The following is a 42,977-nucleotide window of genomic DNA, read 5'->3' as shown; positions in this document are numbered from 1 at the left end:
GGTCGTTCAATTACTTCAAATCCTTTGTCTTTCAATAAATCAATGACAGACATCCGTGTGATTCCAGCCAAAATACAACCAGATAAATCGGGTGTGATAAACTTTCCTCCTATTTTAAAGAAAATATTCATGGTGCCGACTTCCTGAATCTGTTCAAAGTTTTCAGCATCTAACCACAATACTTGGTCATATCCTTTTGATTTAGCTATTTCGGTAGGTCGAATGGCTGCAGCATAATTCCCAGCCGCTTTCGCTTCGCCAGTTCCTCCATTTACGGCACGAACATATTTTGTTTCGGCGTAAAGTTTGATAGGTCTCATAAAAAAAGGTCCCGCAGGTGATGCAATCACTATGAATTTAAAACTCGTTGCCGCACGCATTCCTATAAAAGGTTCGTCGGCATACATAAATGGTCTTAAATATAAAGCACTCCCTTCTTCTGTTGGAATCCAATTCTTTTCAATTGCTACATATTGTTGCAAAGCCTGAACGAATAAATCTTCCGGAAACAAAGGCATACCCATACGATCTGCACTAAAATTCAACCGCTTCGCATTTTCATTTGGACGAAACAACAAAGGTGTGCCTTCCTTACCTAAAGTTGCTTTCATTCCTTCAAAAATAGCCTGTCCGTAATGTAAAGCCATTGCTGCAGGATGTGTTGGAATTAATTGCAAAGGCTCAACTCTAGGATTGATCCATTCACCGTTCTTATAGTCGCAAACAAACATGTGATCGGTAAATCGCGTTCCCATGACTATGTTATGAAAATCTACTTCACTAACTTTCGAATGTGCTACTTTGGTTACTTTAATCGCTGCCATTACTTCTCGCATTTTCTTATAATGTTGTATTAGTATCAAATTGTTCTAAATAATCCCCTACTCTTCTTAAAAATGATCCTCCTAAATAGCCGTCAACCACACGGTGGTCAAAGGACAACGAAAGGTACATCATGCTGCGAATAGCTATTTCATCACCACTTGCAGTAGTGATGACTTCCGGTCTTTTTTTGATGATTCCTAAGGCCAAAATGGCCACTTCCGGTTGATTGATAATTGGTGTTCCCATTAAACTTCCGAATGTGCCTACATTAGAAATGGTGAAAGTACTTCCTTGCGTATCTTCTGGTTTTAATTTATTACTTCGAGCATTTTCAGCTAACAGATTTACTTCTTTCGTAATTGAAATGACATCCTTTTCATTTGCATTTTTCACCACTGTAACAATTAAATTCCCAGTGGGTAAAGCCGTTGCCATTCCAATGTTTATGTCTTTGTGAACGATAATATTCTTTTCGTCAACAGAAACATTTATCATAGGAAAATCGGCAATTGCTTTTGCCACTGCTTCAATAAAAACGGGCGTAAACGTAAGTTTTTCGTTGTGCTTCTCGAAAAATTTATCTTTTATATTATTACGCCAATGCACCAAATTCGTTACATCTACTTCAATATAGGATGTTACATGTGGCGAAGTTTGTTTGGAATACACCATATGATCGGCAATCATTTTTCGCATGCGATCCATTTCTACAATTCGGTCTTTTCCTTCTACATAATTGATTTTAGGTTTTGGAAAAGTTGTCGGTTGTCGGTTGTCGGTTGTGGGTTTGCTTTGTAGGTGATATTTTCTGCTTTTTAGATAATTGAAAACATCACTTTTTTGTATTCTTCCATCCAAACCAGAGCCAGGAATACTTTGTACTTCTTCTAAGGAAAGATTTTCTTTTTGGGCGATGGAAATGATTAAGGGTGAAAGAAAAGCCCCTCCCGACCTCTCCAAAGGGGAGGAGACAGAACTAGATATAGCCCTGTTTTCTACAAATTTATTTTGAGTTATTTTATCATCCTTTTTATCCAAAATCGCAGGAGTTCCCCCTCCGGGGGCCAGGGGGCTTATCAAAGCCAAAACAGTTCCCACTTCAACAACATCATCTTTTTTAAAACGTATTTCAGTGATGGTACCCGAAACCGGTGCTGGCACTTCACTATCCACTTTATCGGTGGCAACTTCCAGCAAAGTTTCTTCCGCTTCGATATAATCACCAACGTTTTTTGTCCAATTGATGATAGTGGCTTCTGAAATACTTTCGCCCATTTTGGGCATTTTGAATTCAAACATATTTATTTGTTTCAGGTTTCAAGTTTAAAGTTTCAGGTTACGGTAACTTGAAACTTTAAACTTGAAACAAAATTTATTTTTTCTTAAATTCTTCTAATGTTTTATAAAACGCTTCTTGCATAGGACGATTTTCAGGTATTTCTCGCAATGGCTCAACTTCTTTCAATGATTCATAACATTCTGACGGTAATTGCTGATATAAGGCTGTTCCTTTGGTTTTCCAATCAATCATTTCGTCGGAAACATCTTTAATAATTATTGCTGGATTTCCCACTACCAATTTACGGTTAGGAATTTGCATTCCTGCTTTGATAAAACTTAATGCTCCAATAATACATTCCTCGCCTACATTCACATCATCCATTATTACTGCGTTCATACCAACTAAACAATTTCTGCCAATATTGGCTCCGTGAATAATTGCTCCGTGACCAATGTGTGCTCCTTCTTTTAAAACCATTGATTTGCCCGGAAACATGTGAATGGTACAATTTTCCTGGACATTACAACCGTCTTCAATGATGATTTCGCCCCAATCGCCACGAATTGCTGCTCCGGGACCCACATACACATTTTTACCGATAATCACATTACCGGTAACCGCTGCTTGCGGATGAATAAAACTACTTTCGTGTATGACGGGGATGAACCCTTTGAATTCGTAGATCATATTTTTTTATTAATTCCGTACAGACGTTGCAGTGCAACCTCTCTACAGATAATTTTTTAATTTTTCTTTTGTGAAATCTGACAAAACCAATCGTCCGCTGATTGCGGCTCTTTGGGCTAACAGATTATCCCAATCCTCTGTTCCTCTCCAGAAAATCTTTTTCATTTCTAACATTGCTTCCGGATTATAGGTGCAAAGGTGTTCTGCAAATTTTTGCACGGCTTCGTCTAATTCTTCAATGGTTTCAAAAACAGATGCATACAATCCTTTTTCCCTAGCCCAATTGGCTTCGTAAAATGTATTGGCATCAATGGCAATTTGTGACATGGCTGAGACGCCCATTTTGCGTTCAATTGCAGGTGAAACCACAAAAGGTCCGATTCCGACATTGAGTTCACTTAGTTTGATTGCAGCGAATTTGGTCGCCATACAATAATCGGTTGCGGAAGCGATTCCAACACCGCCTCCAACAGTTTTCCCTTGAATACGGCCGATGATGAATTTTGGACATTTACGCATGGCGTTGATGACATTAGCAAATCCGGAGAAGAATACTTTTCCGGTTTCGGCGTCGTTGATGGCAATTAGTTCTTTAAAACTGGCTCCTGCACAAAAAGTTCGGTCGCCGCCACTTTTGAGGATGATAACTTTTATGTCATGATTGTTTCCTGCTTCGGTGATGGTGTTTGCTAATTTTTTTAAGACATCACTTGGTAACGAATTTTGTTCGGGATGAAAAAACTCGATGGTGGCGATGTTATTTTGTATGTTGTATTTTACGTAAGGTTCTGTCATTATCTATATTTTTAACCGCAAAGTCCGCGAAGATTTACGCAAAGACCGCAAAGTTCATTCTCAATTATAAAATATTAAATTGTTCGAAATGGTGATTTAAATGTTTTCGTTCCAGTAAATAGGAATCGTATTTATTTAAATTTCCGAAAACCATATTCTTTAGAACGGCATCGGGATTTTCTTTAAAAAAAGTTTTGTACGCTTCTCTCGCTTCGAAAAATTTAGCTTTTGCCGTTTCAAAATTGGGATGAATCAGGTCTTCTAATTCGTCTTTTTTCATGGTTGGAAAAGCGGTTCCTTTTGGGAATTTATCGTAATTGTATAATGAATTGTGCACTTTATCCAGAATCTTTTCGGGGGTTACAATTTCAAAATCTTGAATTTCACCCGACATAATTCTGTAACCGTGTTCCAAATGTTCTAAAAGGTGTTGCGGTGTTAAAATTCCCCATTGCGGTTTGGTATTTTCGGATAATTTATTGAGGCATTCTACAATTTTTTCATCGGTCATTTCTGCAAAAACTTCTTGTTTTTTCTGCACCATAGTTAAAATAGTGGCTACAGCAACCAATTCATTCTCAGCATCAAAAACCTCTACAAACCATTTTACAATTCCGCTTGGATGTTCGGCAGAAGCGACATCGCGTTCAATTTTCTGTTTGCAAGTTAAGCGAACATAAATGGTGTCATTGTGATAAATAGGTCTTAAAAAGCGGCACTCTTCCAGTCCGTAATTCGCGGCAACCGGTCCTTTATTTGGATACACAAATAAACCGGCGGCAGCGGCTAAAATAAAATAACCATGAGCAGTTCGTTTTTCAAAAATACTTCCGTCTAAGGAAGTGATATCGGTGTGAGCATAAAAATGATCCCACGTTAGATTGGCAAAATTGATAATATCGGTATCGGTAACCGTTCGCTTGTGTGTTTTGAGCGACATTCCGGGTTGAATATCTTCCCAATGGTACTGAAACGGGTGTCGTGTAATTTCTTTGTAAGCCGAATTCGGTTGATAAATTCCGGTAATTTCGGTCAATGTCGTTGGCGAACCTTGAATAGCACAGCGTTGCATGTAATGTTTGATGCCGCGAACGCCACCCATTTCTTCTCCTCCACCTGCACGCCCGGGACCGCCGTGAACTAGCAAGGGCAATGGCGAACCATGACCGGTGCTTTGTTTGGCATTCTCTCGATTTAGGACTAAAATTCTACCGTGGTGAGAAGCGGCATTTACCACATAGTCTTTGGCAATCTCGTCGGAGTTGGTTACGATGGATGAAACCAATGAACCCTTACCCATTTGGGCTAATTCGATTGCTTCGTCTAAATTTTTATACGGCATTATCGTTGAAACGGGACCGAATGCTTCTGTTTCGTGAACCGATAAATTTTGAAAGGGTTTGTCTTCTCTCAATACAATCGGACTCACAAAAGCACCTTTTTCATTGGCACCGATAATGTTTAATGTATCAAAATCACCATACACTATCGAAGCAGTTTTGGATAATTCGTTTACTCGATTTTTCAGCATATCCGCTTGGGCTTTACTGACTAACGCTCCCATTCGAACTTCTTTCAATCTTGGGTCGCCGATGGTAACTTTGTCTAAAGATTTTCCAAGAGCAATTTGGACGTCATCCATTAATTTTTCGGGCACAATTATACGGCGGATTGCGGTACATTTTTGTCCGCATTTCACAGTAATTTCGCTTCTCGCTTGGTTAATAAACAAATCAAATTCGGGTGTTCCGGGAACTGCATCTTCACCTAAGATAGAGGCATTTAAAGAATCAGCTTCCATTGTAAATGGAACGGATTCTTGAATAATTCTCGGATGAGCTTTTAATAATCGTCCTGTTGTTGCCGAACCGGTGAAAGTGATTACATCCTGACTTTCAACAGTATCGAATATATTTTTGGTTGTTCCGCTGATGAGTTGTAATGCTCCTTCGGGAAGTATGTTTGAAGCGATGATTTCCTGTACGACTGCTTCAGTTAAATACGCGGTTACCGGAGCTGGCAAAACTACTGCAGGCATTCCGGCCATCCAGTTAACAGCACATTTTTCTAACATTCCCCAAATCGGGAAATTGAACGCATTGATGTGAATAGCAACTCCTTTTTTTGGAACTAAAATGTGATGAGCCATGAATCGACCACCTTTGGACAAGTCTATTGGATCACCTTCTACATGATAGGGTTGGTTAGGAAATAATTTTCGTAAGGATGCGTTGGCAAATAAATTTCCGAAACCACCTTCAATGTCAATCCATGAATCCACACGTGTTGCCCCGGTGCGGTAACTTATTTCATAGAATTGTTCTTTGCGTTTGGTTAAATACATTGCCAAACTTTTGATCATATTTCCACGCTCCTGAAAGGTCATTTTACGAAGTTTTTCGCCACCTTTGGTTCTTCCGTAATGCAAAATAGCAGGAATATCTAGTCCTTCTACTGTTGTGGAAGCGATGAATTCTCCTGTAACGGCATCGAATGAAGGAATTCCTTCGCCGATTCCGGTGATCCATTTTCCGAGGACGTAATGTTGTGTTTTGTTCATATTCTTTTGTTTAACCGCAAAGCTCGCAAAGAAATATCGCTAAGTTCGCTAAGTTTATTTTTTAAGATCGTTCTATAATGGCTGCGTAGCCTTGACCAACGCCAATACACATAGTAATTAATGCATATCTTTTTCCGGTTAGTTGCAATTCTAAAGCAGCCGAATAAGCAATTCTCGTACCTGTTACGCCAAGAGGATGGCCAATCGCAATTGAACCTCCATTTGGATTTAATCGTGGGTCGTTATCTGCAATTCCCCATGCTCTGGTACATGCTAATGCTTGTGCAGCGAATGCTTCATTTAGTTCTATTATATCAATTTGATCCAATGTCAAACCTGCTTTTGCTAAGGCTTTATTGGTGGCTTCTACCGGTCCAATTCCCATGATTCTTGGTTCTACTCCTACTACAGCTGAACTTACAATTCGAGCTAGTGGTTTGAGGTTGTATTTTTTTACTGCTTCTTCTGATGCGATAATTGTTGCAGCTGCTCCATCGTTTAATCCTGATGCATTTCCGGCGGTTACGGATCCGTCTTTTCTGAATGCCGGACGAAGTTTTGACAATCCTTCCAATGTGGTTGCCGGTTTAATAAATTCGTCTTTGTGGAAAAAATACGAATCGCCTTTTCTTTGCTTAATTTCAACGGAAACAATTTCTTTTACCAAACGCCCGGATTCTTGAGCAGCGGCAGCCTTTTGCTGACTGTTATAGGCAAATTTATCTTGATCTTCTCGTGAAATTTTGTATAAATCCACTAAATTTTCGGCGGTTTCTCCCATCGCATCCGTTCCGTACATTTCATGCATTTTCGGATTAACAAAACGCCATCCAAAACTGGAATCATACATTTTACTATCCGTTCCATAAGCGGCAGATGGTTTGGAAACAACCATAGGTCCACGAGTCATATTTTCAATTCCTCCCGCAATAAAAACGTGTCCGTCGCCTGCCTTAATAGCACGACTGGCGTTGATAATTGCTGACAAACCTGAACTACACAATCGATTCACTGTTTCTCCGGGAACTGTATATGGTAATCCTGCTAAAAGTAAAGACATTCTCGCTACATTACGGTTGTCTTCGCCGGCTTGATTGGCACAACCCATAATTACATCGTCATAGGCTTCTTTTGGAATGTTTGGATTCTTTTCTATAACCGTTTTAATTACCAAAGCTCCTAAATCATCGGGTCTGATGGTTGATAAGGTTCCTTGATAACTTCCGATTGGAGTGCGGACTCCGTCTATGATGTATGCCTGCCCCCTAACCCCCGAAGGGGGAACTGAAGTTTGTTGCGGTAATTTTTTTTCTGAATTCTCCATAAGGTTTTAACTTTTTTGTTTTCCCCCTTAGGGGGTTAGGGGGCTTTCCACTCTTTCTCACTTCGGAACACAGTTCCTTTGAAAAGTGCGACTATTTTTTCTTCTTTTTTTATCTCAATCGTGTAAAAACCAAACTTGTTTTTTAAGGCATTTTCAGTGGTAATAGCGATAATTTTATCACCTTCTCTCAACGTTTCTATGTGATTGATGGATGTATCAATGCTCACCGATTGGCGACCATGTGAATTGGCCGCAAAAGCCAAAGCACTATCGGCCAATGAATACGTGATTCCACCGTGAGCTATACCAAAACCATTGGTCATTTCTTTGCGAATGGTCATAGAAAGCGTGCAGGAACCCGGTGAAACGGATTCTATGCTGATACCGAGCCATTGGCTGAAAGCATCATTTTGGAACATTTTATTTATAATTTCGTTTGGTTTCATTTTCCTCTCCCCGACCCTCTCCAAAGCAGAGGGAGACAAGGTGTGAATAAATTGGGTTAATAAAATCTTTTATTTTCTCTGTTCATTTTTCTTAAAATTGGGCTACAACGGTAGCGATCTTCGTGGTATTCTTGATAGAGTTCGTCTATTTTTTCGACACACCACGAAATTCCTTTTTCGTCTGCCCAAGACAATAGACCTTTAGGATAATTCACTCCTTTGGTCATGGCGTTGTCTATATCATTTGCAGAGGCGATATTTAAAAAGGATGCTTCGGATGCTTCGTTGATGAGCATCACTAAAATTCTGTCAACGATGTATTGTCCCAGTGAGTTATCTTCGGTTGGTTTTGGTAATTCTGCATTATAATTATAGAAACCCCTTCCTGTTTTTCTGCCAAAAAAACCGGCTTCTGAAAGTCGCTTTTGGGTGAAAGACGGTTTGTATCTTGGGTCAAAATAGAAAGCCGTAAATACTGTTTCAGTTACGGTATAATTAACATCGTTACCTATAAAATCCATCAATTCAAATGGTCCCATTCGAAAGCCACCAATGGTTTTCATTGCCCAATCGATGGTAGCAAAATCTGCTTTTCCTTCTTCATAAATTCGCAAGGCTTCGCTATAAAAAGGTCTTGCCACTCGATTAACTATAAATCCGGGCGTATCTTTTGCAATGGCAACTACTTTTTTCCATTCGGTGATGGTTTGAACGGTTTGTTCTATCACTTCTTGACTAGTTTGAACGGCAGGAATGACTTCAACTAACTGCATCAATGGGGCAGGATTAAAGAAATGAATACCAATTACGCGATCCGGTTTTTGACACGAAGCGGCTATTGATGCGATTGATAAAGAAGAGGTGTTGGAAGCTAAAATCGTTTCGGGTGAAACATAATTTTCTAATTTTGAAAAGAGTTTTCTTTTGATATCTAAATTTTCAACAATTGCTTCAATCACTAAATCGGAATGTGATAATTCAGAAAATGTGGTTGTGTAAGATATAGCATTGCTAATTCTGTTTTTTTCAACCTCATCAATTTTTGCTTTTTCGACCAATTTAGATAAGGTAACTTCTAATGATGCTTTGCTTTTTTCAAGTGCACTAGAGTTTCTGTCATAAATTTTCACTTCGCAACCTGCGGTAGCTGCTACTTGAGCAATGCCGCTACCCATTGTGCCACATCCAATAATCGCTACTTTCAAATTAGTTTCCATTGAATTCGGGTTTTCTTTTTTCAACGAAAGCAGTGACGCCTTCTTTATAATCGTTAGATGAGCTGGCTTCAATTTGTAAATCTGATTCTAAAGCCAATTGTTGTTCTAAATTATTTGTCATCGATTGATTCAATAATCGTTTGGTCAAACCGATGGCTTTCGTTGGCATTTCGGCTAACGTTTCGGCTAATTTGGTTACTTCTTCTGTGAAAAATTCCGATGCAATTACTTTATAAACCATTCCTAATTTCTCTGCATCAATAGCAGAAACTTTGTCACCTAACATCATTAAAGCGGAAGCTTTTTGAAATCCAATTAATCGGGGTAAGAAAAAGGTTCCGGCACTATCCGGAATTAATCCGATTTTGCTAAACGCTTGAATAAAAGAAGCATTTTCAGCAGCTAAAACAATATCACATGCTAAGGCAATATTGGCTCCGGCTCCGGCTGCCACACCATTAACAGCCGCTATAATTGGTTTTTCAATCGTTCTAATTAATTGGATAATTGGATTGTAATGTTCTTCCAAAATTTTTCTGAAACCGGGGTTTAAATCGGGATCAGTGACTTCTTTTAAATCTTGTCCGGCACAAAAAGCTTTTCCATTTCCGGTAATGACGATGGCTCGAACGGAGTTATCTGTTGAACAGTCCGCTAATTTTTTTTGTAATAACAAAGCCATTTCACGGTTGAAACTATTGAATACGTCGGGACGATTCAAGTGAATGAAGGCTACTTTGTTGATTATTTTTAATTCGATGGAATTGGTCATACCTTATTTTAATTTAAACCTACAAGGTTTTGGAAACTTTGTAGGTTATTTTAAACATTTAAAATAGTCAAAAGGCTCTAAACAATCTTCGCATTGGAATAATGCTTTGCAGGCTGTTGAACCAAACTGACTGACTAATTTAGTATTCAATGAACCACATTGCGGACATTTTACTAATTTTTTGTTACCCAAAAGAGCTTCCTTATCTGCTGATTCACTCAAAGGAGAAGCAATACCATATTTTTCTAATTCGGCTCTTCCTTTGGGTGTAATCCAATCGGTTGTCCAAGCGGGTGAAAGAACTAATTCTACTTTAGCTTCTAATCCTTTTTCACGAAAGGCCTTTTTGATATCATCACCTATTACGTCCATTGCCGGACAACCACTGTAAGTGGGTGTAATTTGAACATAAACGATTCCGTTTTCTAATTTAGCTAAACGCACCACACCCATTTCCATGATTGATAACACCGGAATTTCCGGATCTGAAACTCTTTCGAGAATTTCGAACAATTTTTGGTCGATATGTTGCAGTTGTTCTGTCAAATTTTGTTTTTATTAGATTCTGAAACAAGTTCAGAATGACAAATCATGTATTACCAAGTCATGTTTGGATACGTGCGTTGCATGTATTGTAATTCGGTTAAAATATAACCCATATGTTCACTGTGAATTCCTTGCTTTCCTCCCTTTTGGAAGTATTCGATTGATGGCGTTTGTAGGGTTGATTCTACTAAAACTTCACCTACTTTTTGATAATAGGCATTCTTTAACAGGGTTACATCCATTCCAACTCCTTCAGAAACCATTGCTTGATCAGCGGCTGTTTGATGAAATAATTCGTCGGTAAAAATCCACAAGTCGTTGATAGCGGTTTGGATTCTGTTGTGACTTTCATCGGTGCCATCACCTAATCTTCTTATCCAATCGGATGAAAATCGGGTGTGATAAGAAACTTCTTTAATGCTCTTTTTTGCAATAGCAGCCAATGTTTCATCCGTACTGTTTTGCAATTCGTTTAACAAAGACAAGTGAAAAACATCAAACAAAAACTGTCGGGCAATGGAATACCCAAAATCAGTATTAGGCTGCTCCACCAAAAGAACGTTTTTGTATTCACGTTCTAATCTTAGAAAAGCAACGGTATCTTCGGTTGCATCACCACCTTGTATTTTGGCAACATATTGATAATAACTTCTGGTTTGACCTAATAAATCCAACGAGATATTAGTTAGAGCAATATCCGTTTCTAAACTGGGTCCGTGACCGCAAAGTTCACCCAACCGTTGCCCTAATATCAAAGAATTATCGGCAATTCCGAATATATATTGAATTAAATTTTCTTTCATTTTACATGTGTTTTAACTCATCCGGAAGTTCATAAAACGTGGGATGACGATAGGCTTTGTCTTTTGCAGGTTCAAACAATTCACCGTTTTGATTCGGATTGGAAGCAGTAATTTGACTGGACGGTACCACCCAAATGCTCACACCTTCCATTCTTCGCGTATAAACATCGCGTGCATTTTCCAATGCCATGGTAGCATCACTTGCATGAAGACTACCGCAATGACGGTGTTCTAATCCATTTTTACTTCGTATAAATACTTCCCAAAGTGGCCAGTTTTTCATAGTGCTCAGTGTTTAGTGTTCAGTGTTCAGCTATGAGTATTCAGTTTAAATCTGCGAACTAATAACTGCTTACTGAATACTGAATTATATTGCTTCTTTTACTACTTTATTTTCTTGTTTTTCAGCATAAGCCATCGCGGCATCACGAACCCATGTTCCTCTTTCCCAAGCGGTTTTTCGTGCTTCAACTCGCTGCTTATTGCAAGGTCCTTGACCTTTGACCACCTGCCAAAACTCATTCCAATCGATTTCACCCCAATCGTACTGTTTTGTTTCGGGATTCCATTTTAGTTTTGGGTCCGGAATGGTTAAGCCTAAAATATCAGCTTGAGGAACGGTTTGATCAATAAACTGCTGACGCAATTCGTCATTGGTTTTGCGTTTTAGTTTCCACTTTACCGATTGCTCCGTGTTAGGTGAATCGGCATCTTTGGGTCCAAACATCATTAAAGAAGGCCACCACCATCGATTCAAAGCGTCTTGTGCCATTTCTTTTTGTTCCGGAGTTCCGTTGCAAAGCGTTAAAAGAATTTCATACCCTTGACGTTGATGAAAACTCTCTTCTTTGCAAATACGAACCATTGCTCGTGAATACGGACCGTATGAAGCACCCATCAATGCCACTTGATTGATAATTGCGGCACCATCAACTAGCCATCCTACTGTTCCCATATCAGCCCACGTAACCGCAGGATAGTTAAAAATACTGGAATATTTTGCAACACCCGTGTGCAATTGTTCATACATTTCTTCACGTGAAATGCCTAACGTTTCTGCGGCACTGTACAAATACAAACCATGACCGCCTTCGTCTTGAATTTTGGCTAATAATGCCACTTTTCTTCGAAGTGAGGGAGCTCGGGTAATCCAGTTAGCTTCCGGTAACATTCCCACTATTTCGGAATGGGCGTGTTGTGAAATCTGACGGATGTGTGTCAATCGATATTTCTCCGGCATCCAATCTTTGGCTTCAATTTTTTCGTCTCTTGCAATACGAGCTTCGAAAATTTCTTCTAAACTTTTTACTTCTCTCTCAGACATATCTTTAAAATAGTGTTCAGTGTTCAGTCTTAGTATTGAGTTTTTACTTAGCAGTAACGTTGAACTGTTAAACATTTTTTTTAATTTTTAAATCCCGAAATCAACCACCACTTTTTTGGAGGTTGGTACGGCTTGACAACTTAAAATATAATTTTTGGCCAATTCCTCTTCTTCTAATGAATAATTGAGTTTCATTTCAGCGGTTCCTTCAACCACTTGGCAACGACAGGTACTACAAACGCCTCCTTTACAGGCAAAAGGTAAATCGGCTCCTGCAGCCAAAGCTCCGTCTAAAATATTATCAAAATCATCACCCATCACAAAATGGAACTCTTTACCACCATCGATAATAGTTACTTCGGTTCCTTCTACTTTTTTCTCTATAATTTTAGAAATGCGTTGTTTGTCTGCTTCAGAAATACCGGAAGTAAACAATTCATAATGAATTTTATCTTTAGCTAAACCTGCTTCAGTCAATTCATCGCGAAGCAAATAAATCATTTCTTCAGGTCCGCAAATGAAACAGGCATCAATAGACGAAACATCTACCAGTTTATCGGTAATAACTTTCATTTTCTCTTTAGAAAATCTGCCATTGAATAATTCTGCCGGACGATGTTCTTTCGTTAAAAAATGAAAAATTTCAAATCGATTAAAATACACATTCTTTAATTGCTCAATTTCCTCTTTAAAAACAATTGACTTAACAGTCCTATTCAAATAAAACAATTTAAAAGTCGATTCAGGCTCTAACGCCAAATGTGTTTTGATAATCGAAAGTATCGGTGTAATGCCGCTTCCGGCAGCAAATGCAATATAATTTTTTGCTTTTTTTGGATCAATTTCGGTAAAAAAAGTACCGTTAGGAGCCATTACATCAAGAACATCTCCTTTTCGTAATTTTTCATTGACAAATGTAGAAAACAGTCCTTCATTTATTTTTTTTACAGCTACGTTCCATTTATTTTCAATCGGACTGGAACACAACGAATAAGAGCGACGAACTTCATTACCGTCAATCATTGTTCGTAAAGTCAAATGCTGTCCTTGTTTGAACTGAAATTCTGATTTTAAATCGTCAGGAATTTCAAAGGAAATTACTGTACAATCCTTTGTTTCTTTATAAATATCTGCAACTTTAATGCTGTGAAATTTGGCCATATTTTAAAATAATAAAAACTAACAATTGTTAGTTTACAATGCAAATTTAATCATTTTTTTCAAATGTTACGAAAACGTTTGAAAAAATTAACAGCTGTTGACCGAGTGCTACTATACTTTTTTAACTCCGGTTAAAAAAACGGTAGCAATAGTGTTTTGTAGTGTTTTAGCATCTAAAGATTTGGTTTTATCGTACCACAAATAAATGGTTCGAAGGGTTGATAAAATAGAGAAAACGACTACTTCTTGATTAATGCTTTTAATTTCTCCATCCAAAACACCTTTGCTAATAATTTTACGGAAGTTTTCTTCATACTCTTCCCTCATTTTAATGAAATACCGCAGTTCATCATCGGTTAAATGCATCCAATCATTGTTCAAACAAGCCAAAGCATCGGCATTTCTGAGGGTAATAGCAATATGCAATTGAATAACCCGTTCGATTTTATTAACCACTGTAGTTTTTGAAGCAACTATATCATTCATCACATTGGTGAATTCTTCGGCTATTTCAATAATAATTAAAACAAGTATTTCTTGCTTTGATTTGATATGGTTATACAAACTCGCCGCTTTGATATTCATTGCTTGAGCAATGTCACGCATGGTAACCGCACTGTACCCTTTTTCTTTAAAAAGTTGTGCTGCAATAGTAATAATCTCTAATTTTCTATCGGTAATCTTCATAAAAATCAAATATAAAAGAATATTTTCAGTTGCGTAACTTTTGTTACTTAATAATCTTTTGACTCCTAGTATCTTTGTACCATAAAATTGAAAAAATATGGGATTATTAGATTTATTAGGTTTTGGTTCTAAAACCGAAAGTGTTAAAGACTTTACAGACAGAGGAGCAGTGATTATTGACGTAAGAACTCCGGGAGAATTTCAACAAGGTCATATTAAAAACTCGAAAAATATTCCGTTGAACATCATTTCAACGAAGATTAATGAAATTAAAAAATGGAATAAACCGGTAATTGTTTGTTGCCAAAGTGGGATGCGAAGCAGTCAGGCTGCAGGTATTTTAAAAAGCAACAGCATTGAAGTGATGAATGGTGGCGGTTGGCAAAGTTTGGAAAACAAATTATAATTCATAAGGAAAGTGAGTTTTTCCCCGAACGGCTTCAATTGAGGCCGTTTTTTTATGTTTTAAGTTTTCCTTTTAAAGCCGTTTGAGTCTGAATGACTTCACCATTGTACTGTAAGGTCCAGTCCATGGTGTTGGTCAAAATCAATATTTTAGAAAGCTCGCTGATTAATCGATTCTCTGCATTGGTTTTCAACTTTGACTTCTCCATTTTTTTGGCAATTTCTGCTTTTACCTTTTTATTAATTTTGTTGTAATCAGCTGTTCCAAAAGGATTAAAATAACTTTCATCAATACTGTAAAAATGCACATCGGGACTTATTTTCATTTCAGCCTCAGGAATATTTTTAATGGTAATGGTTTTAGTCGTTTCATTGATATCATATTTTATCTGACTCAAATCATACGAAACTGTCACATCCGCATTCACCACCATCAAGGCCTTTTTTTCAAAAGAAACCATGTCCATGAAATAGTTTTTCTGGTCTTTATAGGTCATAACCTGCGAATAATGACCCTCTGTAACAACTAATTTGGAAACGTTTTTGAGTTGCTTTTCAATCAAAGCCGAATTGTATTCTAAAGTGGAAGTATTGGAGGAACGTGTAAAATATTGATACCCAAAATACAAAACAACGCCAATAATAACGATGTAAATTAATTTTCCGGAGCGACCGATAGCTTGAATAAAGGGTACTAAAACATTTTTTATTTGTGTTTCTGTGGATTGATTTTTTCGGGTTGCCATGAGTTGAATTGTATAAATGGATACTTTTTTTGAATCTGATTGATTTTTTGTTGCAATTGTTTTACAAACGTTTGATGAATTTCTGATTCCGGATTAAAAGGCTTATGTAAAAGTGATTTTTGAATGCCACTAACTTCCTCCATCAATGAATAAGCATCTTCACTAATATGTGATTGAACAAAACGTTCCCAAATATAATCAATTGCTATTTGATTGGGATGCAACATGTCTTCGGAATAAAATCGGTAATCCCGAAGTTCGTCCATGGTGATTTCGTAGCTGGGGAAATAAGCCCCCTCCGCCCCCGAAGGGGGAACTTGCAGCACTTGATGTATGGCTGCAATTAAATGTGCTTTACTTCGTTGGTTTTCAACAAAACCGTCTTTTAAATGACGTACCGGCGAAATGGTGAAAATGAATTGAACTTTTGGATTGATTGATTGAATTAATGCAATGGTATTTTGAATGGACTCTTCAATAATCTCTATGGATAATAATTCTTTTTGAAATGCTTTTTGTGGCACTTTATGACAATTGGCTACAATCGATTGCGATGCAATTGATTTATAAATCCATGAGGTTCCGTAAGTGATTACAACATGAGAGGCTTCTTTTATTTCTAAATAAGTTGAATCGATTAACATATTTAGTGTATTCAAAAACACTTCTTGATTGGGCTGACTCCATTCAGAATGAACCTCGAAACATTGCCACAAATCGTTGTGATAAAAAACGTCTTTTTCGGTAAACTTATTTTTCTGAACAACGCGTTCGATTATTTTTTCAATGGAAACCGGGTTGTAAATAATTCCGAAAGGATTGACACTATTTTGAAACTTGAAGTAATCAAATTTTAACGCAATGTTTTCTGCAAAACAAGAACCCAACGACACCACTCTGGAATGGTAATCAATTGGAAGATTACTTGTAGAAATGGGTATTTGGGTTCTGAAATTCATTGAAATAAAATTATTCTAATCCAGAAACACTCACATCGATTAAAAATGATTGAATCTCTTGTTCTGTTGGCGGATTCGGAATTAAATAGGTAACTTCTTCTGCATAATTTATGCCGCTGAAATAGCCAAGTTGAGCGATGAATTGCTTTTCTATAAATTCGTCTTTAAAAATTTCATTTGCCTTTTGTGAAACTTCTTTTAAAGTGAAATGAAATTTTAAAATAAAATATAAATCCACATAATCTTTCCATTTGGCTCTGCGGCCTAAAGCAAAAGCTTTCATTGCGGCCAGCGTTAATAAATCGGGAAATTTTAAAGCTTTATTTAACTCACATGTAACAGGAACTTTATATGGAAATGAAAAAAAAGTAATCTTAACACCCTTTGCGTTCATATTTACCTGATTATAATCGGCAAATGATACCTTATAATCCAGATTTTTAAGTTTTGAATAAAGATCTTTTTTTCGAATTGAACTAGCCTTAAACAAATCAAAATCAATCGATTCTCTATGCCCGATATGCAGTGCAATGGCAGTTCCTCCGACCAAATAATATTCTCTTTTAAATTGAGCTAAAATTGGAAGAAGTTCTAGTTGTTCGCTACTTAAAATTTCAAGATGCATATTTATTTGTAATTCTGCCCATTAAGTCTAACATTTCTGGAATATAATTCCCCACTTTTCTATCTGTAATTTCATTATAAACTCGCTTCAATTCCTGAAATCCGATGATTTTAATCAACTCTTTTACATCTTCCCAAGTGCCATAGTTAAATATAAACTCCACCAAAACTTCATTGCTGATTTTGGGAATTGCTTCCTTCTTGATATACCAAAAAAGATGCTCATTTTTTTCTATGAATTGGGCTCTTGTCATGGTTTAAATGTAATCAAAAAAATTAAAAGAATCTAAAATAGGATGTTCAATCCTATAAATTATTTCACAAAATCTACTGCCTTCTCCAAAGCCTCTTTAATTCCCTCCACATTTTTCCCTCCGGCCGTTGCAAAAAACGGCTGTCCGCCACCGCCTCCTTGAATGTATTTCCCTAATTCGCGAACAACTTGTCCGGCATTTAAGTTTTTTGAAGCCACTAATTCTTTCGAAATATAACAGGTTAACATCGGTTTATTTTCATCGGCTGTAGCCAAAACTAAAAATAAGTTATCGCCTAAATTACCTAATTCATAAGCCAAATCTTTTGCTCCTTCCGGATTCAAATCGACTTGCTTGGCTAAGAATTTTATGCCATTAACTTCTTGTAATTCTAAAGCCAATTCGCTTTTTAAATTTTTTGCTTTTTCACGTAATAATTGCTCAATTTGTTTTTTCAATTTGGCATTATCGTCTTGTAATGAAACCACCGATTTTAATATATCTTGCGGATTTTTTAAAGTTTCTTTTAGATCTGCTAAAGTGTTTTCTTGATTATTGTAAAAGTCTTTCACCGCATCACCGGTAATCGCTTCGATTCTACGAATTCCGGCAGCCACAGCACCTTCAGAAATAATTTTGAAATGCCAAATGTCTGCTGTGTTTTTCACGTGAATTCCACCACATAATTCTTTGCTTTCTCCAAATTCTATCATACGTACAGAATCGCCATATTTTTCTCCAAACAAAGCCATTGCACCTTGCTCCAATGCTTTCTGAATCGGAATATTTCGGTGTTCAACCAGTTGTAATTGCTCTTCAATTTGTTGATTCACGAAGTCTTCCACTTGCTTTATTTCGTTATCCGAAACTTTTGAAAAATGCGAAAAATCAAAACGCAAATAATTCGGATTGACCAATGACCCTTTTTGCTCTACGTGCGTTCCTAAAATGGTTCGCAAAGCCAAATGCATCAAATGCGTAGCGGAATGATTTTTGGATGTGGATGTGCGTAAATCGGTATTCACTTTCGCCACAAAAGCAGCGTTAAGATTTTCAGGAAGTTGCTTTGTGAAATGCAAAATCAAGTTATTTTCTTTTTTGGTGTCGATAATTTCTATGGTTTCATTGGCTGAAATTAAAGTTCCCTTATCGCCTACTTGTCCGCCACCTTCGGGGTAAAACGGAGTTGCATCTAAAACGATTTGATATAAAATTCCGTCTTTTTTAGAATCTACTTTACGGATTCGCGTGATTTTAACTTCATTTTCGGTTTTGTCGTAACCAACGAATGTTTCAACATTTCCAGGAACTAAAACTGACCAATCTTCAGTTGAGACTTCAGAAGCGGCACGAGAACGTGCTTTTTGTTCCTGCATTGATGTATTAAACTCATTTTCATTGAAAGACATACCTTTTTCTTTCAAAATTAATGCTGTCAAATCTTTTGGAAATCCGAAAGTATCATATAATTCAAATGCTCTAGTTCCTGAAACTTCATTAGATTTAGTAGTGGTTGTAGTAGTGGTAATCACTTCCTCAAGCAATTCTAAACCTTGCTCCAAAGTTCTTAAAAATGAAGCTTCTTCTTCTCGAATCACATTGGCAACCAATTGTTGTTGCTTTTTAATTTCTGGAAAAAATTCTCCCATTTGATTTGCTAATACATCTACTAACTCGTAAATAAAAGGTTCGCTTGTATTTAGAAAGGAATATCCGTAACGAATCGCTCTACGTAAAATTCTACGAATAACATAACCTGCTCCGGTGTTCGAAGGCAATTGCCCATCCGCAATCGCAAAAGCTACAGCACGAACATGGTCTACAATTACACGAATAGCAATGTTAGTTTTGTTTTGTTCTTCTGATATATTTTTAACTTCGTTAGAAGTATATTTTAACCTTGTAATTAGTTCCACTTTTTCAATCAATGGTGTAAAAACATCGGTGTCATAATTAGATGTTTTCCCTTGCAAAGCCATACACAAACGTTCAAAACCCATACCGGTATCCACATGTTGAGCAGGTAACTTTTCTAAGGAACCGTCGGCTTTTCGGTTGAACTCCATAAATACATTGTTCCAAATTTCAACCACTTGCGGATGATCATTATTCACTAAACTTTTTCCGGAAACTTTTGCTTTTTCTTCCGGCGAACGTAAGTCGACGTGAATTTCCGAACAAGGTCCACACGGTCCTTGATCACCCATTTCCCAGAAATTATCTTTTTTGTTACCTAAAATAATTCGGTCTTCATCAATTAATGATTTCCAGATATCCCATGCTTCTTGATCAAAGGGTACATTTTCATCAGGGTTTCCTTCAAAAACGGATACATAAAGATTCTCTTTTGGAATTTTATAAACCTCGGTCAACAATTCCCAAGCCCAATGAATGGCTTCTTTTTTAAAATAATCACCAAATGACCAGTTTCCTAACATTTCAAACATGGTGTGATGGTAGGTGTCAAAACCTACATCTTCCAAATCGTTGTGTTTTCCGGAAACACGCAAACATTTTTGGGTATCGGCAATTCGTTTGCTTTTGGGTTCCGCGTTCCCTAAAAAATATTCTTTAAATTGAGCCATGCCCGAATTGTTAAACATCAAGGTTGGATCATCTTTTAGAACGATTGGAGCGGAAGGAACAATTAAATGTCCTTTACTTTCAAAAAACTGCAGAAACTGCTTGCGAATATCTTGTGATTTCATTTTGATAATAGGGTTCAATGTTTAAAAGTCAAAAGTTAAATGTGTAAATGAATCAAATATTGATTGAAACAAGAAAATTAAATTAGTTTTAGAATAAAACATTTCATAAATTTGTTCATATTATTCTTTTGAAAGCACAAAAATAGTATAATTTAAGAAATGTCGAAGAAAGTAAAGTATTATTACGATACCGAAAGTTTAGCTTATAAAAAAATCAGTCCTAAAAAAGGTCGGAAGTTTGGTTATGTGGCGTTGTTTCTGGTTTCTTCAGCTTTATTTGGATTTTTATGTTTTGTGATTTTATTGAACACACCTTATTTTGAAACACCAAAAGATCGTTTACAGGCTCGGGAAATTGAGAATTTAAAACTTCAGTATTCCCTTTTAAACAAAAAAATGGATCAATTGGATGAAGTTTTAGTAAGTTTAGAAGACCGTGATAACAATTTATATCGCGTTTATTTTAACTCTTCTCCTATTCCAACCGAGCAACGAAAAGCAGGTTTTGGTGGGGTTAATCGCTATAAAGAATTAGAAGGATTTGATAATTCTGAATTGGTTATAAACACCACTAAAAGGGTAGATATCATTTCCAAACAATTAGCCATTCAATCCAAATCATTAGATGAAATTTTATCATTAGCAAAAGGAAAAGAAAAACTGTTAGCTGCTATTCCTGCAATTCAACCTGTTAAAAATGAAGATTTAAACCGAATGGCCTCAGGATTTGGAACTAGAAATGACCCTTTTACCAAAATCAGAAAAATGCATTATGGAATGGATTTCACCGCCAAAACAGGCACACCTGTTTTTGCTACCGGCGATGGAGTTGTAGAGAAAGCTGATAACTCAATGTCCGGATTTGGAAACTTAATAGTTATTAAACATGGATTTGGTTATGACACTTACTATGCCCATTTAAGTAAATATAAAGTGAGAGCCGGTCAAAAAGTAAAACGAGGTGATATTATAGGCTATGTAGGTAGTACCGGCCGAAGCGAAGCTCCCCATTTACATTATGAAGTGCACAAAGACGGGGAACCAATCAATCCGATTAATTTTTATTACGGTAGTATTTCTGCCGAAGAGTATATAGCGATTTCAAAAATTGCTAATCAGGAAAATCAGGCTTTGGATTAGTTGGGAGATGGGAGATGGGAGTTGGGAGATGGGAGTTGGGAGTTTGATTATTGAAATTTAAAGAAATAATATACATGCATATAGAGCTTTCAAAAGATAAATTATATTTCAGCATAGGTGAATTAGCCGATGCATTTGGCGTGAATGCTTCGCTCATCCGTTTTTGGGACAAAGAGTTTGACATTTTAAAACCAAAGAAAAATGCCAAAGGCAATCGCATGTTTACCCAAGAAGATGTAAAGAATTTACAATTGATTTATCATTTAGTGAAAGAACGTGGATTTACCTTGGAAGGAGCGAAAACCCACTTAAAAGAAGGTCAAAAGAAAACCTTGGATAAGTATGAAATAATCTCAAAATTAGAAGGAATTAAAGAACAATTACAACAAATTAAAGGAGAAATGTAAATAGCAATAAGCAAAAATAAAAATCAATGTAACGCAATATTCATTTTATAGACTAACATAAATAAATTAAAAACAACTCTCTTACACAGAAACTCAGTAAAACAAAACCTTTGAACCTTTAAAAAGCAAAAACTATGAGAAAATGGTTATTACCTGTCGGAATTATTATTGGATTAATATTCATCATTGGATTCTATGTTGTTGGAATTCAAAATACAGCAATCACTAAAAGCCAAGCGGTCAATAAATCTTGGGGAGATGTTCAAACCTCTTACCAAAGAAGAAGTGATTTGATTGGCAATTTAGTAAACACGGTAAAAGGAGCTGCCGATTTTGAAAAAAGTACTCTTGAAGCAGTTATTTCTGCAAGAGCTAGAGCTACTCAAACTACTATTGACCCTACTAATGTAACTTCAGAGCAATTAGCCGAATTTAACAAAGCTCAAAGCGGCGTTTCTTCTGCTTTGTCAAGACTGTTAGTTACTGTTGAAGCGTATCCTGAACTGAAAGCCAATCAAAATTTCTTAAAATTACAAGATGAATTGGCAAGTACTGAAAATACAATTCAAACAGCCAGAGTGCGTTTTAATGAATCGGTTGAATTTTATAACAATCACGTTTTAAAATTTCCTAACAATTTATTTTTAGGGAAATATAAAGAAAAACCATATTTCGATGCAGAGCCGGGTTCTGATAAAGCTCCTGAAGTAAAATTCTAATCCATGTCTATAACAGAAGATTTTCTTACCACTGCAGAAGAACAAGAAATTGTTCAGGCTATCGCTTTTGCAGAAAAAAATACTTCCGGAGAAATTCGGGTACACATCGAGAGTCATTCAGAAACACCTCCAATAGCGAGAGCTCAGGAGGTGTTCAATTTTCTTGAAATGTTCAAAACAGAATCCAGAAACGGTGTGCTGTTTTACGTAGGTGTTGCAGATAAAAAGTTTGCTATCATTGGAGATATTGGCATTGATGATGTGGTAGAAGATGATTTTTGGGATTGTACTAAAGACATTGTTATAGAAAACTTCAAAAACAAAAAATACAAAGAAGGTTTAGTGGCCGGAATTAAGAGAGCCGGAGAACGATTAAAAGAGTTCTTTCCTTATGAACCGGATGACACAAACGAGCTTTCTAATGAAATATCCAAAAGATAAATGAAATTTACTTCAAAAATTTATTGCTTTTTTATTATTACATTTCTGTCTAATCAGACATCGATAGCCCAGTTTACTATTCCAAAAGTTCCCGTTAAGCAAACCAGTCTATACGACTATGCTGATGTTTTACAACCTGAAGAAGAAAGAGCTTTAGAAGAAAAACTTATTCGCTATTCTGACAGTACCAGTACTCAAATTGTTGTTATCACCATTGAGAATTTAAAAGGTGAAAACATTGGTTTATTAACCCCTCGTTGGGGACAAGAATGGGGAATTGGCGGAAGCAAGGAACAAGACAATGGTGTAGTAATTTTATTGGCCAGAGATGACCGAAAGATTCACATTTCACCCGGTTATGGCGTAGAAGACAGATTGACCGCAGGAGTTACAGGTGAATTAGTACGAAATGTTATTCTACCTGAGTTTAAAGCCGGAAGTTATTACCAAGGCTTAGACAAAGGTGCTGATGCCATTTTTGATGTTTTAAAAGGGAAATACAAAGGTGAACGAAAAGGAAATAAAGGCAGTGGTTTACCAATAATTTTAGTCCTTTTTTTTGTGATGATATTGATCATTATTATCTCTAAAGGTTCTAAAAACAATCCCAACGGTGGAACAGGAAAATTTTCCGGACCTAGCTTAACCGATATTATCATCTTGAGTAGCTTAGGCCGTGGTAGTTTTGGCGGTGGTTCCTCTTCGGGTGGAGGTTTTGGAGGTGGTTTTGGTGGAGGTTTTGGAGGTGGTGGCTTTAGTGGTGGCGGTGCCGGTGGAAGTTGGTAAATTAACCATTAAAATTTTATAAAAAATGCGTTTAGATTAAACCCAAACGCATTTTTCATTTAATCTATAATAAAAATCCCTTCTTCGCCTTCTTTTTTACCTCCAAATTTATCCAATTTGTAAGTCAATGAGAACATCACATACTGTTGTAAAACGATGTTTTCAGTATCGGTAATTGCTGTTGGTGTAATGGTTCTTCGAACGCCGACATTTTGATTTAAAACATCGTATACTTTTACTTTCGCCAACAAACGATCTTTGTAGAAATTATACCCTAAACTCATATTCCATAAATAGAAATCCTTTTGAAAACCGTCGGCAATATTGGAATTATACGTATAGCCAAAATCATTTCCGAATACAAAATTCTTAGGCCAGTAATTGGTCGTCTCTATTTTAAATGTATGCACAAAATTGTTTGCGTTGTCAATTTGATAATTGGTATAATCGGTTGAATTATAAGAATATCGATACGAAGGTGCAAAAGTAACCAATTCTTCTATACTCCAATTCAGACTTACCTTTGGTTCAATTCGCCAGCCTCTGGCTTCAAACAATTCAGCATTGGTTAAACCTTGGCTGAAATTCGTCCCGGAATCAAAACCTGCACTAAATCGCAACGTTCGTTTTTCCTTTTTAAACGATTTGCTCCAGGTAACTCCTGCATAGGAGTTCAACCCTTTATCCACATTTTCGTAAGTTGTATTTGCTTTAAAATCGTCGTCAAAAACTGTTGAAACCACAATTTGATCCTTGTAAACACTCATACCTCCATAAAAAAAGAAACCGCTCCTTGACTGCCAGTCATAATTGTTATAATTCAAATATACACTATGCTGCTTCGTCGGATCTAATTCTGAATTTCCAACAATGGTATTCAAAGGATTTGACAAATCTACTACTGGCAGAATTTGATTCGCTAAGGGCAACTCTACTTGATAATTGTAATTGGCATAAACAGATTTACTTTTATTGATGGTATAATTAAAGCTTCCTTCAATTTTTGGAAAAATATAGTCTTTGTCTAGTGGCGTAATTACTCCTAAATAATCAGATTCATTTTTAAACGTTACAAACTCAGGTCCAGCGTTAATTCGAGCTCTAATGTTCTTTTTTTGAAGATTCAATCCCAGCGTAGGATTAATTTTAAATACACTTGAATTAATGGTATTGGATTGCAAATCATTAAAAATATCATAGGCTTGCGAAGCTGCATCAAAATCAAATGTTTTTCTGGCATCTCCCGAACTGTAATAATCTATTTCGGTGGTGGCACTTAATTTCAAAGAGTCCGTAAGCGGTTCGCCAAAACGGACTTCCGTTCGCATTTTATTAAATTTCGTATCTATAAATTGATTTTGATTTCGAATGTCATTTGGCTCAGCCGATTGATAAAAAATAGTTGCCGAATTGATGTTTGAAAAAGCACTTGATTTTTTGTGTTCATTATCAACCGAAATGGTCATACCCCGATTTTTCTTTTTGAATTGTTTGTAAAAATAAATATTGTTTTCAAACCCTATGTCATCTGTTTCAGTATAGGTATCAGACAAACTTTCATTCAACAAATCATTTGTTTCATCGATTGTTTCCTGACGACTTCTATTCCAATCCTTATTTAAGTTTTTTGAAAACTTCGGACTCAAATAAACAGTGGCTGTAGTGTCTAATTTCACTTCAAAATCAAAGCTAATATTGTGAGCATTTCTTATTCTATTAGATTCACCATTCGATTCGGTGAAAGTAGAGCCGGTAGGCAATAAATTGGTTCGAGAGGTACGATTGACATTTTCCGTTTCTGCATTAGAAAAAAAGTAATTACTACTCATGTCGATTTTTTTCAACCACTTATCTACATAATTTAAACCGATTAAGTTGGAAGTTGTGATACCGTTACTTCCACCAAAACTCATTCCGTTAATGCCAAACGAGCCATCGTCACTATAAAAAACGGATGAATTTCGTCCGCCTCCCATGTTGTCAAAAATTTCATTCATAGAGAATCCAACAGAGTTAATATTATTGGCAGAGGCGATGACACTGATTTTCTGTTCGCCTTTGAACCAATTCAAGAGCAAACTCGATTCGTAGCGATCATCTGAACCATAACCACCCATAACTTTGCCAAAAAAGCCCTTATTTTTATCTTCTTGAATGGTGAGATTAATGGTTTTCTCTTCAGCCGAAGCTGATTCACCGGAAATCTCTTCTTCTTTGGTTTTGGTATCGACCACCTGAATTTTTTCGATGATTTCAGCGGGAAGATTTTGAGTGGCAATTTTACCGTCTTTACCAAAAAACGGTTTCCCGTTGACCAAAATTTGGTTCACTTCTTTACCATTAACAGTAATTTTTCCTTCAGGTGAAATTTCGACTCCGGGTAATTGTCGTAGCAGTTTTTCCACATTTGCATCAGCCCCCACTTTGAAAGAAGCCGCATCAAATTCTAAGGTGTCGTTTTTAATTCGGATGGGAGGAGCTTCCGATTTTAGAACAACCTCATCCAGATTGTTATCCGCTTCTTTTAATGATATAAGTCCTATTTCTTTAGTAGTGGATAAATCTGCAAACTCTTGTTCATAATTTTGATAGCCTAAAAAGGAAACTTTTAGAAAAACAGGTTGGTTGATTTTTCGAGTTTTAATCTCAAAAGAACCATTTTTATTAGAAATGGTATAATCAATCACTGTAGAATCTTTTTTAGAGGTCAGATAAACTGTTGCAGATTCGAGCGGCAATTTTGTTCGTTCGTCAATAATCTTTCCGTTTACTGAAATAATATTTTGACTCGAGGCAATGATAGAACACAAAGAAATCAAAATCCACAAAACAACTTTAGACATAAATATCGGAAATTAGCTGTTAGAAATTACATAACAGCGAATTAACTAATTTAGTATCGTATGCTAAAATTTCTTACAAAATATTTAACATATTTAACACATTCCAAATCTAAAGTAATTGGAAAATAGTACCTACTAAATTATCACTATTGTTTAAATCTGCAGACTACATTCAATAGTGATAATTTGGAAAATAGTTTGAAGTTATCGACAAACTACTAAAAACGGTAACCCAAATGAATCATGTATCTAAATCCAACCGTTGTAGTATTAAAAGATCCGGTTCTACCAAATTCTCCTGGTTCTATTACTTGATCATATCCAGGAATTTTATCAGCTAAAAGAGCATTTAATTCTTCGAAAAATAACGCTTCATCTTCCGGAGACATAGAGGTGTCTAACCCTATTTTTGCAGAATAGTTTGCGATTCCTGGACCAATAAGCACTAAATCCAAGGCAACTCTATCCCAAAAAATAAACTGATAGCCTAATTGAAATCCAATCGTATGAAAGTTCAATGTCAAGTCTGTATTTACTTGCCCCTGATATGTTTCGCCTTCAAAATTCCAAACATTACCTCTTTCAAAATGATTATACGAATAATAAGGCCCTATATAAACTCCTCGCGGGGCACTGTATTTATTTACTTGGCCTAAATAAAAACGATAATCAATAGAAGTATTAAATCCTTTATCATCATTGTTTTTTAACAATTCTAACGATTCAGAAATTCGACCGCTAAAACCGTCTAAGGCAAATTGACCAACATTGATTGAAAAAGATTGGTTTTCTTTGATTACTCGTTCATACCCAATGACCAAATAATCCTTAGAAATAATAAGTGGACTAGTTAAATTAAAACGGATGATATTTTTTCGAACGTGCTTTGTACTGTCCTTTTCTTCTGAAACTTGCTCTTGTGCAGTAACTGAAAACAAACCAATGAATAACAATGTAAGAGCAAATAATGTGCTTTTCATTTTTATAAAAATTTTGTAAATAAATAAGTTATTCAAAGATACTAAACTAGGTTAAAAACCAATAATTAAATCTTACTATTTTTTTTAAAATAATAGTAGTTAAAAAAACCTGCACAAAATATATTCATAAAAAACCTATATTTTTAACAATTTGTAGTAATAATTAATTAATTTTAGCACTTCAAAAAAAAAATTTATAGGTATGTTTCATTCCTTTTTGATTGGATTAATTGCTAACTCCTCTCTAGTTATTGGTGGATTAATTAACTCATGGTTTTCGTTAAGTAGAAAAACGTTGGGGATCATAATTGAGTTTGGAGTTTGTGCATTAATTGCGGAAGTTGCTTATGAATTGACTTGCGAATATTGACAAACGCGATGATGCCCGAATCTTATGAACATGGTGGAAAATTGGCAGGAGTGTTTACCGTATTTGGATTTGCCATATCTGTTATTGTTGTGATTTTAGATCAAGCACATCCATAAATTAACGCATAATTAATCTATTAATTTTGAAAATCAAAGTCAAATGAACCTTTTTCAATTCCCTTTTAGATTAACTTTCTTAGTCTATTTGCTTGCTAACTTATTTCCTTCTGGTCTTCATGCCCAAAAGGACAGTTTGTCTCATCCACTTCAGAATATATATCCTTTAGATCTGAAAATGGTAATCAAAGGCAAAGAAATGTCAAAAAATGATACCGGTTTACCAAAAGAGGATAAATTGATGTGGTTTGCTGTTCCCATTGTAGGTTCCAATCCAACGCTGGGATTCTTTTATGGGCTTGGCGGCACGGGTTCAATTTATTTGGGTAATCCAAAGACAACAAATATTTCTAGTGCTAATGTTTCGGTGCAGTACACCACCAACAATCAATTCATCAGCTCAATAAAAGGAACTGTCATGATGCCCAATAATTCCTGGGAGATGTTGGTCGATTTAAAATACAGTATTTTTTCAGAAAACACCTATGGTCTAGGAAGTGACTACAGTCAGCCTATCCAAGAAAGCTGGTTAATTGGCGGAGTGGAAACTACAGGAGTTAGTGGAGCCCAACCCATTGAATCCAATCAAGTCCGAGTACATTTGACTGCACTGAAAGCCATCACCAAAAGAATTTATGCTGGAGGCGGCTATCATTTGGATTATCATTACAAAATCAACGATTTAAACTTGGATTTAGATGCTCCTGAACCAGTTATCACTAGCCATTATGCGTATAGTTTACTATACGGATTTGATCCCAACAGCTATTTTTCCTCAGGAATCAGTGCTGATTTTTTAATTGATGACCGTGATCATACCGTGAACGCCTATGAAGGAAATTTTATTCACGCTTCTTATCGGTTTAACCCCAAATTTTTTGGTAACGAAACAGATTACCAAATGGTATCTATCGAAACCAGACTATTCAAACCATTATCTAAAATAAACCCAAGACATTTGTTAGCTTTATGGGGAATTGGACAATTTACAGTAGCCGGTGACACACCTTACTTACATCTTCCTTCGAGTGGAAATGACATGCGAAACAGAATTGGCCGAGGTTATGTTGGTGGAAGATTCAGAGGCAACTCGTGGATTACCGCAGAAGCGGAATATCGTTTCCCTATTTCAAAAAGTGGATTATTCAGCGGTGTAGTGTTTGGAAGTGCTACCACAACATCAAGAGATGAAATAACAATCGGAACCGAATACATTGAAAAATTACCATTATTCGAAGGAATCAGACCCGCAGGTGGTGCCGGTTTACGATTGCTTTTAGAACGTGCAGGCCGATTAAATTTTGGAATGGACTTTGCAGTTGGGCAAAACGGTTCAAAAGGTTTTTATTTGGTCGTAGGGGAAACTTTCTAATATAATTTTTTAAGAATTCACAACTATTAAACTAGTATTTAAAAATTTGAAATGAAATGTTTCGTAAATTTGTAAAACATTCTATAGATTTATTCAATCAATTTAAAAACACTAAAATCTTTTAATTATGAAAAAAATAGCTTTATTTTCAGTACTATTTATTTTAACAGCTTGTTCTTCCATCAAAACAAGTTATGATTATGATAAGGAAGTAGATTATACTAAATTCAAAACCTTTGCTTTCAGTCAGCAAACCATGGAACTTCAGATGGATCAATTGAATAAAGACCGAATATTTAGAGCAGTCAAAAGTGAATTAACCTCAAAAGGTTTTACTGAATCCGCAAATCCGGATGTTATTATTGACATACATGTTAAAGGACAGCAATACCAAACCGCAACGGCAACAACAACAGGTTATGGTGGTTATGGCGGTTATGGCGGCTATTATGGATACAGAGGTTATGGCTACGGAAGCGGGTTTACCACTACACAAGTAAATTATGATACTTATACTGAAGGCACATTAATGATTGCCATGATCGACAAAAACACCAACAAACTAGTGTGGCAAGGCACCGGTGTAAAAACCATTGATGAAAATGCAAGTGCTCAAAAAAGAGAAGAAAATATCAATTATGGTGTGAATCAAATTATGGCTAATTATCCTCCAAAAGCAAAATAATAACTAATAATATTCATGTCTATAAAACCAAAGAATCAATAAACAAGGATTGATTTTTTGGTTTTTTTATTGCTTATTAAAACCAAAAACATATGAGTAAAAAAGTCCAAAACAACAAAACAGATAATTCCAAAAACAAAGTTATTCATTACTCATTGCAATTACTAGCCTTAGGGTTCATTCTATATTCTTGTTACAACATTATTAATCCCTTTTTAAATATTTTTATTTGGGGTGGAGTTTTGTCTATTACTCTTTATCCATTATACATTCGATTGACAAATATATTTAAAGGTAAAAAAATAGTACCATCAATAGTGATAACATTAACAATGCTTTTAATCATTATTGTTCCTGCCGGTGGGCTCCTCTTTGCAACTGTTGATGAGTTTAGTGAATTAAAAGACACTTTTCATGACGGAAAATTAACTATTCCACCTCCCCAAGAAAACATCAAAGAATGGCCTATCTTTGGAGATAAAGTCTTTACCGCTTGGACAGAAGCCTCAGAAGACATAAATGTATTTGTTGACAAACACCGTGACCAAATTCAACCGGTTCTAATACAGTTACTTGGTTTATTATCCAGTGCCGGAAAAGGAATTTTGATGCTTTTAGGATCAATCATTGTGAGTGGTGTTTTCTTGATTTATGCAAACTCGGCAGGTAATTTCTCAAAATCATTATTAACCAAACTTTCTGAAGAACATGGTGAAAGCATAACTACTGCAGTTGCCATAACTGTTAGAAATGTAGCTAAAGGAATTTTAGGAGTTGCTTTCATTCAATGTATACTAGTTGGTATTGGGTTAGTTATTGCTGGTGTGCCATTTGCAGGGATTTGGACCCTCATTTGTTTATTATTGGCTATTGTTCAAATTGGTATTTTTCCGGTTTCTATAGGGGTTATTATTTACATTTGGGGAGTTGGAGATACTACAACGGCTGTGTTATTAACAATATGGATGGTGTTTTTGGGGCTTATTGATAACTTTTTAAAACCCATTATGATGGGTAAAGGTGCTCCTGCTCCAATGTTAGTTGTTTTTATGGGTACTATCGGAGGATTCATAGCCAATGGATTTATTGGGCTTTTTACAGGAGCTATTATATTCTCCGTTTCTTATAATTTGATTGTAAGTTGGGTAAATAATAAACCCATCATAACTGAAGAAGACATAACACCGAGTGAGTGGATTTCTGAAGAAAATAACGCTTTATAAAATTTTAAGGATAAAAAAAGCTAACGATTAATTTAACCGTTAGCTTCTTCATATTGATATAATTTATTATTTCAATTCATCAATCATTGGAATACTTTCTGAAAGTTCGCTGCGAACCATTGTTTCCAAGTATAATTCCAATTGATAAAATTTGGCAGCGGTTTTAGGCGATAAAGACTTGGCCATTTTTTTATAAGTTTTCTCCCAAAGAGCATTGAACTCTTTGTTTACTTCCATTGAGGATTTTACCATGTTTTGAACATTCTCATCGGTAATGGTTTCATAATTTTTAGCATATTCAATGATATTATTGGCTCTTTTAGTTCCAATTGCTTTACGTTCAACTTCATATTCCTCATACAAATTCCAGAATGTAGCCGATTGAGCTTCATTTACATCCATAAACTTAGCAACTAAATCTCTTTTTTGCATGCCATAAGCACTTTGCAAAATAGCAATTTCATCTTTGGTCTGTTGTGCATTGGAAGATATTGTTCCAATTGCAAAAAGTGCAATCATTAAAAAATTTTTCATAAGTTGGTATATTTAAAATTGTTAAAGTTTTGAATTAAAATTAAGTTAATTTACCTATTAAAAAAGTCCTTTTGAAATCTGAAACTAAAAGAACGCCTTAGTAATTGTATCGAAATTAAAAAATAATCAGCATTCTGTACCTAATTAAAAAGTTTTATTTTTAAGTATATATTTTTATTTTGTTGACTGAATATAATGAAACATGTTAAACAGCGAAAGCACACATTAATGCAATTATAGTAGCTTTAACGGCGTATGCTTTTCATATTTTTATTTTCCTTCCGGTGCTTCTTCAACATTCACCACTTCATACATGCTTTTGCCATTTTTTTGAATAGGTTGGTAATAGGTTGCTCCGAATTTTACGTAAGTAACATCTCCAATTTTAACTTCTTCTCCACCTTCAGGCAGATGTTCAACAACAGTACCAGCTGTTGGAGGTACCACTACATATTCGCCATTTTTTTGCTCATAATAAGTACCGCCGTAATAATAGTTATTAGTGGTTTCATTTACTACAACTGTTTGAGCTTCGGAAGGTAATTGTTTGACAGTAACACCTGCAGGTGCTTCTACTACAGTATAACCTCCAGACGTTTGTATGTAGTAAATTCCATTGTCATAGTAATACTGTTGATTATTGGCATTGACAACGATTGCAGTTACAGTAATGGTTGCTAAAAAAAATCCCCACGGATGATAGGCCGGACCATAATAAAAAGGTGTATAAGGGTGATAAAAATACGGATTATAACAATTGTAGTGAAAGCCTCCATAGACATATGGTGGACGATAATAAGGCATGGTATTGGGTCGCCCGTAATAATTTTTTTCAATATTTATATTAGTATTCCCACGATTATTTACATTGATATTATTATTATTGAAGTTACCATTCCCACGATTTCCATCACCTCTGTTCCCGTCGCCACGATTCCCATCATTCCTTCCGCCACGGTCAACATTTTCTCTAGAACCAGAACTTGTTTTGCTACCAGATAATTTATCATTTGCAACACCTTTATTTCTTCCACTTTCTCTTGAGTTATCGGTTGTTTTTGTTGCGGTTCTGTTCGCTTGATTAGTTCCTGAATTTACAGTTGTAGGTCTATTAGATCTATCGGGTGATTTTTGACTACCTCCATTGATTGACGGCCGTGTTGAGGTTGTATTTCCTCCATAAGAAGGCGTTTGTCTGGTCGATGCCGAACCACCACCATACGAAGCAGATGGACGTGATGAAGGCGTTGATGGTCTTGCTGAAGTTGCAGGCTTGGACATTGATGCCGCTCCGCCGCCTCTTCCACTACCACCGCCCATTCGCTGAGCATTTGAGACTCCTGCATCAAACATAAATAAAGCAAAAATCATTAAATATACTGGTGCTAGAAAAGTATCTTTGTGAGTTTTCATAATTATCTTTCTTATAATTAAACGTTACTAATTATTTTATTGGTTTTATTAAGATTTCCCTTGCCATTGGTGGCGGTTGAAAATTAAACATCACATCTGGTAGAAAAGGATTAATCTCCCAATCTGAAAAGGATGCCTCATACTGCTTCGGTTCACTGGAAGACAGGTACATAATGATCATTTTTACAGGTAACATATAGGCATCGTTTGCCAACCAAAGTTGAACCGACATGTCTTTGCGTCTGACAATAATGTAAAAGCAATCTTTTCCTTCAATTTTTTGGAGTCCTGCAAAACTCACCTCATCAAAGTTTTGCAGTATATCATCTGTAAAGGTTGGATTAAAAAAGTCGGCGGCAGGAAAATCTACTCCATACCTATCATTAACTTCAGCAATCATTTCAATCGTAGTTTCTGGCGTTTCAATAATCACATAATTATTTTCATTAAAGGAATAATAAGCCAATTGCTGCCCATTGTACCAATACCCTTGCTTACCTTTTGTACCATCTGTCCGAATCAGCATCTGACTGGGACCGTTGAAATACACCTGATTGGTTGCGAAATTTGTCACTAAACCTAAATCTTGGTTTTGCTCGTCAACTCTGGTTTTAAGGGTAAACCCTACCGATGACAGTTCGCCCACCACATCACTTATTCGGTCTAAGATTCCCACAGCAATCACGTCGGGGTTTTTCACTTGAGCATTGCCGCTTAAGGAGATCAAACAGGCAACTAGGCCAAAAACTAAATTTCTCATAAATGAAATTTTTAAAATATTCTTACTTACTTTTTTTTGATTCGGGCGGGAAACTTTCCATAATTTTTGAAACAGCATACACTATAACTTTGGCAGGGTCGCTCGGCTTAGTGTTTATTTCAGCAGTGCCGGTTCCCTCCCAAATTAATTTTTCTGATTTTGCCTCTAAAATGTCAATCATTATTGTTCCATCTCTGTAGTTATAAGTATTTACAGCAGCCGTATTTTCAACAGGATAACCCGTGCTGTATGCATAGCCGTATCCGTAAGCATACGGACGATAGTAACCCCCATACCCATAATATTCTGAAGAAACCGAAACCGCTTCTTTTTCAGTTAAAACAGTAACTGCATTGATTAATAAATCCGGATTGTCGCTTGATTCCACAAACCCTTTTCCTTTCATTTCCAATACAATAGCGTTCACTAATCTGTCTGCATTTACCTGACTTACTTCACCCGTAGTTTTTAAATGATAAAAACTAAAGGTTTTGTATTTTTTAAAATCAACTCCTTTGTCATAATCATTGGTCACTAAAATAGCGGAACCACAACGCACCGTTAAAAAAAACAACAGGCTAATGATTCCAATTCTAATTAAACTTCTAAACATTTAAATTTATTTTTGGTTAGATGAGCTAACAAAACTATCATTTAATATAAATCGAAGATAATAAAAATTATTATTTAATCAATAAATTATTTTAAAAAAAATAGTTTATTAATCAAATTAATAAACCCTTTTTAGAAAAGCTGTTTTAGCTATTTATCAAAAACGTAACGAATATTTAAACCAAAACCTCCGGCATCAAAATCTGTTTCTTCAACTATCCAAAAGGTTGGTCGATAATCCAATCCGATAGCAATTGGTAAAGTATCGAAATAATATTCTATTCCAATCTCACCACTTACTCCCAGAAAAAAAGGATTGTCAAAAAGAATGGATGGACCGAAACCAACATACCAATTAAAGTCGTCATCAATTGGTTTATAAATAAAATCCCAAAGAGCATCAACACCCAATCCGTCTCCAAAAGAAACATCGGCATGAATTCTACTGAATTCACCTAAACTAAAAACACCATCTACAGCCACATTATTACCGGTCATTTCGCCAAAACGAATACCAACTTCCTGAGCTGTAGTCTGATATAATCCTGATAGTAAAAAAATACCTGCAATAAATAATTTTCTCATAAATTAAATATTAAATAAAATAGTAGTAATAAAACGCATTGATTTTTAAAAAATTATACTACTTGAAAAATATAAGTTGAAAGAAATTTCTATTTCTCTCTGATATAAATATCGATTGGTACTCCTGAAAAATCCCAGTTTTCTCGGATTTTGTTTTCCAAAAAGCGTTTATAAGCTTCTTTTACATATTGTGGTAAGTTTGCAAAAAACACAAACTGAGGCGTTGGTGTTGGCAACTGCATACAATATTTAATCTTCACATATTTACCTTTTAAGGCGGGTGGCGGATAGGCTTCTATCAATTTCAACATAAAATCGTTGAACTTTGACGTTGGAATCCGTTGCTTTCTGTTTTCGTATACTTTAACGGTTTCTTCCAGTGCTTTCAACAAACGTTGTTTGGTCAAGGCAGAAACAAATAAGATGATGATATCGTTAAACGGTTCTAATTCTTTTCTGATTTTAGCTTCATAATCTCGGGTAGACATCGTGTCTTTTTCCACCAAATCCCACTTATTCACTAAAATGATAATTCCTTTTCTGTTTTTAGCTGCTAACCAAAAAATACTTTGGTCTTGACCTTCAAAACCTCGGGTTGCATCCACCATTAAAATACACACATCACTGTGCTCAATAGCCCGAACAGATCGCATCACAGAATAAAATTCTAAATCTTCTTTCACTTTGGCTTTTCGTCGGATACCGGCAGTATCTACCAAATTAAATTCAAAACCAAAACGGTCGTATTTGGTATCAATCGAATCGCGGGTTGTTCCGGCAATATCCGTTACAATATACCTGTCAACACCTATCAAGGCATTGATAAAACTGGATTTTCCGGCATTGGGACGACCCACCACTGCAAAACGGGGCAACTCCAATTCCTCTTGAGTTGGCTCCGGTTTATTTGGAAAAACATTGATTAACTCATCTAATAATTCCCCTGTTCCGCTTCCGGAAGTACTGGAAATGGTAATGTAATTTCCTAATCCCAGGTTATAAAATTCATACGCGTCTTTTTCACGCATGGCATTATCTACTTTGTTGACTACAACAATTACAGGCTTGGTTATTTTACGGAGCAATTTTGCCACCTCATCATCCATTGGTGTGATTCCCTCTTCTACATCAACCACAAACATAATCACATCTGCTTCATCAATAGCTAATTCTACCTGTTTGCGGATTTCCGCTTCAAAAATATCATCCGATCCTTTGATGTATCCGCCGGTATCAATTACAGAAAAATCTTTTCCATTCCATTCGCTTTTGCCATAATTTCGATCTCGGGTAACGCCACTCACAGAATCAACAATGGCTTCTCTACGCTTTATCAAACGGTTGAAAAGGGTTGATTTCCCTACATTTGGTCTTCCTACAATGGCTACAATAGTACTCATACTTCTAATTTCTAATAGTTTGCAAAGGTAGGTTTTTTGTTTGAAGTATGAACTGAATAATTTAAATCAAAAAGGTAAACTCGCAAAATGGGTTTATACCGGGAATTATTGTTTCATTAAGAGAATAATAAATTAAATCCTTATTCGTTTTTAAAGTTATTATTGTAACTTAGTATTTGAATTACTACTGACTAACTACCATGGAATTAGACAACCAGTTATCCTTACGGTACCGATTTGATAAGGTGATTGCCAAATCCTTTGATGCCATTATTAAAAGTTGCGAGCAACTCAAAGAAACAGTTGAACCCGATTATAGAATCAAAATTTCGGGACATCATATTTGGTTGCATATCGGAATGCTGCATCGCGAAAAATATTCGCCTCACTTACATTTAGAATTTGAAAAGATGGAAGATGGTAACACTTTCGTTAGGGGGTTGTATGGCCCCGACCCCGTTTTGTGGACACTTTTTATGTTTCTGCATTTTGTGGTAGCGGGTCTTTTTGTGATTTTCGCAATGATTGCCTACTCTAAGTGGTCGCTGAATCAACCCTTCACTTTTGATTTGTTGGTGATGTTTGCGATGGTAAACAGTTGGTTTTTATTGTATTTTATTGCTCGTTTAAATCGCAAAAGAGGATTGAAACAAGCACGAGAATTGGAAGTTTTAATGGAACGGATTCTGGAATAGAGGCATTGTTATTTTAGCTCCCATCCAAAACCCGTTGAAAACACATAGTCCGTTTTGACAGCACCTATTGCCGGTTGGTTGTCAAAATTAATCTTCAATTCCGTTTTAAAATAAAAATCAAACGGTAAATCATATTTAAATCGGACGTTTGTATCCGTTCGAAACCTTCCTTTTTCAGATAAACTCGGATAACCTATTGCGGAAAAATACAAATCAATATCTTTAAAATTAAACATATTAAATTGTGTGATTAACAGCGCTTCTGTTGATGTTTTGTCAGCGGAAGCATCTTCGTACTTTTCGATATTGTAAGTTAAGCCCGTTGCAACTAACAAATACAACTTATTATTTCGAACTAAATAATTACCAGCTGCAATGCTAGGAACATAACGGCCTTTAAGCGATTGACTCGTATTGGATAGAAAAGAAAAATTGGTGTTCAAAAACCATTTTTGTTTCAAATATCTTTTGGTATCAATCGACCAATCGGTGCGTTCAATATTCTCCACATCATCTTGTGAAGTAAACAACTGATTGTAGGTGACTCGATTTATCCATCGCTCACTATAATAGTTCAGTAATCCGGAAAATGTAAATTGTTCACTGTTGTTTGTTTGGGTTAAATTATAACCAAAATCAAAGGAACCTTTGAAGTGTTTCCAAAAGCCATCATCAATCTTTTGTAAAACAACAATTTCATTTAAGAAAACTTCAATGGTAACATTATTTTCTTGAGTAATTACGACCTTATTCAGAGTTTCTGTTTTGACATAACCATACATTCTCAATCCACTGGAAAGCACAACAGAATATTTACTTTCAAGCACTAGCGACACTACTTTATCAAATTCAATGGAAAAATCTTTGTCGCTATAGGATGTTTTAACAGTTAAAATATTGTTATTCAACTGCTTTAGCTCACCTACAATAACATCTTTATTCTTAAAAGTAAGGGTGTCCTTTTGAGCAGTAATAGCCATTGAGAAGAATCCGAAGTATAAAATCCAAAAGATTTTCATGAGTTGTCAATTAAACCATTTAAATTAATAATTGACTAAAAGTACTCATTTTACATGAATACAAGAAAATAAATTATAGATGAATCTTTTTCAATTGAATCATTTAAATGATTTTGAAATACCTATCCCAATTGAAAAACTATCATATGCGTTCCATTTAATATCATAAACAAAATTAGAGACTAACTCCCAATCTTTAGGTAATTCTAAACCATATTCAACGCCAAATCGAATTAAAAAAAAGTCTTCCTCCTTTGCAAATTCACCTCCTAATCCGAATTGGTAGGTAAAATGCTCACCGGGTTTAAATCCGGCAGTCAAGGCACTTGCTATTGGAGTGGTGCGTTCAAAAACCTCTTCTGTTTTTTCAACTTTAAAATTCTCAATAATTAAATCATTATGTAGTCCAACTGACCATTTTGGCATAAAAAAATAATTATAATCCAATGCAACTGAAGGCAATGTTAACCATTTTCTATCACCATCGATGACTCCTTGGCTAACATAGGTGTGGCTTAACAAAAAAGAGAAACAATGGTGCTTTGTAAAAGTCTTTTCCTCCTGTGCAAAACCCAAACCACTAGAAAAAAATAATACTAAAAAATAAAACTTTCGCATTTTTTTATACTAAATCGATGATACTTATCTAGAAAATTACTTTGGAAATAAAAACACCATACCGGCTCTCCAGCCCATATCTGCTTTAGCTTGGCTTGACGCTGCTGACAAATTAAATCGAGGACCAAAAACAAATTGAACTTTTTGTGAACCAAAACTTGTAACACCACTAAAAGTAGGAGTAAGCCAAACAGTTGCTTTATCTATTTCCCAATTTTGAGTCCATTCCGTAACTAATCCTGCACCTGCACCGCTTTTCCAATTATAAATCACAAAAGGCTGCACAAACATTTGATTAACATCTGACCTATCATCGTTACCAGCTACACTCCAAATTTGATTAACAAGTCCGCCAATTGTCCATCCATTTGCTTGTTTCAGAGCTACAACTGTTGGACCCACACCCCACTTATCTGTAGTTAAAAAATCATTGGTTCCTGTGGGTACTAAAAAGGCAGGGCCGGCTCCCCATGTAAACCCATTTTTGGTGTTTTTTGGACTAAAAAACATGCTAACAACTGCATCGCCAAGTCCGCTTTGTTTTTCTCCCGCTCCTGTAATATTATATTGCGTAACAATTGGCAACACCATTCGAGTGATAAGATTGATATCTTTTGTTAGACTCACGGGAACTACCGGTTGAAAATTCAAAGTATTCCTAAGTCCATTATTTTCTCCTATTCCGTAATCAGTATTATTTTGAAACGGAACACTTATTAAACTGGAAATTGGGTTAGCTAATTTTTTAGCGAGTTCTTCTGCTTCCGTTTGAGAAAAAACTGAAGTTGACCAAAAAATAGCAAAAAGAACTAAAGTTGTAATTTTAATTTTCATAATTATTTTATTAAAGATGTTGAACCCGAACCATATTTTTTTATAACAGTAGATAAACTACTCATAGAAACTTCAAGTATCTTAATTGAATCTGATTTAATCATTTTCAACTCACCCGATTTGGCATCTGGCGGGTCGGGAAAGAAAACCATACTATATCCATTTTCATTTCTTTCAATTTCTATTCCAAATTTCCATTGGTCATTTTCACCAACAAGGACTGACTTACAATTTGAATCTAAATCACCGAATACTTCATTCACTCTTGATTTAAGTAAGGTATAACCGGGTATTAAAACGAGTAATTTATCTTCAAGAAATGGAATAATCGTCTTTACCTTTTTCTTTTCTATCCAAACCCCTGCACTAATTGTAATAAAAAAAAGTATTACTATTGCTAGTAAAGGTAGCATTCCAGCACCAAAAATTCCTTCTTGAGGCAAATGGGTTGTGATAGGGTGAATTAATTTTTGAATAATGAAAAATGCTTTTTCAAGAATAATTACAACCAATATAAGTGGCAACATAAACAAAAGTAGTCCTTTTAAAACTAGCGTCCAAATTTTGAAATACCAAACCACTTTTTTACTTCTTAATTTCAGATGGATAAATAATTTTCCAATCGTTTTTCATATCTACCAGTAGCCAATTGTTTTTAGCTGCATCATCTAATCCTTTTTCCAATTTTCCAATGTGAGAAGCACGATCATAAGCAACTTCTCTAGCGGCATCGGTATGATGAACAAGTAATCCAAAACGTGGTCCGGAACCTGAAGTAGTGTAATGCAACATTTGATAATCACCATCCGAATTCCCTCCGGTAAAAACAGGTCTCTTTCCAATGTGTTGATGAATTCCAACCGGTTTTCCTTCTTTATCATCATTGAAATTTAGTTCCGGCAATTTGGTTAAGAAAGGTTTCCCGTCGGCTCCCACTTCATATTTGGATTTCAAAGAACTTCCCACTACTTGATAGGGCGGAATCCCATATGCTTTTTCAGCCCAAACACGCATGAAATCAATTCCTCCACCTGATACAATAAAAGTTTTATAACCATTAGCTCTTAAATAATCCAACAATTCAACCATTGGTTGGTAAATCATTTCATTATAGTTCTTTTTGGTTACAGGGTGCTTTGCAATTGCAATCCAATCAGAAACACTTTTTTCGTAGGCATCTGTTGACATTCCTGTATGTGAAGCCATCATAATTTGAAGCAAAGCTTTTTCTCCGCCCGATAAAGCCGTTTTCATATCTCCTTCTAAAATGGCTTTAAAAGGTTGCGTTGTTTTCCATTCCGGATGTTGCGGAGCTAACAATTTCACTTGATCAATGGCAAAAGCCATTTGAAAATACATAGGTTGTTCTCCCCATAAAGTTCCGTCATTGTCAAAACAAGCAATTCGATCTTCTAATGGCACAAAGTCAGGGCTTCCCTCGGTGGTTGTTTTGGTCACAAAATCAATAATCGCTTGTTTGCTTTTCCCTTCGTTCCAGGAAGATAATGGGTCTGAAGTAACTTTGTTAACATCTACTTGTTCTGTTTTTTTAATTTCTTTTTGATTCGTACAACTTGCAAAAATTGACACAATCATAAGGAACAATATATATTTTGCTTTCATAAATTTCTTTTTACAAAAAGGGATTGAACAAAACAGCCCAACTCTCTTTTTACTAATCACAACATTTGGTAATTTAATTATTTTGAACCACCTGCATTCTTGAGCGTTTCTTCAATTTTACTTAAATTGAACGATCCTGCTGTTTGCGATGGCGGATACTCTTTCATAGTCATTAGAAACTTGGCAGCTAAACTTTGAATAGGAACAATTATAAAAGGGCGATCTAAAAACCAGTCATTGTAAGTGTTAGAGTTATGTTGTGCCTTTTCAAACGGATCTCTTCTTAAATTGAATAATAGAGGGGCACGCAATTCTACAAATGGTTCTCTCCAAACACCAAAGGCTTCGCCTCTGTTTTCTAAAAACACTACTTTCCAATCGCCGTAACGTGCAGCAACTACTTGACCATCATCATTCACATACCAAAATTCGTTTCTAGGCGATTGTTTCACTTTTCCGTATAAATAATCTAGCTGATTGTATCCATCAATGTAATTTTTATAAGTCCGACCGTTAATGGTTGTTCCTTTTAACAAACGTTCCTTCACATCGGTTTCACCTGCAAGAGCTGCAAATGTGGGTAACCAATCTTCGTGGGATACGATACCGTTTAAAGTAACTCCTGCCGGAATCTTTCCGGGATATCGCACAAAAGTAGGCACTCGGTAAGCACCTTCCCAGTTTGAATTTTTTTCACTTCTAAAAGGCGTTGTTCCCGCATCCGGCCATGTATTGTAATGCGGACCATTATCCGTTGAATACATGACAAAAGTATTGTCGGCAATCCCTAATTCGTCTAGCAATTTCAACAATTCTCCCACATGCATATCGTGTTCAACCATACCATCACTGTATTCATCTTGACCCGAAATACCCGTGAGTTCATCTTTTACATGTGTTCTAAAGTGCATTCGAGTTCCATTCCACCAGCAGAAAAATTGTTCCCCTGCTTTTACTTTTCTTCTGATGAAATCTTTTGCAGCTGCAACAGTTTCATCATCGATGGTTTCCATTCTTTTTTTAGTTAAAGGTCCTAAATTTTCTATGGTTTGTCCACCTTTTCCGTCTGCTTTACATTTCAAAATTCCTCTGGGCCCAAATTGCTCAAAAAAGGTTTTTCCGTTAGCCAATTTCATATCTCGTGGATAATCTCTGTTTTCAGGCTCTTCTTCTGCATTTAGGTGATATAAACTTCCTAGAAACTCATCAAAACCATGCATCGTTGGCAAGTGTTCGTCTCGATCACCTTGGTGGTTTTTACCAAATTGACCGGTAGCATACCCTTGTCCTTTTAAAACAGTTGCCATGGTAACATCGGTTTTTTGCCATCCTTCTTTTGCCCCGGGCAAACCTACTTTGGTCATTCCTGAACGAACAGGCACAGACCCACTGATAAATGCAGCACGACCAGCTGTACAACTTTGCTGTGCATAATAATCAGTAAACGCAACCCCTTCTTTGGCAACTCTGTCAATGTTTGGCGTCATGTATCCCATCATTCCGCGGTTGTTGTGGCTAATATTCCAAGTACCGATATCATCTCCCCAGATAACCAAAATATTTGGTTTTTTTGCCTTGTCAGATGCTTTGGGCGCTTGTGCAAATGCATGTCCAACTACTAAAAACTGTGATAAAAAAGTTAGTAGTGAAATTTTTAAAAAATTTGTTTTTTTCATA

The 42,977-nt window shown here is 35.9% G+C and carries 45 protein-coding genes; 11 read left to right on the top strand and 34 right to left on the bottom strand.

From position 1 onward, the window contains the following. The 15 genes from ACIQ2Z_RS06530 to ACIQ2Z_RS06460 form a co-directional block, all read right to left on the bottom strand. Positions 1 to 836, bottom strand: an 836-nt coding sequence (locus ACIQ2Z_RS06530) for a branched-chain amino acid aminotransferase (RefSeq protein ID WP_396183343.1), incomplete at its 3' end; no start/stop codon positions are given. 4 nt (positions 837 to 840) lie between these two features. Beyond that, complete coding sequence (locus ACIQ2Z_RS06525; protein WP_396183342.1) at positions 841 to 2,124, bottom strand: dihydrolipoamide acetyltransferase family protein; 1,284 nt, start codon at positions 2,122 to 2,124, stop codon at positions 841 to 843. A gap of 73 nt (positions 2,125 to 2,197) precedes the next feature. Continuing rightward, positions 2,198 to 2,794: a transferase hexapeptide repeat family protein gene (locus ACIQ2Z_RS06520; RefSeq protein WP_396183341.1), complete on the bottom strand. Its 597-nt coding sequence runs from the start codon at positions 2,792 to 2,794 to the stop codon at positions 2,198 to 2,200. Positions 2,795 to 2,836: 42 nt separating this feature from the next. Continuing rightward, entirely contained in the window at positions 2,837 to 3,589 is a 753-nt protein-coding gene (locus ACIQ2Z_RS06515) for an enoyl-CoA hydratase/isomerase family protein (RefSeq protein WP_396183340.1), read from the bottom strand. A 64-nt stretch (positions 3,590 to 3,653) separates the two neighbouring features. Further along, positions 3,654 to 6,149 carry a phenylacetic acid degradation bifunctional protein PaaZ gene (gene paaZ / locus ACIQ2Z_RS06510; protein WP_396183339.1) on the bottom strand — a complete coding sequence of 832 codons (2,496 nt, stop codon included), beginning with the start codon at positions 6,147 to 6,149 and terminating at the stop codon, positions 3,654 to 3,656. Between the two features lie 61 nt (positions 6,150 to 6,210). Beyond that, on the bottom strand, positions 6,211 to 7,473 hold the full coding sequence (gene pcaF, locus ACIQ2Z_RS06505; protein ID WP_396183338.1) for a 3-oxoadipyl-CoA thiolase: 1,263 nt from the start codon (positions 7,471 to 7,473) through the stop codon (positions 6,211 to 6,213). A 35-nt stretch (positions 7,474 to 7,508) separates the two neighbouring features. Further along, positions 7,509 to 7,919 (bottom strand): PaaI family thioesterase, encoded by a 411-nt coding sequence (locus ACIQ2Z_RS06500; protein ID WP_396174688.1) that lies wholly within the window; start codon positions 7,917 to 7,919, stop codon positions 7,509 to 7,511. A gap of 56 nt (positions 7,920 to 7,975) precedes the next feature. After that, complete coding sequence (locus tag ACIQ2Z_RS06495; RefSeq protein WP_396183337.1) at positions 7,976 to 9,136, bottom strand: 3-hydroxyacyl-CoA dehydrogenase NAD-binding domain-containing protein; 1,161 nt, start codon at positions 9,134 to 9,136, stop codon at positions 7,976 to 7,978. Further along, positions 9,126 to 9,908: an enoyl-CoA hydratase-related protein gene (locus tag ACIQ2Z_RS06490; RefSeq protein ID WP_396183336.1), complete on the bottom strand. Its 783-nt coding sequence runs from the start codon at positions 9,906 to 9,908 to the stop codon at positions 9,126 to 9,128. The genes ACIQ2Z_RS06495 and ACIQ2Z_RS06490 overlap by 11 nt, the downstream gene beginning before the upstream one ends. A gap of 45 nt (positions 9,909 to 9,953) precedes the next feature. After that, the gene (paaD, locus tag ACIQ2Z_RS06485) at positions 9,954 to 10,454 is read right to left on the bottom strand and encodes a 1,2-phenylacetyl-CoA epoxidase subunit PaaD (RefSeq protein WP_396174694.1); all 501 of its coding nucleotides are present in this window, start codon (positions 10,452 to 10,454) and stop codon (positions 9,954 to 9,956) included. Between the two features lie 50 nt (positions 10,455 to 10,504). Next, positions 10,505 to 11,257 carry a 1,2-phenylacetyl-CoA epoxidase subunit PaaC gene (gene paaC / locus ACIQ2Z_RS06480; protein WP_396174696.1) on the bottom strand — a complete coding sequence of 251 codons (753 nt, stop codon included), beginning with the start codon at positions 11,255 to 11,257 and terminating at the stop codon, positions 10,505 to 10,507. 1 nt (position 11,258) lies between these two features. Continuing rightward, positions 11,259 to 11,540, bottom strand: a complete 282-nt coding sequence (gene paaB / locus ACIQ2Z_RS06475; RefSeq protein WP_396174698.1) for a 1,2-phenylacetyl-CoA epoxidase subunit PaaB — start codon at positions 11,538 to 11,540, stop codon at positions 11,259 to 11,261. An 84-nt stretch (positions 11,541 to 11,624) separates the two neighbouring features. Next, positions 11,625 to 12,581 (bottom strand): 1,2-phenylacetyl-CoA epoxidase subunit PaaA, encoded by a 957-nt coding sequence (gene paaA / locus ACIQ2Z_RS06470; protein ID WP_396183335.1) that lies wholly within the window; start codon positions 12,579 to 12,581, stop codon positions 11,625 to 11,627. A gap of 87 nt (positions 12,582 to 12,668) precedes the next feature. Further along, positions 12,669 to 13,742, bottom strand: coding sequence for a 1,2-phenylacetyl-CoA epoxidase subunit PaaE (paaE, locus tag ACIQ2Z_RS06465; protein ID WP_396183334.1), 1,074 nt, complete (start codon positions 13,740 to 13,742; stop codon positions 12,669 to 12,671). Between the two features lie 111 nt (positions 13,743 to 13,853). Beyond that, complete coding sequence (locus ACIQ2Z_RS06460; RefSeq protein WP_396174705.1) at positions 13,854 to 14,429, bottom strand: TetR/AcrR family transcriptional regulator; 576 nt, start codon at positions 14,427 to 14,429, stop codon at positions 13,854 to 13,856. A gap of 97 nt (positions 14,430 to 14,526) precedes the next feature. On the opposite strand from ACIQ2Z_RS06460, the gene ACIQ2Z_RS06455 reads away from it, so the two are divergent. Further along, on the top strand, positions 14,527 to 14,835 hold the full coding sequence (locus tag ACIQ2Z_RS06455; RefSeq protein WP_396183333.1) for a rhodanese-like domain-containing protein: 309 nt from the start codon (positions 14,527 to 14,529) through the stop codon (positions 14,833 to 14,835). Positions 14,836 to 14,887: 52 nt separating this feature from the next. Here ACIQ2Z_RS06455 and ACIQ2Z_RS06450 read toward each other — a convergent pair whose 3' ends face one another. From ACIQ2Z_RS06450 to alaS, 5 genes are read right to left on the bottom strand one after another with little or no spacing between them, the layout of a single operon-like run. Then, the gene (locus ACIQ2Z_RS06450; RefSeq protein WP_396183332.1) at positions 14,888 to 15,580 is read right to left on the bottom strand and encodes a DUF4230 domain-containing protein; all 693 of its coding nucleotides are present in this window, start codon (positions 15,578 to 15,580) and stop codon (positions 14,888 to 14,890) included. Next, positions 15,541 to 16,539, bottom strand: a complete 999-nt coding sequence (locus tag ACIQ2Z_RS06445; RefSeq protein ID WP_396183331.1) for a GSCFA domain-containing protein — start codon at positions 16,537 to 16,539, stop codon at positions 15,541 to 15,543. Before ACIQ2Z_RS06445 ends, ACIQ2Z_RS06450 begins: the two co-directional genes overlap by 40 nt. A 10-nt stretch (positions 16,540 to 16,549) precedes the next feature. Next, positions 16,550 to 17,164 (bottom strand): nucleotidyl transferase AbiEii/AbiGii toxin family protein, encoded by a 615-nt coding sequence (locus ACIQ2Z_RS06440; protein ID WP_396183330.1) that lies wholly within the window; start codon positions 17,162 to 17,164, stop codon positions 16,550 to 16,552. Continuing rightward, positions 17,154 to 17,417, bottom strand: a complete 264-nt coding sequence (locus tag ACIQ2Z_RS06435; RefSeq protein WP_396183329.1) for a hypothetical protein — start codon at positions 17,415 to 17,417, stop codon at positions 17,154 to 17,156. The genes ACIQ2Z_RS06440 and ACIQ2Z_RS06435 overlap by 11 nt, the downstream gene beginning before the upstream one ends. 59 nt (positions 17,418 to 17,476) lie before the next feature. Next, entirely contained in the window at positions 17,477 to 20,125 is a 2,649-nt protein-coding gene (alaS, locus tag ACIQ2Z_RS06430; RefSeq protein WP_396183328.1) for an alanine--tRNA ligase, read from the bottom strand. Between the two features lie 159 nt (positions 20,126 to 20,284). Between alaS and ACIQ2Z_RS06425 the strand changes: the two genes are divergently transcribed. The 5 genes from ACIQ2Z_RS06425 (at position 20,285) to ACIQ2Z_RS06405 (ending at position 23,618) form a co-directional block, all read left to right on the top strand. Next, positions 20,285 to 21,265, top strand: a complete 981-nt coding sequence (locus tag ACIQ2Z_RS06425; RefSeq protein ID WP_396183327.1) for a M23 family metallopeptidase — start codon at positions 20,285 to 20,287, stop codon at positions 21,263 to 21,265. Between the two features lie 74 nt (positions 21,266 to 21,339). After that, positions 21,340 to 21,672, top strand: coding sequence for a MerR family transcriptional regulator (locus ACIQ2Z_RS06420; RefSeq protein ID WP_396183326.1), 333 nt, complete (start codon positions 21,340 to 21,342; stop codon positions 21,670 to 21,672). Between the two features lie 134 nt (positions 21,673 to 21,806). Further along, positions 21,807 to 22,391, top strand: a complete 585-nt coding sequence (locus tag ACIQ2Z_RS06415) for a LemA family protein (RefSeq protein ID WP_396183325.1) — start codon at positions 21,807 to 21,809, stop codon at positions 22,389 to 22,391. 3 nt (positions 22,392 to 22,394) lie between these two features. Further along, positions 22,395 to 22,832: a TPM domain-containing protein gene (locus ACIQ2Z_RS06410; RefSeq protein WP_396183324.1), complete on the top strand. Its 438-nt coding sequence runs from the start codon at positions 22,395 to 22,397 to the stop codon at positions 22,830 to 22,832. After that, positions 22,833 to 23,618 carry a TPM domain-containing protein gene (locus ACIQ2Z_RS06405; RefSeq protein ID WP_396183323.1) on the top strand — a complete coding sequence of 262 codons (786 nt, stop codon included), beginning with the start codon at positions 22,833 to 22,835 and terminating at the stop codon, positions 23,616 to 23,618. It abuts the gene before it with no gap. A 59-nt stretch (positions 23,619 to 23,677) separates the two neighbouring features. Here ACIQ2Z_RS06405 and ACIQ2Z_RS06400 read toward each other — a convergent pair whose 3' ends face one another. Then, positions 23,678 to 26,461 carry an outer membrane beta-barrel protein gene (locus ACIQ2Z_RS06400; protein ID WP_396183322.1) on the bottom strand — a complete coding sequence of 928 codons (2,784 nt, stop codon included), beginning with the start codon at positions 26,459 to 26,461 and terminating at the stop codon, positions 23,678 to 23,680. A gap of 218 nt (positions 26,462 to 26,679) precedes the next feature. After that, positions 26,680 to 27,441, bottom strand: coding sequence for a DUF3575 domain-containing protein (locus tag ACIQ2Z_RS06395; RefSeq protein WP_396183321.1), 762 nt, complete (start codon positions 27,439 to 27,441; stop codon positions 26,680 to 26,682). A gap of 202 nt (positions 27,442 to 27,643) precedes the next feature. Here ACIQ2Z_RS06395 and ACIQ2Z_RS06390 point away from each other — a divergent pair, with 202 nt between their 5' ends. From ACIQ2Z_RS06390 to ACIQ2Z_RS06375, 4 genes are all read left to right on the top strand, one after another. Continuing rightward, positions 27,644 to 27,811 (top strand): hypothetical protein, encoded by a 168-nt coding sequence (locus ACIQ2Z_RS06390; RefSeq protein WP_396183320.1) that lies wholly within the window; start codon positions 27,644 to 27,646, stop codon positions 27,809 to 27,811. A 159-nt stretch (positions 27,812 to 27,970) separates the two neighbouring features. After that, positions 27,971 to 29,299: a BamA/TamA family outer membrane protein gene (locus ACIQ2Z_RS06385; protein WP_396183319.1), complete on the top strand. Its 1,329-nt coding sequence runs from the start codon at positions 27,971 to 27,973 to the stop codon at positions 29,297 to 29,299. 127 nt (positions 29,300 to 29,426) lie between these two features. After that, positions 29,427 to 29,984, top strand: coding sequence for a DUF4136 domain-containing protein (locus ACIQ2Z_RS06380; protein WP_396183318.1), 558 nt, complete (start codon positions 29,427 to 29,429; stop codon positions 29,982 to 29,984). A 92-nt stretch (positions 29,985 to 30,076) separates the two neighbouring features. Continuing rightward, positions 30,077 to 31,207, top strand: a complete 1,131-nt coding sequence (locus tag ACIQ2Z_RS06375; protein ID WP_396183317.1) for an AI-2E family transporter — start codon at positions 30,077 to 30,079, stop codon at positions 31,205 to 31,207. A gap of 66 nt (positions 31,208 to 31,273) precedes the next feature. On the opposite strand, the gene ACIQ2Z_RS06370 is transcribed toward ACIQ2Z_RS06375, so the two are convergent. The 6 genes from ACIQ2Z_RS06370 to der form a co-directional block, all read right to left on the bottom strand. Next, entirely contained in the window at positions 31,274 to 31,741 is a 468-nt protein-coding gene (locus ACIQ2Z_RS06370) for a hypothetical protein (RefSeq protein ID WP_396183316.1), read from the bottom strand. A gap of 270 nt (positions 31,742 to 32,011) precedes the next feature. Then, positions 32,012 to 33,154 carry a DUF6515 family protein gene (locus ACIQ2Z_RS06365; RefSeq protein WP_396183315.1) on the bottom strand — a complete coding sequence of 381 codons (1,143 nt, stop codon included), beginning with the start codon at positions 33,152 to 33,154 and terminating at the stop codon, positions 32,012 to 32,014. A gap of 31 nt (positions 33,155 to 33,185) precedes the next feature. Then, entirely contained in the window at positions 33,186 to 33,914 is a 729-nt protein-coding gene (locus tag ACIQ2Z_RS06360; protein ID WP_396183314.1) for a DUF2092 domain-containing protein, read from the bottom strand. 22 nt (positions 33,915 to 33,936) lie between these two features. Further along, entirely contained in the window at positions 33,937 to 34,527 is a 591-nt protein-coding gene (locus ACIQ2Z_RS06355) for a DUF4136 domain-containing protein (protein WP_396183313.1), read from the bottom strand. A 149-nt stretch (positions 34,528 to 34,676) separates the two neighbouring features. After that, the gene (locus ACIQ2Z_RS06350) at positions 34,677 to 35,111 is read right to left on the bottom strand and encodes a hypothetical protein (RefSeq protein WP_396183312.1); all 435 of its coding nucleotides are present in this window, start codon (positions 35,109 to 35,111) and stop codon (positions 34,677 to 34,679) included. 89 nt (positions 35,112 to 35,200) lie between these two features. Further along, the gene (der, locus tag ACIQ2Z_RS06345; RefSeq protein ID WP_396183311.1) at positions 35,201 to 36,511 is read right to left on the bottom strand and encodes a ribosome biogenesis GTPase Der; all 1,311 of its coding nucleotides are present in this window, start codon (positions 36,509 to 36,511) and stop codon (positions 35,201 to 35,203) included. Positions 36,512 to 36,711: 200 nt separating this feature from the next. On the opposite strand from der, the gene ACIQ2Z_RS06340 reads away from it, so the two are divergent. Continuing rightward, a complete protein-coding gene (locus ACIQ2Z_RS06340) occupies positions 36,712 to 37,206 on the top strand; it encodes a hypothetical protein (RefSeq protein ID WP_396183310.1) in 495 nt (164 codons plus the stop codon). An 8-nt stretch (positions 37,207 to 37,214) separates the two neighbouring features. Here ACIQ2Z_RS06340 and ACIQ2Z_RS06335 read toward each other — a convergent pair whose 3' ends face one another. The 6 genes from ACIQ2Z_RS06335 to ACIQ2Z_RS06310 all read right to left on the bottom strand — a co-directional run. Then, a complete protein-coding gene (locus ACIQ2Z_RS06335; protein ID WP_396183309.1) occupies positions 37,215 to 38,225 on the bottom strand; it encodes a DUF481 domain-containing protein in 1,011 nt (336 codons plus the stop codon). Positions 38,226 to 38,324: 99 nt separating this feature from the next. Next, positions 38,325 to 38,843 (bottom strand): hypothetical protein, encoded by a 519-nt coding sequence (locus ACIQ2Z_RS06330; protein ID WP_396183308.1) that lies wholly within the window; start codon positions 38,841 to 38,843, stop codon positions 38,325 to 38,327. 36 nt (positions 38,844 to 38,879) lie between these two features. After that, positions 38,880 to 39,677 carry a hypothetical protein gene (locus ACIQ2Z_RS06325; protein ID WP_396172467.1) on the bottom strand — a complete coding sequence of 266 codons (798 nt, stop codon included), beginning with the start codon at positions 39,675 to 39,677 and terminating at the stop codon, positions 38,880 to 38,882. 2 nt (positions 39,678 to 39,679) lie between these two features. After that, on the bottom strand, positions 39,680 to 40,204 hold the full coding sequence (locus tag ACIQ2Z_RS06320; RefSeq protein WP_396183307.1) for a hypothetical protein: 525 nt from the start codon (positions 40,202 to 40,204) through the stop codon (positions 39,680 to 39,682). 58 nt (positions 40,205 to 40,262) lie between these two features. After that, positions 40,263 to 41,300 carry an HAD family hydrolase gene (locus ACIQ2Z_RS06315; RefSeq protein ID WP_396183306.1) on the bottom strand — a complete coding sequence of 346 codons (1,038 nt, stop codon included), beginning with the start codon at positions 41,298 to 41,300 and terminating at the stop codon, positions 40,263 to 40,265. Positions 41,301 to 41,377: 77 nt separating this feature from the next. Beyond that, positions 41,378 to 42,977: arylsulfatase (locus tag ACIQ2Z_RS06310; RefSeq protein WP_396183305.1), on the bottom strand; the 1,600-nt coding region annotated here is incomplete at its 5' end.

It is taken from the genome of Flavobacterium sp., from assembly GCF_044361015.1.
GTDB lineage: Bacteria > Bacteroidota > Bacteroidia > Flavobacteriales > Flavobacteriaceae > Flavobacterium.
The sequence above is the reverse complement of the archived record's forward strand: the minus strand, read 5'-3'. Positions and strand labels throughout refer to the sequence as shown.

Bases quoted from the DNA above. Each gene is read 5' to 3' on its own strand.
- ACIQ2Z_RS06520 (WP_396183341.1), bottom strand. From the start codon at position 2,794: ATGATCTACGAATTCAAAGGGTTCATCCCCGTCATACACGAAAGTAGT.
- ACIQ2Z_RS06495 (WP_396183337.1), bottom strand. From the start codon at position 9,136: ATGGAAACTAATTTGAAAGTAGCGATTATTGGATGTGGCACAATGGGT.
- ACIQ2Z_RS06435 (WP_396183329.1), bottom strand. From the start codon at position 17,417: ATGACAAGAGCCCAATTCATAGAAAAAAATGAGCATCTTTTTTGGTAT.
- paaZ (WP_396183339.1), bottom strand. From the start codon at position 6,149: ATGAACAAAACACAACATTACGTCCTCGGAAAATGGATCACCGGAATC.
- ACIQ2Z_RS06360 (WP_396183314.1), bottom strand. From the start codon at position 33,914: ATGAGAAATTTAGTTTTTGGCCTAGTTGCCTGTTTGATCTCCTTAAGC.
- ACIQ2Z_RS06400 (WP_396183322.1), bottom strand. From the start codon at position 26,461: ATGTCTAAAGTTGTTTTGTGGATTTTGATTTCTTTGTGTTCTATCATT.
- ACIQ2Z_RS06490 (WP_396183336.1), bottom strand. From the start codon at position 9,908: ATGACCAATTCCATCGAATTAAAAATAATCAACAAAGTAGCCTTCATT.
- ACIQ2Z_RS06355 (WP_396183313.1), bottom strand. From the start codon at position 34,527: ATGTTTAGAAGTTTAATTAGAATTGGAATCATTAGCCTGTTGTTTTTT.
- ACIQ2Z_RS06440 (WP_396183330.1), bottom strand. From the start codon at position 17,164: ATGCATCTTGAAATTTTAAGTAGCGAACAACTAGAACTTCTTCCAATT.
- ACIQ2Z_RS06395 (WP_396183321.1), bottom strand. From the start codon at position 27,441: ATGAAAAGCACATTATTTGCTCTTACATTGTTATTCATTGGTTTGTTT.
- ACIQ2Z_RS06450 (WP_396183332.1), bottom strand. From the start codon at position 15,580: ATGGCAACCCGAAAAAATCAATCCACAGAAACACAAATAAAAAATGTT.
- ACIQ2Z_RS06500 (WP_396174688.1), bottom strand. From the start codon at position 7,919: ATGAAACCAAACGAAATTATAAATAAAATGTTCCAAAATGATGCTTTC.
- paaB (WP_396174698.1), bottom strand. From the start codon at position 11,540: ATGAAAAACTGGCCACTTTGGGAAGTATTTATACGAAGTAAAAATGGA.
- ACIQ2Z_RS06380 (WP_396183318.1), top strand. From the start codon at position 29,427: ATGAAAAAAATAGCTTTATTTTCAGTACTATTTATTTTAACAGCTTGT.
- ACIQ2Z_RS06460 (WP_396174705.1), bottom strand. From the start codon at position 14,429: ATGAAGATTACCGATAGAAAATTAGAGATTATTACTATTGCAGCACAA.
- der (WP_396183311.1), bottom strand. From the start codon at position 36,511: ATGAGTACTATTGTAGCCATTGTAGGAAGACCAAATGTAGGGAAATCA.
- paaE (WP_396183334.1), bottom strand. From the start codon at position 13,742: ATGGCCAAATTTCACAGCATTAAAGTTGCAGATATTTATAAAGAAACA.
- pcaF (WP_396183338.1), bottom strand. From the start codon at position 7,473: ATGGAGAATTCAGAAAAAAAATTACCGCAACAAACTTCAGTTCCCCCT.
- ACIQ2Z_RS06365 (WP_396183315.1), bottom strand. From the start codon at position 33,154: ATGAAAACTCACAAAGATACTTTTCTAGCACCAGTATATTTAATGATT.
- paaA (WP_396183335.1), bottom strand. From the start codon at position 12,581: ATGTCTGAGAGAGAAGTAAAAAGTTTAGAAGAAATTTTCGAAGCTCGT.
- ACIQ2Z_RS06350 (WP_396183312.1), bottom strand. From the start codon at position 35,111: ATGAGAAAATTATTTATTGCAGGTATTTTTTTACTATCAGGATTATAT.
- ACIQ2Z_RS06445 (WP_396183331.1), bottom strand. From the start codon at position 16,539: ATGAATTTCAGAACCCAAATACCCATTTCTACAAGTAATCTTCCAATT.
- alaS (WP_396183328.1), bottom strand. From the start codon at position 20,125: ATGAAATCACAAGATATTCGCAAGCAGTTTCTGCAGTTTTTTGAAAGT.
- ACIQ2Z_RS06405 (WP_396183323.1), top strand. From the start codon at position 22,833: ATGAAATTTACTTCAAAAATTTATTGCTTTTTTATTATTACATTTCTG.
- ACIQ2Z_RS06385 (WP_396183319.1), top strand. From the start codon at position 27,971: ATGAACCTTTTTCAATTCCCTTTTAGATTAACTTTCTTAGTCTATTTG.
- ACIQ2Z_RS06370 (WP_396183316.1), bottom strand. From the start codon at position 31,741: ATGAAAAATTTTTTAATGATTGCACTTTTTGCAATTGGAACAATATCT.
- ACIQ2Z_RS06420 (WP_396183326.1), top strand. From the start codon at position 21,340: ATGCATATAGAGCTTTCAAAAGATAAATTATATTTCAGCATAGGTGAA.
- ACIQ2Z_RS06390 (WP_396183320.1), top strand. From the start codon at position 27,644: ATGTTTCATTCCTTTTTGATTGGATTAATTGCTAACTCCTCTCTAGTT.
- ACIQ2Z_RS06455 (WP_396183333.1), top strand. From the start codon at position 14,527: ATGGGATTATTAGATTTATTAGGTTTTGGTTCTAAAACCGAAAGTGTT.
- ACIQ2Z_RS06330 (WP_396183308.1), bottom strand. From the start codon at position 38,843: ATGCGAAAGTTTTATTTTTTAGTATTATTTTTTTCTAGTGGTTTGGGT.
- ACIQ2Z_RS06320 (WP_396183307.1), bottom strand. From the start codon at position 40,204: ATGTTGCCACTTATATTGGTTGTAATTATTCTTGAAAAAGCATTTTTC.
- ACIQ2Z_RS06515 (WP_396183340.1), bottom strand. From the start codon at position 3,589: ATGACAGAACCTTACGTAAAATACAACATACAAAATAACATCGCCACC.
- ACIQ2Z_RS06410 (WP_396183324.1), top strand. From the start codon at position 22,395: ATGTCTATAACAGAAGATTTTCTTACCACTGCAGAAGAACAAGAAATT.
- ACIQ2Z_RS06375 (WP_396183317.1), top strand. From the start codon at position 30,077: ATGAGTAAAAAAGTCCAAAACAACAAAACAGATAATTCCAAAAACAAA.
- ACIQ2Z_RS06315 (WP_396183306.1), bottom strand. From the start codon at position 41,300: ATGAAAGCAAAATATATATTGTTCCTTATGATTGTGTCAATTTTTGCA.
- ACIQ2Z_RS06415 (WP_396183325.1), top strand. From the start codon at position 21,807: ATGAGAAAATGGTTATTACCTGTCGGAATTATTATTGGATTAATATTC.
- ACIQ2Z_RS06425 (WP_396183327.1), top strand. From the start codon at position 20,285: ATGTCGAAGAAAGTAAAGTATTATTACGATACCGAAAGTTTAGCTTAT.
- ACIQ2Z_RS06525 (WP_396183342.1), bottom strand. From the start codon at position 2,124: ATGTTTGAATTCAAAATGCCCAAAATGGGCGAAAGTATTTCAGAAGCC.
- ACIQ2Z_RS06340 (WP_396183310.1), top strand. From the start codon at position 36,712: ATGGAATTAGACAACCAGTTATCCTTACGGTACCGATTTGATAAGGTG.
- paaC (WP_396174696.1), bottom strand. From the start codon at position 11,257: ATGAAAGAAAATTTAATTCAATATATATTCGGAATTGCCGATAATTCT.
- ACIQ2Z_RS06335 (WP_396183309.1), bottom strand. From the start codon at position 38,225: ATGAAAATCTTTTGGATTTTATACTTCGGATTCTTCTCAATGGCTATT.
- ACIQ2Z_RS06325 (WP_396172467.1), bottom strand. From the start codon at position 39,677: ATGAAAATTAAAATTACAACTTTAGTTCTTTTTGCTATTTTTTGGTCA.